We start from the raw sequence: 57427 nt of genomic DNA on the forward strand, positions 1-57427 counted from the left end.
TAGCCGAATAGGCGGTAGACCAACGCAAAGTGTCGCGGGATGGAGCAGCCCGGTAGCTCGTCAGGCTCATAACCTGAAGGTCGCAGGTTCAAATCCTGCTCCCGCAACCAATATCCAAACAGCCACGTCGAGCCACAAACAGTCAAATAGACTGTTCGCATCGAAATCAAACATCGACGCATCAGGGCTTGTCTACACGTGATCGTAAGACTCGACTCCGTAAAGGGAGAAACTTAAAAAGAACAAAAGAAGAACACGGAAGCTAACATGTTCGATGAGATGCAGCGGCGCATCATTTCATTGTGGTTTCCCCGGTTGGCGACTGACCGGGTTTTGCGTCAGTGCCCAATGGACGGACCTTTTGTTCTGACCCTCAAGCAACGGAATGCCAATCGCATTTACTGCATGAATGTCGCGGCGGCAGAGCAAGGGCTGCATAATGGTATGGCGTATGCGGATGCGCGTGCTTTTTGCCCGACCCTGCAAAGCGGTATCGCTGATCCTCAGTCAGACTTGCGCTTTCTACATATTCTGCGCCGATGGGCGATGCGATATTGCCCTTGGGTGGGGCTGGAAGGTGACGACGGGCTGGTGCTGGATATCACCGGGTCGGCGCATCTGTTTGGCGGTGAGGCAGCGATGCTGGCCGATTTACGCGGGCGGCTTGCGCGCGCAGGGCTGTCGGTGCAGATCGGGGTCGGCGATACGCGGGGTGCGGCTTGGGCGCTGGCTCATTACGGTGAGGGGCAGGCACCTATCGGTGATATGTTGGGGGCATTGGCCCCATTACCCGTGGCGGCTTTGCGTCTGAATGAAAAGACATCGGTCACTTTGCAGCGTATGGGGTTGCGTACAATCGGCGCGCTGGCCGCCGACCCGCGCGCACCATTGGCGCGTCGCTTTGGGGCCGGGGTGTTGCTTCGGCTGGATCAGGCCTTAGGAGCGCAGCCGGAAGAAATTACACCTCTGGCCGAACCGTCCCGTTATGCCGTGCGTATGACCTTGCCAGAGCCGATCGGGTTGCTGACCGATGTTATGGCCGGGACCGAACGGCTGTTGGTGCAGCTCTGCGCCAAGCTGAAGGCGCAAGAGATGGGCGCGCGCAGGCTTTGCATGACATTGCGTCGGGTAGATCAGGGGCATCAGCAGGTTGAACTGCGTCTAGCCCGGCCCTTGCGCGATCCTCATCGCATTTTGCCCCTGTTCGAACGCGGGCTAGGGGAAATAGATGCGGGGTTTGGCATCGATCAGCTGCGGCTGGAGGCTGCGGAGGTCGAAGAGCTACCCGTGCAACAGCTCAGCCATGCTGTGGGGTGGGGGCAGGGTCAGTTAGAGGACCTGATCACCCGGCTAGGCACTCGGGTTGGGCTCGAGAATATTCAGCGGGTTTTACCGGCGGATAGCCACATCCCCGAGCGTAGCTTTATCATTGCGGCAGCAGCCTATTGTGAAGCCTCAAGGGGGTGGAGCAGCCAGCACCCGCGCCCCCTTTGCCTGTTCCCACCCGAGCCGATTGCTGCAACAGGTCCACAGCCACCCAGGCGTTTCCGCTGGCGGCGCATGTCGTTGACAGCAAGCCGCGCGACTGGACCAGAGCGCATTGCCCCTGAATGGTGGTTGGCCGATGAAAGCTGGCGCTCTGGCCTGCGCGATTACTGGCGGGTGGAAACCCTGCAAGGGCGCAGGCTCTGGCTGTTTTACACGCCGCAGAATCCGGGCTGGTTTGTGCAGGGAGAGTTCGCATGATCGAAGTGAACCGCACCCACCGTCCGGTAGAGGCCTTTCGCCGTGATACGCTGGAGGCCAATGCGCAGGGCACCGGGTATGCCGAACTGTGCGTCACCACGAATTTCACTTTTCTGACTGGGGCGTCACATCCCGAAGAACTGGTACTGCGCGCGGCTGAATTGGGGTTGTCCGCGATTGCTGTAACAGATCACAATTCGCTGGCAGGTGTCGTTCGCGCGTGGTCGGCGCTGAAAGAGTTGAAGCGGCAGACGGGGCAGCCGTTACAGATTCAGTCTGAGCAATGTGTGGATTCATCGTCGCGGCAGGAGGTTGGGCACAGGCAAGCCCTTACCCGACCAGACTGCCCGGTATTGCCTAAGCTGATTGTTGGCTGTCGGCTGGTGCTACGCGACAGTTCATTGGACTGGGTGGCGCTGCCCTGTGATCTGGCAGCTTACAAGCGGCTCAGCCGATTGCTGACCCTGGGCAAGCGACGCGCGGATAAAGGGGACTGCGAGCTGTATACGCAGGATCTGCTGGCAGCGTGCAAGGGCATGATGCTGATTGCGCTGCCTCAGAGCAGCTTGCAGAAGGCCGCAGCGGATATACAGACCATGCGGCGGCATTTTCCCAATCATGTCTTTCTGGGTGCGGTGCCACGCTATGATGGCAGCGATCAGGCCTATTTGGCCGAATGCGCCCGGCTGGCGCTAAGAGCCTGCGCGCCGATGGTGGCGGTGGGGGATGTGCTGATGCATCGGGCCAGCCGCAGGCAATTGGCCGATGTGCTGACCTGTATGCGCGAACATATTACGATCGATCAGATAGGAACGCGCGCCTTGCGCAATGGGGAACGGCGGCTGAAGGCAGGCACCGATATGGCGCGTGTCTTTCGGGACCATCCTGCCGCGCTGCACCGCACATTGGAGATTGCAAGCCGCTGCAGCTTTGACCTGAGTGAACTGTCCTACGAATACCCGGATGAGATCGCAACAGACGAGCCACCTCAGGCTCGGTTGGAACGGTTAGCGCGTGAAGGGTTAAAACGCCGCTATCCTGATGGGCCGCCCGATAGGGTGGTCGAGTTGATGCACAAAGAACTGGCGGTGGTCGCCGACCTCCGGTTCCCAGCATATTTCCTGACCGTACATGACATTGTACAGTTTGCCCGCTCACAAGGTATTCTCTGCCAGGGGCGCGGGTCGGCGGCCAATTCGGTGCTGTGTTACCTCTTGGGTATTACGGATGTCCCTCCGGGTCAGATTGCCATGGTTTTTGAACGGTTTGTGTCAAAATACCGAGGCGAGCCGCCGGATATTGACGTCGATTTCGAACATGAGCGGCGCGAAGAGGTGATCCAGTGGGTCTATGAAAAATACGGCCGCCACCGTGCTGGCCTATGTGCCACTGTGATCCATTTCCGCACCCGCGCGGCGATCCGCGAGGTCGGAAAGGTGATGGGGTTATCGCAGGATGTGACCGCAGGGCTATCCGGTCAGATCTGGGGTATGACCAATGGCGGCGTTGACCTGGACCGTGTGCGAGAGTTGGGGCTAGACCCTGACGATCGTCGCCTGATGCAAACCCTCCGCCTGATAGGTGAGATCATCGGTTTTCCGCGCCATTTGTCTCAGCATGTCGGTGGTTTCGTAATCACCAAGGGGCGTCTGGATGAGCTGTGCCCGATTGAGAATGCCGCGATGGAGGATCGCACTGTCATCTGTTGGGACAAGGATGACATTGATGCGCTCAACATCCTGAAGGTCGATGTTCTGGGGCTGGGTATGCTCAGCTGTCTGCGTAAATCCTTTGATCTTTTGCAAGCGCATGAGGGTGAGAATCTGAGCATCGCCAAGGTGCCGCAGGGCGACACGGCCACATATGACATGCTCTGCCGCGCGGATGCGGTTGGCGTTTTTCAGGTCGAAAGCCGGGCGCAAATGAATTTTCTGCCCCGTATGCGACCGCGCGAGTTTTATGATCTGGTGATCGAAGTCGCCATTGTTCGCCCCGGACCCATCCAAGGGGATATGGTGCAACCCTATATCCGACGACGGAATGGGAAGGAAAAACCGGAACCCTTTGGCCCGGAACTGGAACAGGTGACAGCACGCACGTTAGGGGTGCCTCTGTTTCAGGAACAGGCGATGCAGATCGCGGTGGTTGGGGCAGGCTTTACAGCGGAAGAGGCTGACCATTTGCGCCGTTCTCTGGCGTCGTTCAGGCGGATGGGCACGATCGGCACATTCCGGGATAAATTCATCAAGGGGATGCTGAACAAAGGTTATGACATTGAGGTGGCAGAGCGCTGTTTCTCGCAGATCGAAGGCTTTGCCGATTATGGGTTTCCCGAAAGTCACGCAGCCGCTTTTGCCATGCTGGCCTATGTTTCGGCCTGGTTAAAATGTCATCACCCGGCGATCTTTGCCTGTGCACTGCTGAACTCTCAGCCCATGGGGTTTTATGCCCCTGCCCAGATCGTGCGCGACGCGCGTGAGCACGGGGTCGAGGTGCGGCCCATCTGCGTCAATCATTCGGAATGGGACAATATTCTGGAACGCCGCCCCGATGGCGCGCTGGCCTTGCGGCTGGGGTTCCGCCAGATCAAGGGGTTCAGGGAAGAAGACGCAGGCTGGATTGTGGCCGCGCGTGGCAATGGCTACCCGGACCCAGAGGCGCTTTGGCTGCGTGCAGGGCTTCGTCCAGATGTGCTGACGCGGCTGGCCGAGGCGGATGCCTTTTCGGATATGGGCCTGACCCGGCGCGATGCACTCTGGCAGGTCAAGGCGATTCAAAGCCCGAAACCTCTGCCGTTATTCAACGATCCAATTGACGGAGAAATGGTTCACGAACCGCAGGTCAATCTGCCGGTTATGCAGCTGGGTGAAGAGGTGGTCGAGGATTATGTCTCAACCCGTCTAACCCTGCGAGCGCATCCTATGGAACTGCTGCGCCCCTCATTGCCGGGATTGGTCACACATGCCTCTTTGCAACAGGTGCCGCTGGGGCGGTACAGCGTGTGTGGCCTTGTCATCACCCGCCAGCGGCCCGGCACGGCCTCGGGTGTTATTTTCCTGACCTTGGAGGATGAGACCGGGGTCAGCAATGTGGTAGTCTGGCCCAAGGTTTATGACCGCTTCCGTCGTATTGTGATGGGGGGGCGCTTGTTGCGAGTCACAGGATATCTGCAACGCGAAGGGATCGTCGTGCACTTGATTGCTCAGGACATTCAGGACTTATCGCATAAGCTGTCCGAATTGGGGCATCCACAGCCAGAGGCCCTGAGCACCGAAGCTGCCCGCACGGATGATACGCTCAAACGATCCCGCTATCCCGCGCGGGCAATGCACCCGCGGGATCAGGCAAAGCGATTGTTCCCAAGCCGGGATTTTCATTAACCGGCCATTCGTAGCGATTGCGGTATTCAGCACTCCTTTTGCACAAAGCCTGGAGGAAGGAAAAATTGTTGCGAAATTGAAAACAATTCAGGCTGTGCTTCACTTTACATGTAGAATTTTGACAGCATTGGCGATCTTAAGGCAGCTCTTAATCAAGGCAAAAAACGGTGAATTTCCCGCTACCTGAGATGCGTAAAAAACAATCACAGATTGAGCGCCCAAGTGGAATTGCGAAGTGTGTTAACACTTAATTAACTTGATCCTTGGAAAAGCGCGGCTCACTGGATAGGGTAAGACAGTAACCAGTCCAAAGAAATTGTCACCCGTGCCCAAAAATCAAAGCCTGTCGGCTCCGCTTCGCAAATCCAATATTCTTCTGACCTCATCCATGGCGCTTGCCGTCGTCGGCGCATATGGCCGCACTGCATATGGCGGCAGTTGCACGCCGTCGGGGGGCGGAACCTATTCTTGCTCGGGTCCAGCAACGGGTGGTGACGCAACCATTACGCTGAATTCAGGCGCATCCCCTCTGACAGTGACAACGCAGCCAGGGTTTGGGCATACGGTCTCAAGCGGGAATGGGCTCAATCTGCGTTCCAGTGACAGCATTTCGTTTACGGATGCCAATAACTCGGTCATAGCGGGGGCGAACTTGGGGATTTACTCGCGCAACACAGGAACGGGCGCGATGACAATCACGGTTACAGGTGTTGTGATCGGGACAAGCGGTACCGGGGTGTACGCGAACAACGCCGGAACGGCGACCGATATGACGATTTCTGCCGTTGATACAAACGGTGGAAGTTTCGGCATCACGGCGCGTAACAATGGCACCGGCGCTTTGACAATCACGTCCACAGGAACGGCTTCAGGCACCTCTTCGGATGGGATTAACGGGCGGAATGCGGGGACTAACCTAACGATTACCGCAGTCAACGCCAACGGCGGGCGCACGGGTATTTTTGCGCAGAACACGGGCTCGGGTTCGATTGCCATTACCACATCAGGCGCTGTAACTGGCGGCACAGGCGCGGGCATTGCAACTCAGGCCGGTTCTGGCACCGCAGTCAATATAACCCTGAATTCAGGCAGCACCGTTAGTGCCACATCTGGTACGGCGATCACCAACGATCAGTCTGATGCCACGGTCACCGTGAACTCCGGTGCTGCGGTCACAGGTGCTATAACCTTGGGCGATGGCAGCGATACCTTAGACTTCACCGGAGGTGATTTCAGCGGCGTTACGCTGTTTGACGGTGGCGACGATTCCTCCAGTGGGGACGGCTTTGTCGACACGCTGCGCTTTGGCAGCAGCGGTGCACTGGCTGGGGCAAACGTGACCAACTTCGAAGTGATCGAGATTACCAATAACTCGACGATCACACTGACCGACAACAGCCTGACTGCGGGTGATGGCGGTGCCGGAACCGGGCTTACAGTTCAATCAGGCAGCAGCTTGCGTCTGAACACCGGAGCGACCAGCCTGACCGGTAATATCACCAATGGTGGTATGCTCTCGGCACAGAACGGATCGGTGGGCGATGTCATCACTGTCAGTGGTGACTTTGTCGGCACCGGCGGAACTATCCTGCTGGATGTCGAACTTGGCGGTGATGGGTCGGCCACGGACATGCTTCAGATCGCAGGTGACACCTCGGGCACGACCTTTGTGTCGGTCAACAATATCGGTGGTGCCGGGGCCGAAACCATCAATGGGATTGAAATTATCCAAGTCGGTGGAGCGTCAAATGGAATCTTCACGCTGAATGGAACATCTCAGACAGCCACCGGCGAACAAATTGTGGTTGCGGGTCCGTTTGGCTATCGTCTTGTCGACACTGGCAGCGGCAGCTTTGTGCTGTCCAGCCTGGATGCGTCCGGCAATCCGATCCTTGTTGGATCTAGTATCGCCTCATTTGAGGCTTTGCCTTCAATCCTGCAATCAGTGAACCGTGTGCGCGGTTTCCAGGCGCGTACTGCCGCAAGAACCGCTGTTGCACCTTCTGGGGACGCGACCAGACAACGGGTTCGTGAATTTGGTACCGATGGTGATGTCCTGTCCTACCCGGATACCCCGGTCTGGCTGGAACTCACCGGACGGCGTAGCGAAATCGCGCCGGTTCGGTCGGACGCAGGGATCAACACGGTGCGGACGGACACCTATACGATAGCGGTTGGGGCAGATACGCTGCTGTCCGAATTCGCCAATGGGGCGCTCTACGGTGGGGTGGCGATCAGCTATGATGATGCCTCAAGTACGGTGCGGACCGATCAGGGCAACAGTGATATCGACACGACGTCGCTGGGCCTAACCCTTAGCGCCACCTGGCTGGACGCGCGTGGCTTTTATGTCGACACACAGCTTCAGTACAACGATAACTCCAGCGATACGCGCGATCCTTCCACCGGGCTAGAACAGAACGACATCGACTCCGACCAATACGCGATTTCGGTTGAGGTTGGTCGCCCTTACGAGGTGAAACCGGGCTTGGTCCTGATCCCTCAGGCGCAGCTGACCTATGCCTCGCTGGATGTAGACGACTTCACCGACAGTTCGGGCAACAATGTTGTCTTTGACGATGCCGACAGCGTACTGGCGCGGCTCGGGCTGTCCGCGAACAAATGGTTTGCCAACAGTCGCGGCACCGGCAGCTATTTTGGTGTCGTGAACCTTTATCACGAGTTTGACCCGACCACCCGGATTTCGGCCGGTGGGATGGAGTTTAACGAGGAGATCGACGATACCGGCATTGAACTGGGCCTTGGCGCGCGTATGATCCTGAACGAACGTTACGAGCTTTCTGGTTCGCTGAACTACCTTACTGGTCTTGATGATCTTGGGGATAGCTACGAACTGGAAGCCACATTGGGTTTGCAGGTTCGGTTCTGAATGATCAACATATCCAGGGTTCTGGCGTGGGGCGGCGGCGCTCTTGTCGCGGTGTCGGGCATGGGCTCGGCACAGACGACAGAAACGACATCCACGCAATATCAAAGCTGGACAGTGAACTGCACCCAAGAGGCTGATCAACGGCAATGCGCCATGAGCCAAAGCCTGAACCTGCAGAACCAGTCCGGCCTACTGCTGCGGGTTGAGCTGCAGCGAAACGCCGAAGGCGCGGCCTCGGGTATTGTGATCGTGCCATTTGGGTTGGACATCACCAAGGGTGTTTCACTGTCCATCGACGGTGGCCCCCGGTGGAATCTTCCGATGCGAACCTGCCAGAATTTCGGTTGTCTGGTACCCCTGACACTTGGGCCGGGGATTGTGGATCAGATGAAACAGAGTAACACGGTGCAAATCTCGCTCTATACGCTGGATGGTGGAAAAACGCTTGAAGTACCTGTGTCATTAGCGGGTTTCACGGCCGCCTTTGATGCGCTTTGATCCATTGTCGCTGACGCCAATCAATCAGATCAGACTGTTGGATGAATAATATGCCATCCCTGCTGCCAAATCGGGTTCTGTTGGCATCGAATATTTGTGTTGCTTGGCGTGCAAGCATGACTTTGGACGATGCAGTGGAGAGACCTGACTCAGGCTTTTGGGGTCGAAGGAGAATCCACAAAGGCGGGTACTCACTTCGCCAGCTGCAACGATATGGTGAGTAGCTCGCGGTATGAGGCAGTGTGCCTCTGAACAACAAGCGATTGAGCTGAGCTGATCACGTCCTTTGTCGTTGTAGTCACGCTGGGCACAGGTGTGATCTATACGGTTGCTACTAGATTGGCGCGAGGGGCGAAAGGCAACCCTGCGGCAGCGATGGGATGTACTTTGGGTATCGTTCCTCACTTGACGGCGGCAATCGTGAGATTGGCTGCGTTTTTGAACACAAGTGCGGTTCTCTTTCATGTATTGAAGTGGGTTGGCACACAGTACTTACAATTCCTTGCTTCGCGGATTTTGAGAGATGACGCCCTGTTCAGTTTGATAGAAAGGACGAGCGAACACGTATCGCAAAGTTGCGACAACTGGGTTTCTGATCAACATTCTGAATCCGAAACTATCAGTATTCTTCCTAGCATTTTTTTCACAATTCGTTCCTGCTGGCGTCTCGACACCTGTGCGTAATATGCTTGTCCTCAGCGTTGTGTTTATGGTCATGAACTTTGTGGTTGTCATCTGTTATGATGGGTTCGCCTCGGTGGTGCGCGCGCGTATCGAACGGACGCCTACGTCACTCATGTGGCTGAAACGTGGCTACGCTGCAACGTTCGTCGGCCTTGGAATGCGGCACGCGTTCGAGACACGTTAACCTCGGAAACAGAGGGCGGTTACGGTATCCGAAGTCAGCCAAATGAGACAAATACTATGATCACACCTGAGTTCGCAGCGACAATGTCTCGCTACAATCAATGGCAGAACCGATCACTCATCACTGCGGCGAATTCCTTAACCCATGAAGATCGCTGGAAGGATCGAGGTGCGTTCTTTAGATCTGTCGCACAGACATTGAATCACATTCTCTGGGACGATCGCATCTGGTTGGCTCGGTTTCGCCATGACAGCCGGATCGTTGCTGAGATCGCAGTGCGGCATCCGTATACAGACACTCCGGTCGATTGGTTGGACTATGTCGAACAGCGGGAAGCATTGGATGAAGAGATCGTTGGTTGGGCCGATACGCTCACATCACAGGACTTCTTGTCCATTATCACATGGAAACGGGGGCACGAACACGTTCAAACGACGCTGGGCTTCAATTTGGTGCACATGACCAATCACCAGGCACATCATCGCGGCCAGGTTCATTCGTTGTTGACACAGGCTGGTGCGACAACAGGATCTACGGACCTTCAGATGTTGGACATCGGATAACTAAAGGGGCCGACTTAATGCCAATGCCATGGACATACAGACATGCGTCTAAAGAGTGGCGGGCATTCCTTGATGACGCCAAAGAGTGCATGTCACTAGATTCGGACAATATGACCTACACTGCTGTAGACGCTGTTTTTCAAGTGTTTCGCCGACGCTTGACAGCTCAGCAAGGGATTGATTTTGCATCAGTTCTTCCAAGTGTGGCGAGGGCAGTCTTTGTCACAGGATGGAATGTCTCCGAGCCGCCGGTACCATTCAAGCTGCGCAAAGACTTACTGGCCGAGGCAAAGAACGTTCGCAAACATCACAACTTGACGCCGGATAACGCAATTGAGGCCACTGCTTGGGCAATCCGTCGTTACACAAATGCCAGCGATTTCGAGCGCGTTTTGGCGAAGCTACCAAAAGATGCTCAGGAGTTTTGGGAGGTGGACGTTGACGATCCTAAGGAGCTCAATCAGCGGGTCATTTGACTGTCGTTCATGGACCTCACACGTCATCTAGAAAACAGACCATTGTCAAATCGAACTGCGCACCAAACCACTTGTTCATAGATCAAGGAGTAGACGTCTAGCTGACTCCGATACGGCCCGATCGCAGACATTCGCCGGCTTTGTCAACACTGCGGGTTATCTTTCAAGAGCGGGGGGTTGGTCGCCGCATTGCTGGACGACCAGTCACGGATACTCTTTCTAAACAGGTGCAAGGTTCGGCATCCTTGAACGATACCCGAAAGCCCGCAGGGTAAATCAAATTCGAAAGCTAGCGATTATTGTCGAGATACTTCCGAAGTTCTGCGAGATCACCCTTGGTGCGTTGCATGATTGCCAGTTGATCAGGCCCGATAAGATGCCCGAAGACCTCGCTGACGTGAACAATGGCTTGGTTCCTGAAAATGCGGCCCGCCTCGGTTAGATAAACAAGCTTTCCGCGCCCGTCTTCGGGATCAGGGCTTAAAACCGCTTCAGTGACGTTTATTGCTCCGGAGAGTTCATCGATGGGCTGCCCGCTCTTCGGTTTTTGGCAGATACCCCGGCTGCCTTCCAAGATGTTTGCCTCATGCCCAAAGCCAGATTTTTAAGTCAAGCTGACCCAAGCCGCATTCTTTGAAGAGCTTTGCACGCACGCGGCTACAAACTTAACCCCATTGAGCCCGTCATAAACCGTTGGATAAACAACGGACGCGCCAGGTGAAATCCCGTTTCGGAAGGCTTGGATCGCCTCAGCAGCCTCTCCATAGATATTGGCGAAACCTTCAAGATATCCCTCGGGATGTCCCGGAGGGACTCTGCTTAGCCGATTGGCAGCATCAACAGCTCCAGCTCCATTTCGGGTGATCAGACGCTTGGGTTCGTTGTATGGTGTGAACCAAAGGTAATTGGGATCTTCCTGGGCCCACTCCAGACCACCTTTTTCGCCGTAGACCCGCAAACGAAGTGCGTTTTCATTTCCGGGAGCCACCTGAGAAGACCACAACATACCTCGCGCTCCGCCTTCGAAGCGAAGCAATACGTGGGCGTTGTCATCGACTTTGCGCCCCGGCACAAAGGCCTGCAAGTCCGCCGCTAGGCTTTCTGCTGTCAGCCCGGTTACAAAGCAAGCGAGATTGTAAGCATGAGTCCCGATGTCACCGGTTGATCCGCCCGCGCCCGAGCGTTCGGGATCGGTTCGCCATTCAGCCTGTTTGAAATCCTGCTGCTCGGTCAGCCAGTCCTGCGGGTACTCAACCTGAACCACCCGGATCTTGCCAATATCGCCGTTGGCAACCATTTCACGCGCCTGCCGAACCATTGGATAGCCCGTGTAATTGTGGGTCAAAATGAATAAGGCATTCGCGCTTTCCGCTGCTTTGACCAGCTTTTTTGCATCGGCAAGAGTCGAGGTGAGTGGCTTGTCACAAATGACATGAATACCGCGTTTCAGGAACTCACGCGCGGCTGCATAATGGACGTGATTTGGCGTGACGATTGAGACCGCCTCAATCCCAGATTTCAGCCGGGCTTCCCTTATCGCCATTTGTTTGAAGTCTTCATAGACCCGTTCGAGCCCCAATGCCTGACCGCTTTCAAGAGATTTCTCTGGCGTCGAAGACAAGGCACCGGCAACCAGTTCGAATTTGTCGTCCAGTCGCGCGGCTATGCGATGAACACCGCCTATAAAGGCGTCGTTTCCACCGCCAACCATGCCAAGGCGAATGCGACCCGAGGTTTCTTCACTGCGTCCTGTGACCATCACTCAATCCCCAGCATTTTACGATTGGCGGCTTCGTCAGCGCCACCGTCGGCGAAATCATCAAAGGCTTTCTCGGTCACACGGATGATGTGATCGGATACGAATTGAGCGCCTTCGCGTGCACCATCCTCGGGGTGTTTGAGGCAGCATTCCCATTCGACAACAGCCCAACCATCAAAGTCATTCGCGGCCATTTTTGAGAAGACCGCACCGAAATCCACTTGGCCATCGCCCAATGAACGGAAGCGCCCGGCCCGATCAACCCAGCTTTGATATCCGGAATAGACACCCTGCCGCCCTGTTGGGTTGAACTCGGCATCTTTGACATGGAACATCCGAATCCGATCTTTGTAGATGTCGATATTGTCCAGATAGTCGAGACATTGCAGCACGTAGTGCGACGGGTCGTATAGCATGCAGGCCCTTGGGTGATTTCCCGTCCGTTCCAGAAACATCTCGTAGGTCACACCATCGTGGAGGTCCTCTCCGGGGTGGATTTCGTAGCAGACATCGACACCACATTCATCGGCGTGATTCAGGATCGGCACCCAACGACGCGCAAGCTCATCAAACGCCGTTTCGATCAAGCCGGCAGGGCGTTGCGGCCAAGGATAGACATAGGGCCATGCCAGCGCGCCAGAGAATGTTGCATGTGCGGAAATGCCCAGGTTTTTGGATGCTGTCAGAGCCTTTTTGACCTGATCCACGGCCCATTCCTGCCGGGCTTTCGGGTTCCCTCGGACACTTTCGGCGGCAAACCCATCAAACGCACTGTCATAGGCTGGGTGAACGGCTACAAGCTGGCCCTGAAGGTGTGTTGAAAGTTCCGTGACTTCGACACCATTTTCCTTGGCCTTGCCTTTGAAGTCATCGCAATACCCAGCGCTGGATGCGGCCTGTTCGAGGTCGAACAACCGGCCATCCCAACTGGGAACCTGAACGCCTTTGTATCCACAATCAGCCGCCCACTTAGTGATCGCGTCCCACGAATTGAACGGCGCTTCGTCCCCCGCAAATTGCGCAAGAAACAAAGCTGGACCTTTGATCGTCTTCATAAAATTTCCTCCCCAAAACCTAAGCCTCTATGGCGGTAAATTTTCCTTCAGATAGATGTCGATACGGATACGTTCCTGCGCTTTGTTGAATGGAACCTTGTCCTTAGTTGCGCGCAATAGACGGACGGCAGAACGAACAATATGCCCGGTGTCTTGCGAGATTAAGGCGTCAAATGTGCCAAGCCTAAGCGCCTCACGACTGAGCGGAGTGAGCTCATGCGCTATGATCACCAGATCCTTGCTGAACCTGTTCTCTGAAAGAAATTGAATCAGGCCGGCATTGCCCGCTGCTGACGAGTATATTCCGACCAGATCCGGATAGGTTTCAAAGATCTCGGGCATCATCTTGTAAATCAGATCCGGGTCATCCCGGCCCTCAACCGACGCTACGACTTGGAGGTGCGGAAATTCCTCGGCCACAACAATATCAAAGCCTTGGCGACGCTCCAGGTGGTCACGCGCCAAACGGGATCCTGTAAGAACTAAGACCTTGCCGTCGCGATGGACAAGCCGCCCCATCAGCTGAGCGGCGGTTCGTCCTGCCGAAACGTTATCGATTCCCACGAAATGGTCTCGCTCGGAACTTGGCAAGTCAGATACCAAGGCAACCACCGGAACGCCTTTGTCCCTGAGCCTTTTTACAGCGTCGCGAACAGAAGGCGTTTCGGGCCCAAAAACGGCAACCCCATCAACATCCAAACTGTCGACAGCATCCAAAATGTTGACGATATCTTGCGGCTCGAACGGAGCAACCTTCTTTATCGCAATGCGGGTCCGCTCGATAAATTGGTCACGGGATTGCTCTGCGATCTGACTGCTGATTGCCTCCACAAACTCATTGTCTGTGTCCGGCAGAACAAAGAGGAAGTTGTAAACCCGGTTTCGCGCAAGGTTGGCCGCAGCGGTGTCGCGCACATAGCCCAGCTCATCAATTGCCTTTTGTACTTTCTGTACGGTTACGGCCCGCACGCCGGGGCGTCTGTTCAAGACCCGGTCAACAGTCGCGAGACTGACACCCGCGACGCGCGCGATGTCATTGACGGTTGGCTTTTTCACCAATTCTAGTTTTTGTTTTTGGTCTTCCACGTGTTCTTCAGCCCTCAATCTCCCGCGCTAAGCCTTCAAACAACAAAGCAACAGCCTCAGCGCCGGGATCGTTATGTCCAACTAGGTTTTCTTCGGGAACATAGGCTGCCCGGCCTGCCTTCGCACGACGAATATTTGCTGTGTTGTTCGCGCCTTCTCGGGCAGCCTCGGCCGCATGCGTCAGACCAGATGGCAGCGCGGCAAGCGCCGGTGCCAGGGCATCAATCATTGTCCGGTCACCGACCTTGGCGCCCCCAACTTGGCTGACACGGTTAAGGCCCTCGACAAGGGATTTGGGCACGGAGGCTCCGCTTGCACAGGCATCCCCGGCTGCGTTGAAAAAGATCGCAAGGATCACACCGGATGACCCACCCATGGTCTGGCTCAGTTCGTTGCCCAACGCCGGAAACAGCTGTGTCAGATCAGCCAGCGGCATGCGGTCAAGGCTGTCTTGCAATGCTCTTGCGGCAGTGGCCAGTGTGCTTCCTGTATCGCCATCCCCGGATTTTGCATCCAGTTCGTTCAGGGTTTTCTCGGCGTTGATGAGCAGCTCAGACAAACGGGTGATCGTTTCCTTTGTTGCGGGATTGTTCGAAGGAATTGGATCGATTGGGGTCAGGCCATCGGGCAATGGTGCAACTTTGATCGGGTCAATGGAATTGACCCCGGGCCATGCGGCAAGATCAACGGGAGCTTCAAGGGCTGACAAATCGTCCTGATCCACGGGCAGAATGGAAACCGAAAACCCGTGCATATCCAGCGATGTCATCATGGGTGCCGGGCCAATGATATGGTGGGCAATACCAGTTTCGGACAACGCGTGCGTGAGGACAGCCATTTCTAGCGGAGTCGTTGAACCCAGATTGTTGACCAACGCCACGCAATCCCCAGACCCAACCCTTTGCTTCAGCTTCTCCACGACCGTGGACATAGCCGAAACAGCATTTGAGAACTCGACTTGCTGTACGCCGGGCTCACCATGAATACCCAAGCCGAGCTCTGCTTTCCCTGGTGCGATTCTGTCTTCTTTCGGAGAACCCGGAACGGTACAGGTGTCCAGGCTCATACCGATGCTGACAACTTTTGCTATGGTGTTTCTTGCGGCGGTGGTGACGGTGTCCAAATCGGCACCGCGTTCGGCAAGCGCCCCGGCGATTTTGTGAACAAACAACGTACCCGCCACGCCACGTGGTTGCGGAAGGTCGGGCAGGGCGATGTCATCGTCGACGACGACCATTTCAACCCTGCGACCCAAAGCGCGGGCGCGTTCCGCCGCCAGCCCAAAGTTCAACCGATCGCCGGTGTAGTTCTTGACGATCAGCAGGCACCCGGCCTCACCCGTGACCGCAAGAATGCCGGCCAAAACTGCCTCGACCGAGGGTGAGGCGAACACTTCACCGCAAATCGCTGCCGTCAGCATACCAGCGCCAACGAAACCTGCATGGGCGGGTTCGTGACCAGATCCTCCTCCGGACACCAGGGCGACCTTCGACTTGTCCCAATCCGTCCGGTAAACAACCTTGATATGCGGATAGCCGTCCAGCCGGGTAAGCTGACCGCCAGAGGAAGCCAGAAGGCCGTCTATCGCCTCTGTCACCAGAGTTTCTTTTGTGTTGAGGAACTGGGCCATGCTTTTGCTCCTTAATTCACGCGCGCGCCGGACGCGTCAAAATACAACGGGTTGTTGGGGCGGATTTTTATAATCTTTCCAGATGGGTAGTCCTGATGGACATCAATCAGGGTCACAACCGGATGACCATTCAGGTCCAGGTGCAGCCGTGTTTGATCGCCCAGATGTTCGGCACGTATGACACGCGCTTCACTGCCTTCGCCTTCGATGATGTTTTCCGGGCGCAGGCCGATCTGCGGGCCCTTGTGATCGCCTCCGAACAACTCGGACGGCAGGATGTTGATCCGCGGCAGACCCAACCGGCTGGCTACGTAAACACTTCCTGGATTTTCATAGATATCCCGCGGTGTTCCGTATTGAACCAGCCTGCCGTTCTCCAAAACGCCAATATGCGTCGCCATTGTCATGGCTTCGACCTGATCGTGGGTCACATAGAGCAAGGTTGACCCCAGATCGGCTTGAATCCTCTTCAACTCGACCCGCAAATCCGCTCGCAGCTTGGCGTCCAAAGAGCTGAGCGGCTCGTCCATCAGGAAAATCTGTGGATCGCGCACAAGCGCCCGTCCGATTGAAACGCGCTGCATTTCACCACCGGACAGCTCAGTGGCTTTATTGTCCAGCTTGTGCGGAATTTGCAGGATTTCCGAGACTTCTTTGACCTTCCTGGCGATCTCATCCTCGGGCGTCTTCAGGATCGGCGACCGTAGCGGGAAAGACAGGTTCTCACGCACTGTCATATGCGGGTACAGCGAGTATTGCTGGAAGACCATCGCCACATCGCGCTGGGCAGGTGTATCTATTCCAACGTCACGCCCGGCAATGCGTACCGTTCCTGAATCCAGTTTCTCAAGCCCGGAAATCAATCTCAGTGTCGTTGTTTTTCCCGCACCCGTTGGACCCAACAACACCACAAAGGCCCCATTGGGGATCGTCATTGAGATATCGTCCACCGCTTTGACGTTGCCAAATGACTTCGAGATATTCTCCAACACGACTTCAGCCATTGCTTAGTACCTCGTCGTTCAGAGCGGACCTCAACGCGCGCCCGGTAGATTTTTCAAAAAGGGTTACTGCGGGGGAGCGGAACTCCAATCCCACTGTCTCGCCGGGACTAACGGTTTCGCGCGCATCAATCCGGGCTTTCAGCTCTCCGTTCGGGCTTTGAAGAGTCACGATCTGGGTGGTTCCAAGATATTCTGCGGCCAGGACCTTGGCCCTGTAGGCGCTATCGTCTGAAAGAAAAACATGCTCGGGGCGAACGCCGAAAACCAAGTCACCTTCCGCCCCTTCCATCAGTTTGGGCACGGCTTCGTCATGGCCATTCAGTCGTACCATTTCCGAGCCCGGTGCGACCTTGCCTTGAAACGGCAGGAAGTTCATTGAAGGAGACCCGATAAAGTCTGCAACGAACATCGTGGCCGGTTTGTCGTAGATTTCCTGAGGTGTGCCGAATTGCTCAATCACAGCATTATTCATCACCACGATCTTGTCGCCCATTTGCATGGCCTCCAGCTGATCATGCGTGACGTACACAGTGGTTGCGCCCATGCGATCATGAAGCGCGCGCAGTTCTTCGGCCATGTGTTCCCGAAACTCGGCATCCAAAGCGCCCAGTGGCTCGTCCATCATGAACGCCTTGGGTTCGCGAACAATCGCGCGCCCCAGCGCAACGCGCTGCCTGTCGCCGCCTGACAACCCACCTACCGGGCTATCTAGGATGTGGTTGATCCCCAGAATTCCCGCGACTTCCTCGACTTTGGCTTTGACAGCGGCACGCGGCATGCCCTGCGATATCAGGGGGTAGCTGATATTCTTGCGCACGTTCATGTGGGGGTACAGCGCGAACATCTGGAACACGAAGGCAATGTCCCGCTCCGATGGCGGCCGCTGGCTGATCTCTTCGCCGTCCAGATAAATCTCACCCGACGTTGGAAGCTCCAACCCTGCGATCATCCGCAGGGTCGTGGTTTTTCCGCAACCGGACGGGCCCAGCAACATGAAAAACTCACCATCCTCGATCGTGAACGAACTTTCGCGGACAGCCGTGAAATCGCCGAACATCTTTTTAACGTTTTTGACTACGATCTGGGCCATTTCTACTCCGGGAAATGGCTGACGATGATGAACATGACGGTTCCGATCAGCGTGACGATGAAAGAGTATGTGAAGGCCCAAAGGACAAAGGGTTGCATGAGCATAAAGACACCTAGTGCGATTAGGATGGTTGCGACCATCTCCCATGGACCGCGGCGGAGCCGTAGTAATCCGGTCAGAAACTCGCTCATTTGCGTACGGCTCCGAATGTGATCCCACGCAGCAAATGTTTGCGCATCAGGATGGTGAAAATCATGACGGGGATCAGGAAGATCGTGGCACCTGCTGCCACAGCAGGCCAGTCCAAGCCGCCAATACCGATAATGGTCGGAATGAACGGAGGTGCAGTCTGTGCATTCGCGGATGTCAGCAGCACGGCAAACGCGTATTCATTCCAGGCGAAGATCAGGCAGAAGATCGCAGTTGACGCGATGCCTGTGGCGGCTTGCGGCAGCACCACTTTGTAGAAGGCCTGAAACCTCGTGTAGCCATCTATGAGGGCGGCTTCTTCGTACTCTCTGGGGATTTCGTCGATGAACCCTTTCAGCAACCAAACCGCCAGGGAAATATTCACTCCCGTGTAGAGCAGGATCATCCCCAGATGCGTATCGCTTAAGCCGAGGTTTCTGAACATCAGGAATATCGGGATGGCGACAGCGACCGGAGGCATCATCCTTGTACTAAGAATGAAGAACAGAAGGTCATCCTTGAGCGGGACCTTGAACCTGCTGAACGCATAGGCGGCCAGCGTGCCAAGGAAGATACTCAAGAAAGTCGAGCCAAATCCGATGATAACCGAATTCATAAAGCGCTCGCCGAACTTGGACGGCCCGACAATCACCATGTCGTACTGGCGGACAATCTCATCGGTCCAATTCTGCGGTGGGTTCGCTTCCAGAAACTCCTGCGTCTGCCGTGTGCGCGTGGTGAAGAGGTTGACGTAGCCTTCAAGCGTTGGGTCAAAGACCACTTTGGGTGGATAGCTGATCGCATCGGCCGGGGATTTGAAGCCTGTCAGCAAGATCCACACCAGCGGGATCATCGTGATCAGCGCATAAGTAATGACCAGGAAGCCTGCGATCCATTTGGACCGGTTCGAAGGTTCTGTGACGGAAAAACTGCTCATCTCTGTTTCACCTTGTTCAGGGCTTTGACGTAGATCGACGCAAGGCCGAACACGGTGACGAAAAGGATGATCGCATAGGCTGACGCATAGCCTGTACGCCATTTTTCAAAGGCTTCGCGTTTCAGGTTGATCGAAGTGAGTTCCGTAACAGACCCCGGCCCACCGCCGGTCAGCTGAACCACGAGGTCGAACATCTTGAAGTTCTCGATCCCTCGAAACAGCACAGCGAGCATCAGGAACGGCAGCACCATTGGGATGGTAATCGTAAAGAACTGCCGCAGCTTGCTGGCCCTGTCGATCTCAGCCGCCTCGTAAATGTAGCCGGGAATACTACGCAACCCGGCGAGACAGATCAGCATCACGAAGGGGGTCCACATCCAGGTGTCGACAATCACGATCGCCCATGGGGCCAACGTGACGGACCCCAGCATTTCAAAGCTCGATGGGTCCTTGCCGGTAAACCACGACACGATGTAGTTAAACAGGCCGATCTGAGGTTGATACAGGAACTTCCAGAAGTTCCCGACAACCGCCGGAGACAGCATCATAGGCAGCACGATAATTGTGGTCCAAAGATCGTTGCCCTTGAATTTCTTGTTGATCAGCCACGCCAGGGTAAACCCGATCAGGACCTGGAAAAAGATCGTCCAGAACAGGAAGTGTGCCGTCGCCTGCATATTCAGCCAGGTGTCAGAATCTGTCAGGATACGCTCGTAATTCCTGAGACCGACATCTTTGACTTCACGCCCGATCCGGTTGGCCTTGTAGTTGGTAAAGCTCAGTTGGATGGTCCAAATCAACGGAAAGATGTTGATCGCCAGCAATAGAAAAATCGTTGGGGAGATGAAAATCCAGGCGATCGCGCGGTCGGATAATCCCCGGATTTTTCGCGCAACTCGCTCGGGCGTTGCCTGCGCAACGCGATCTACGGTCCTGTCAGACATCTCTTTGCCAGTTCTTGTTGGTTTAGGGCTCACGGGTGAAGGTGGAGCGGGATTGCACCCGCTCCGGCCTGTGTCCGGATTACAGCTTGCCTTCGTCTTCGAAGACTTCCGTCCAATCTTCGATCAGAAGGTCCAACGCTTCCTGAGCTGTACCTTGGTCAGCAACCACGTAGTCATGGATGCGTTTCTGCATTGCCAGCAGAAGCTCTGCGTAAGCAGGCTCTTGCCAGAAATCCTGCACACCGCCCATTGCTTCCAGGAAGTCACCGGCAAACGGTTGGCTGTCCACGAAACCGGGATCTTCCAGCACCGAGTTATGTGCGGAGTATCCGCCAAGCTCCCACCATTTGGCCTGCACTTCTGGCTGCGCGAACCACTTGATGTACTCAAGTGCGGCGTCCTGTTTGTCAGAGTAGCTGACGACAGAAATACCTTGTCCGCCCAGTGTCGAACCTGCCTGATTTTGGGGTGGGTTCACAAAGAAGTCGATCTTGTCACCGCCGGTATTGGGGTCGGCATAGAGACCTGGGAAGAACGCAAACCAGTTCATCGCCATGGCGACTTGACCGGACTTAAAGGCGTCCAAGCTCTCACCCATGTAAGAGTTGGTGTATCCCGGGGGCGTCGCTGTCTTGTAGAACTCCTTGTAGAATTCCAGAGCCTCAACCGCTTCGGGTGAGTTTACGGCGCCTTCCATGTCATAGGATCCTGGGGTGTTTTCGTATTTGAAACCCCAAGGATACAGCGCCCCAGTCACACCCATGGTGATCCCTTCCGAGCCGCGCTCGGTGAAGATTGCTGCCCCATAGACAGTCTTGCCGTCGATCTCACGACCTTGGAAGAATTGAGCGATCTGCAACAACTCTTTCTGAGACTGCGGTTCACGCAGGTCCTGACCAGTCGCCTCTTTGTATGCAGCCTGGATGTCGGGGTTTTCAAACCAGTCCTTGCGATAGAACCAGCCGTTTGCATCGCCCATCGCAGGCAGCGCATAGTAGTTTGGTGTACCCTTGGGCCAGGTCGAGTACGCGTAGACAGTGGCCGGCGCGAAGTCATCCATGCTGATGCCTTCAGCATCGAAGAACTCGTTCAGCTGGACATAATGACCATTCTCAGCGCCACCGCCGATCCATTGGCTGTCACCAATCAGCAGGTCGCAGAGCTTACCCCCAGAGTTCAGCTCGTTCAGCATCCGGTCCGCAAAATTTGGCCAGGGAACAAACTCGAAGTTCATTGTGTGGCCGGATTCTGCTTCGAATTCTTTCGATAGCTCAACAAGCGCGTTGGCCGGGTCCCATGCAGCCCAACATAGTGTCAGATCTTCAGCATTTGCCTTGGTAGAAAGAGTAGTAGCGGCAAGGACTATTGCGCTGGCCGAGGCCAGTTTTGTGTAAGTCATCCATTCCTCCCTTTTTGCGCCGTCAATCGAGGATGTGCGAATCGCGGCATACTTCCAAGGCTATTTGAGGTACGCACCTCAAGTCCAGAAATTTTTGAGGTTCGTACCTCAAGTGAACAAAGAAGGTCGTTAATTTCGCTTTGTAGCCATTGATTTTAAATGAGCTTTTTGGTTTGCGATGATGCGAATGTATTTTCAGCAGTGAGGCACTAAATGGTCAATTCGACTAAAATAAGCGCAGCTCACAATCGCGGCCAGCATGCGGCGACCGGCTTGGCGAACCCGCTAGCGATGCTCTGGCAGATTATTTGTTCGATACCTTTGAGGATTGGAGATAGCGTGCAAACTGCACGGACCACGCAGGATCGTGCATAATTCATTTGGTCAGGTGCAGTGATATGAACACGCTCTCTGTCGTAAGATTGAACCGCTACCCAATTAAAGACTTAGGTGCCGAGCATATGCAAACCGTGAAGCTGCGAGCAGGAGAGGTGATTCCGGGTGATGAACAGCCTCATCTGACTGATCCAAATTGATTGTTAGTACATCATCGACCTATGATCCATCGGGATGATGGTTTCGGGCGTTGGCGGGCGATAGCCCAGAGCACTGTGGGGGCGTTTTGTATTGTGGTGCGAACTGAAAGCAGACCTTCTCGCATTGAACAAAGTGTAAGCCAATTTCAGGACACCCTGCAGGTTGCAATGATGTCTAGGTTTTGTGGCATGATTTATCCTTAAGAACTTTCAGGAGGCCTCTTAAAGGCAGTTCAAGACCTCTATGAGTAGGCATTCGCGGCAACAGTTTGCGCTGCACAAAGTAGGGTTAGCGTCACAACCGACGGCAGTTTGAAAGGACCTCTGGTCAATCCGCCGCCGGTCAAAGGAAATGACTGGCAGCATCCTTAGGCCCCTACGTTTCCAGCGCGGCGGTGACGCGATCCGGCGTAAACGGCATATGGCGCAGGCGCTTGCCTTGCGCGGCATAGAACGCGTTTGCGATGGCCGCAGGCACCATCGGCGTGCCGACCTCGCCAACACCTACAGGCGGCGCATCAACCTCTGCGACGTAGATCTCAATTTCTGGCATCTGCGACGCGCGTGTGATCTCGTAGTCCCAGAAATTGCTCTGCACCACTTCACCGTTTTCGATGTCGATCTTTTCGGAAAGAGCCATCGAGATGCCGAACACGATACCACCTTCGATCTGATTGAGAGCGTTGTCCGGCGTGACAATCAGGCCCGCATCTATCGCGGCCCAGAAGTTGGTAATCTGGATCTCTCCACTGTCCGCGTCAACTTCAACTTCCGCCACACCTGCGGCCATGGAGGAGCTGTAGCCAGCGAAAGAAAGCCCTAGGTTTCGATCACCCCGATTTTGCCAATCCGACATCTCGGCCACCTTCTCAATCAGGTGTCGCCCACGCGGGTTTTCGGAAACAAGATCTAGCCGGAACTCCAATGGATCCCGCCCGGCTTGTTCTGCCAGTTCGTCCATAAAGCATTCTGCCGCAAAGGCCGTGTAGGACGCACCAATACCGCGATAGGGCGCAAGGCGGGCGTGTCGGTCCATGATCAGGTGATCGGCGCGGAAATCCTTGATCCCATAGAATTTGCTCTCCGCACCCCGCATCGAGATCACATCGTTGGGGTTCACCGCATCCCAACGTACGGGATTGAAAAATCCGATCACGGTTGGTGTGGCGACCTTGTGATACCACCCGTCCAGTTTTCCGTCCGCTGTCAGGCCGGCCTCAAGCTTTTGGGCTGCAATCGGGCGGAAAGTCCCCTGCTTCACGTCGTCTTCACGCGGCCAGATCACTTTGACTGGGCGTCCGATAGCTTTCGAGCACAGTACTGCATCGCGAACATAGTTCTGCATCAGGGCTGTGCGTCGACCAAAGCCTCCACCCATTGTCATCATATTCAGTCGAACGTTTTCGACGGGGATTCCCAACACCTCGGACACAGTGCGCGCAGTCCACGACTGCGTTTGTGTGCCCGCCCAAATCTCAGCACCTTGCCCGTCCGCGTCGACATCAGCGACAGCCGCCATCGGCTCAATCTGAGCATGGTAAGCATAGTCCGACAGATAGAGCTGTGAATACAGACGGTCAGCTTTGCCAATGGCGGAAGGGGCGTCGCCTTTCTCGGCCCAGGTTGCCCCCGACGCTTCGGGAGCGCTGACAGCGGCGGCGTATTCGGCCAGCGTCTCTTCGCTGTTTGAGGTCCGGAAGGGTGAGGTGGTGGACCATTCGACCTCAAGCAAACCCCGTGCGCCCAAGGCAGACCACAGGCTTTCCGCGACCACGGCAACACCGTCCGGTACCGTCACGATATCAATGACACCCAGTACTTCGCGTGCGGCGTCGTCGTTGATGGAAAGCGGTACTTCGTCCTCGACTGGTGCACGTAGAACAGCCGCATAGGCCATATTGGGCACTTCCACATCGATCGCGTATTCAGCCTGACCTGTGCTTTTGGCCGGAACATCGCGACGCGGCAGATCTTGCCCGATGATCCGAAACGCGGATGCATCTTTCAGCGGCACGGTTGCAACGTCTGGCACCGTCACATCTGTCAAACCGAGCGCCGCAAGTTCACCATAGCTGGCCTGTTGGTCATCGGGACCCAAAACAACACTTGGTTCGGTCCTAAGGCTGGCTTTGTCCACAGCCCATTCACGTGCTGCGATTTGCAGCAAAACGTCGCGCGCCTGCGCGCCCGCCTTGCGCATCGGGTCAAAATAGAACTGCGTTCCGGTGCTGCCAGCCGTATATAGAACACCGCCAAACAGCTGATTTCCAAAGCGTCGATCATCAGCGTTCAGCTGTTCGATCTCAACGTCGTCCCATGCTGCATCGAGTTCCTCAGCAAGGATTTGTGGCAGTGTGGAGTAGCTGCTTTGCCCCATTTCGGTCGAGGGGAAGACGATCCGGATGCTTCCATCGGCCTGGATCGTCAACCAATGATTGACATCCAGTGTGCCAATTGCTGCCTCAGCCCGGACGGATGAGATGCCACCCGCACCGATGAAAAATGTCAGTCCAGCAGCGCCTTTAAGAAACCCTCGGCGGTTCACGGTCATGGTCATCTCAAACCTCCTTGGCTGCGCGTTCGATGGCTTTGAAAATTCGGTTGTAGGTTCCGCATCGACAAAGATTCGAACTCATCTCATCGACGATTTCCTGTCGTGTGGGGGATGGGTTGTCCGCCAAAAGTGCTGCCGCGCGCATGATCTGCCCGGACTGGCAATAGCCGCATTGTGCGACCTGTTCTTCGATCCAGGCCTTCTGAACAGGATGCGAGCCGTCTTCGGATAATCCTTCGATCGTCGTGACTTGCGCATCCTCCACATCGCTGACCGACATCTGACACGCAAAGCTCGCCACACCATCCACATGTACCGTGCAGGCCCCACACATAGCAGCGCCGCATCCGTACTTAGTACCCTTGAGTTTGAGCGTATCTCGAAGGACCAGCAGCAACATTTCGTCAGGGGGGTTATCAACCTCTACGGGTCGGCCGTTCAATTCGAATTTGATCATTTGGAACAGTCCTTGTGATGCCTGATGTTGATGGGATCTTGTGGAGTGGATTTCGTCATGGCCTGACCATGGAGTGGTCTTGGTCGGCGTTGGTGACTGGGTGGACCATGGGCGTTACACGAACTTTCATTCCCGGTCGCAACGTTTGGTCGGGGTTTTCCAGATCTGCCCAGACACGTATCTTTCCGCTGTTTTCATCGAACCAGACCGCTGATCCAGTGAGCCGAATTGCCTCTGACAGAACCTGACCGATCTCCGTTTCAACATGGAACCAGCCAGATTTTGATAACTCCTCTGAGCGCGTGTTAGTCGTGTTCAGCCCTGAAACCCATTGGGCATAGGGAAGCTCGAACACAACGCGCAGGCGGTTGAGATTTACGAGTTGAAACAGGGGCGGGTCGCCAGAATTGAACTCAACCAGCGAACCTGGTCCAACACGCGGGTCTTCCACATGTCCTGAGATCGGCGCACGTATGAGCGTGTCCTCGTAGTTCGTTTGTGCGATCTCCAACTCGGTTTCCGCCAAGCTCCTTTCAGCCTCAGCCAAAGCCAGATTGGTTTCAGCGTCCAACAAGGCAACCTCTGTCGCCGCCCCGCGCGTCGAGAGTTGGGCTGCGCGTTCCAACCTATCCCGGGCTTGAAGCAACAGAGCATCGGCCTTGGCCAGCTCTGCACTCGCAGCATCGACCGCCAATCTTTCCAGATCGTTTCGTAGCTGCAGCAATGGCGCGCCCGCTTCGACATACTCGCCTTGCTCAACCAGCACTTCTTCGACGATGCCCTCCGCCCGGCTATAGACGTCCGACCGTTCGACTGCTTCGATACGGCCTTCAAACTCCGCACCACCCGCGGATGCCTGCTTAGGTGCATGGGCCCAGAACAGCGCCACAAGGACTGTGGTCGAAAGAAAGGGTTTTGTGATGACCAATGTCGATAGCATCTCAAATACTCTCATCATGGTGCGATCAGATGACGAACGACGGGCCCGCTTTCACGGATATCGAAGGCTGCGACAGTCTGTTGAAGGTCCCGATCCTGATGTGACACACGCTCATGCTGGGCCAGATGTTCTTCCCAAGATGAAACCATGAAGGCTTCGACCCATAGCTCAGGCTCTTCTGCACTTTGGAAAATGCGCCAGTCATAGGCTCCGTCGCGCCAACGCTCGCCTGACCACTCCTGAATCGCGGACAAGAACGCAGCTTCGTCCTCGGGTCGAATCCGATACTCAACTTCGACCATGACAGGGCCGCGGGATGCCAAGCCGTTCTCTTCAATGGCAACTTGCGGTGCGGGCCAATGTATAGAGGGCGTCAGGTCCAGATCTTCGCCCTGACCAAGCTGGAAATTGCGCGTCAGGGTCAAGCCGACGATCAAACCGCCTGCTGCCATCAGCAAGGTGACTGAAACAGATGTTGCCGTTGCCACTTGGCCCCAGAGCGCTGATCCAAACGCCATTGACCCGAAGAAGACCATTAGATTTACGGCCAACCCTCGGGCCCTGACCCAATTGGGCAGCGCGGTCTGCGCAGACACATTGAACGTGGTGAGAACGGCAATCCAGCTAAAGCCACCTAACAGGGCAGCCATATAGGCTAGTGGGGGGGTTGTCGCCGTTGCGAGAATTGCCATGGCAACGGCAGTGCCGATGGTGCCGCCTGCCGCTGTCGTGCTTGCATCAAGCCTCGCGCGGAACTGCGGGAGGGTCAAAGCGCCCACAACAGCCCCAGCACCGATCAAAGTCAGCAACAAACCATACAGCGCCGCCCCGCCGCCTTCGATCGTCCGTACGACCAGCGGCAGCAAAGCCCAATAGGCAGAGGCAAAGATGAAGAAGGCAAAGGACCGGATCAACGTTGCCTTGAGTGGGCCGTTATGTGCGACGTGCCGCATGCCAGTCATCATCGCGTTGAACACGGGCTGAGATGTCTTCGATACACCGCCGTCATGCTTCCACAACAACAGAGCGCCAATGATCACGAGATAGCTGACCGCGTTGACCGCAAAAGGCGCCGCCAAACTGACCGATGCAATCAAAACGCCCGCCAAGGCAGGGCCGATCGCGCGGCTGATATTGATGCCCATTGAATTCAACGCAATGGCTGGTTGCAACGCATCACGTGGCACCAAAGTTGGCACGATCGCTTGCCACGCCGGAGCCATGAAGGCGGTGCCCGTTCCGATGGCCAGTGTGAACAGGATCAGCAGCGTCGGTGTTACCAGTTCGAGCTGAACCAGCACGGTCAGCACCGACACCAGTATCAGAAGCACCACGTTCACCGTGATCAACAGCTTACGTTTATCCAACCGATCCGCCAGCGTACCAGCGTATAAGGCGAAGATGAACACTGGCAGGGTAGTTGCCGCCTGCACGAGTGAGACAACTGCCGGAGATGAGTTGAGCGTCGTCATCAGCCACCCAGCGCCCACATCATGCATCCACGTGCCGACGTTGGAGATCAGGGTCGCGACCCAAAGAAGCGCAAACGCCCGATGTTTGAACGGGGCCCAAGCCGAGTTTGATGCCGCAGGTGCAGGTTTTGCGATGCTACCACTGGATGACATCTGCCAACTCCTCGCGGTTTCTTTCAGCGTAGGACCGTACAAACGGGCATAGAGGCACAATGCGGAGACCCTTGTCGCGCGCGTCTGCCACAAGTTGCGCGACCAACGTCCGCGCCAAGCCGTGACCACGCAACTCTTCCGGGACAAAGGTGTGGTCCGCGATAACGAGGCTGGGCGTGACTTTTGACAGCGTCAGTTCCGCCTCGCTCACGATCCCGGACACCGAAGCGCCGTACCGTGCTTTCGTGTCGCTTTCGCTGTAGGTGATTTTTAGCTTTTGGTCGTCCAACATGGGAAATCTCCTGAGGTCTTGCCGCTATTCAGCGGCAAGGCTGCCTTGGCTTTGCGTCATAGCACCGGGTGCACCGAAAATCGGAACGGGTGACCAATCTGGAAGCTCTGGCAGCGGGGTCGGCGCATGCGCCGCAAAACGGGCCTTGGCATGTACGATCTTGCCGCCCGTAAGCGTCAGATCGGCCTCGATCTCGGTGATCTCATCCTCGGCGATCGAGAAATAATCCCGGTCGAGTACCGCGATATCCGCCCATTGCCCCGCTTTGATCTGGCCCTTCTTGCCCGCTTCCCGGCTGAACCAAGCCCCGGCGGCGGTCCAGTGACGCAGCGCGTCGTGGCGATCCAAACGGTTCGCCGCACTCCAGATGACGTCTCCGCCACGACCCTTGCCAGAAACGGCCCAATGAATAGCCAACCACGGATTGTACGACGACACCCGCGTCGCATCCGTACCAGCAGCCAGAGGCACACCCGAGGCCATCATCTTCTTGACCGGCATGACCTCGCGAAGGGCGTCTTCACCGTAACGGTCGCGATAGGCTGTGGTTTGGAAAGCGATGCGGTTTTGATAGCTGATACCGCCGCCCAGGCGAGCAACCCATTCCATGGTTGACTCCGAGATCGTCTCACCGTGATCGAAAATCCAATTCAGCTCTTCCAGCCCTTTGTCACGCCCGACCTCTTCAATAAGGCTCAGCAACCGGTGGGCGCTTTCCTCGTAAGTACAATGGAAGCGGATCGGCCAGCGGTTTTCGAACAGAAACTCGAGTACCGGCCTGAGGTCCCCTTCCATCCGCTTGGGCAGATCGGGGCGCGGGTAGCTGAAATCTTCGAAATCATAAGCCGAAGCGACCAGCATCTCGCCTGCGCCCACGCATTTCAGGTAGTCGTTGCCTTCGTCTGGCTTGACGATGTCATTCCAGCGTTTGAAGTCATCCAGTTCGAACATTGGGCGCTGCGCAAATAGTTGATAGCCGATGCGCACGGTTTGCTCGCCGCGTTTGTTCAACTCGGTGATGACGCCGTAGTCGTCGGGATAGTTCAGGAAGCCACCCGCGCAATCCAAAGCCGAGGTCAATCCAAGACCATTCAGCGCCTTGAAATAGTGCTTGGTCGAGGTGACCTGCTGTTCGAAATCCAGCTTGGGTGCCATATCCAAAAGGGCGTAAAGCGGTTGCGCATTCGGGCGCGCCATCGCGAGACCTGTCGGGTTGCCTTGGTTGTCCCGCTCGAGACGGCCCGAGACAAAGGGTTCGTAGAAATGTTTGTCGATGCCGATTGCACGCAGGGCGGCTTTGTTCAGCCACGCCCGATCATAGAGATGCAACACGTAGACAGGCACGTCCGGGGCGACGGCATTGATTTCATCAATCGTTGGCAGACGTTTTTCGGCGAATTGATCAATCGACCACCCGCCAACCACGCGGATCCACTGCCCAGCAGGAGTGCGCTCTGCCTGAGCCTTCAGCATACGCAGTCCGTCAGCAAGCGACGGAACGTGGTCCCAACGCAGCTCCATAGCGAAATTGTTTCCTTGTCGGATGATGTGCGTATGGCTGTCGATCAAACCGGGAACTACACGCTGACCGCCCAGATCAATGGTCTCGGTTTCGGGGCCCGCAAGCCCAAGCATGTCCTTGTCCGTTCCAACGGCGGTGATCTGATCCCTTGAAATCGCCACGGCCGTTGCTTCGGGCCTTTCGGGATCCATTGTCGTGATCTTGCCGTTGAAGAGTATCTTGTCTGGGGCGGCCATGGTGCAGATCCTTTGGCAAAGCGGGAGTGGTCTGCGCCCACCGGAGGGGAACAGATTGAGGGAGGTTTGAGAAATCGCCCGCTCGGAGCCACGGGGAGGGATGAGGGGGCCGAGCGGGCGTGGCGCGGCAGATTATTCTGCAGCGATACCTGCTTCCGAGGCGTGCTCACCTAAAGCCCACTTCGAGAAGCGAACCTGGATACCGTATGGCGTATGCGTTTTCAGGATATCCATTACGCCATCGTAGGTTTCGCCGCGTGCCCAGTCTTGCTGAAGCTCGAAGACGAACTGTAGCGCGTTCATCGGAACCGCCCCCGCCTGAACCAGACGATCCATTGCGCGCTCGTGGGCCTCGGGCGTGACGTCGCCGCACGCATCAGCCGGGATATAGACTTCATAGCCTTCACGCAGCAGGTCGAGCGTCGGGAACATAACACAGGCCTCAGTCCACAGACCTGCCAGCACGATCTTTTTGCGACCAGTTGCAGCAACTGCCTTGCGGAAGTTTTCATCAACCCAAGAGTTGATCGATGTCCGGTCAATCACTTCCTGATCCGGATACAGATCGGTCACTTCAGGCATGAACGGGCCCGAGAAGCTGTCTTTCGCGACGGTTGAGATCACGGTCGGCAAACCAAACAGTTTCGCGCCTTTGGCAAGAATCTGAACGTTGTGCATCACCGACAGTCGATCATGGCTTTCGACGCCCTGGAACATCGCGGGCTGAAAGTCGATCAGCACAAGGGCCGCGTTCTCAGGTGTGATCATTTCGTGTTTCGACATTTGACTTCTCCGTTGTTGAGTTTGGATGGGGTTAAAGGGTATTGGGTTTGGTTGGTTGGCTCGTCTCTTCCGCCTGCGTCACGGCGAAGGATTTCAGATGCAGGGCCTGTGACACAGCGTCGGAATGACCCCTGATCCATTGCACAGCGGCTTCTCCGGCGAGCATGCCCAAGAGGCCCAAAAGCGCGATGATTGGTGGGGCGGGACTGCGGACTGCGATCAGGCCATAGATGACCCCAATCCCGAGGCCCGCTGCGAGCGATATGAGATATGGTTGCCAAGTCACGTCGGGTCTCCTTGCAATTCTGTTTCGATTGATCGGGTTTTGAGGGTTTTGGGTTCTTTCATTGCCGAGGGGGTTGGCATTTCGAAAACCAGCGCGGCCCCGTCAGTGGCCCATTGCAGAGTGACCAGTTCGGATCGCGGAACCTGTAGACCGTCACCCGCGCTCAGACGTTCGTGCTCGGCATAGGCAAGGCCATCCAGCAGATGAACGAAGCGGTCACTTTCGCCATTTGCAGAAAGCACAAGTTCTTGTCCTTCGGTGAACCGACGAAGCGCCAGTCGCGTCCTTGATCTCAACGGGATCAAAGGGTGCAATGAGGCGGGTCCAGCGAGCAGGACATCCCCTTCGTTCGGAAGTGAGGCTTGTTTGTATGCAGGCTGACCACCCACCTGATCCGGGACCAGCCAGATTTGCAGGAATTTTGCAGGCTCCGATGTGGAGCCGTTGTATTCGGAATGACGCACGCCAGTGCCTGCAGACATTCCCTGCACTTCGCCTGCGCTAATACTGGCGACATTGCCCTGATCATCCTCGTGGCGCAGCTGCCCATCCAAAACCAGTGTAATGATATCCATATCCGCATGGTCATGCGCAGCAAAACCACCACCTGGGATCAGGCTGTCTTCGTTGATCACGCGCAGATTGGCGAACCCCATGCGCGTCGGGTCTTGGAACTGACCGAACGAAAACGTGTGATAGCTATCCAGCCATCCGGTTTGCGTGCGTCCCCGCGATGCTTTTTCGTGAATCTTGATCATTTCTCTCAGTTCCAAGTTCTGTTGTTCTTCGATGTGGGGCGTAGTTTGAACTCGACAAAGCAGAAGTTCTGCGGGTATGCATTAGTTAGGCTAAACTGTTTTTCTGAAGTGCCATGCCGCTGTCCCGATTGCCTTCCTTGCTAAGTCTGCGTGCCTTTGAGGCCGCGGCGCGGCGCGGCTCGATCAAGGAAGCGGCCTATGAGCTTTCGGTGACGCCGGGTGCGGTTAGCCAACAGATCAAGGCGCTGGAGGCCGACCTTGGGGTGGCTTTGTTTGTGCGAAAGACTCGCGCAATCCATCTGACACCCGAAGGGCAGCGCTTGCAGCCAACGATCAGCGAAGCGTTCTTGCAGATCCGTCAGGTGGTCGATGAGGTCCGACCCAAGAAGACCCCCAAGCTGCGCATCAGTTCTGGCAATGCCTTGATCAGCAAGTGGCTTTTGCCCAGGCTGCACAAGTTCACCAAGAACCACCCCGACGTTCAGGTCCACATTGAGTCCGAAAACCCTTTGGACCACAAAACCCACGCAACCGCCGATATCGAAATTCGATACACCAGCGAACCGCCTGACGACCGCTATACGGAGTTGCTTCATCGCGAGTTGATGCTTGTGGTCGCCAGCCCAGGTGTGCTGGACACGTTCGACATTAAGTCCCCCACCGACATCAAGGCAGCGCAGGTTCTGTTCGATACAACGCCGATGCTGGACGGGTCGGTTCCCAGTTGGGTACTTTGGAGCCAACACGCCGGGCTTCCGAATGCGGTCGATCCTTCGAAAGCCATGCGGTTCGAAAGACCTCCGGGTGGCCAGATTGTGGACGCGGCGATCGCAGGCGCGGGTGTCGCGCTCTGCGGGTCGCTGCTGGCGTATTCCGCACTTTCGGACGGACGGCTTGTTTGCCCGTTCGGCCCGGTGGTGGAAACCGGGTTCAGCTATTTCATATGTTGCCACCCAGGCCGGGAACGTGAAGAGCATGTTCATGAGTTCATGTCCTGGGCGCGCAAAGAAGCCGCCGTCTTGTCTACGTTGAATGCAATGCGTGAACCTTCACCCGGCGCCGACATCCCCGTTGAAGTGGGAGGCTAGCGCCGTCAGTTCAGAGTTTCGCAGCTCGTGCCCGCCTTCATGGACGTCCGAAGTGACATCGGCACCATGTTCAGAAAGCCAACTGATCAGGCGTTCCGTCATCGGCCATGGCGTGATTGGGTCGCGTCGCCCGGCGGTCACAAGAACCTTTCGTCCCATCATCTTAGGATTTGCGTTCGGTTCCCACGTGACCATCGGATGCAAAAGGCCGACCCGCTCGAACAGGTCCGGGCGTTTTAGAAAGACCGCCGCCAGGATGTTCGCCCCGTTCGAATAGCCGAAGCCATAGACCAGATGACCGGGATGCGATGCGCGATGGGCTTCGATGAACGCAATCATCTTGTCCGTCGCACGGGCAAGGTCCTCCATGTCATACACACCCTCGGCTGTGCGGCGGAAGAATCGAGCGGCCCCCATCTCAGAGACATCGCCGCGCGGTGATACGATCCCGGCGCCAGCGACAAGAGTGCTGGCCAGTTCAACAAGCTGATGCTCATCCCCTCCGGTGCCATGAAAGGCAAAAACCAGCGGACGGGCGGGTTGCGGCGCATGCACAAGCGCCTGATAGAGATCTTTGGACATTTCAACCTCTGAAATCATGATGCAAGTGGGGGCAGGAGACTTTCGATCTTGCTGCGATGTGGCTCGTATCGAGTGGGCAGCTTGAGCGCCTCACCCAGATGGGCCGTGTCTTCATCGCGGTCGAAACCGGGCTCGTTCGTCGCGATCTCAAACAGCACCCCACCCGGCGTGCGGAAATAGATCGCCCAGAAATAGTCACGGTCGATGACCGGCGTGACCTGATAGCCTGTATCCATCAAGGCCTGCCGAACTCGCAGTTGCGCGGCGCGGTCCTCGACGGCAAAAGCGATATGATGAACGGACCCAGCGCCCTGACCAGCGGTCGGGGTACTTGACGATAGCTGCTGCAGATCGATCGTGTCCGCAGCATTGCCCCCTTCGATCACATAGCGAGTGACGTCACCTTCAGTTTCAGCCTTCTGGTATCCCATGAAGGTCAGCAGTTCACCCGTCGCATCAACATCCTTCAGAGCGAACCGCGCGCCCCGGAACCCAAGAATCGCGGCCTCATCGGGAACACCGCCCTGAGTCCAGGCTGTCCGGCCTCGCGCATCAGACTCGACCAAGGCAAAGCTGTCACCATCTGGGCCGTCAAAGGACAGACGCTTTTCCCCAAAGACCGCATCTTCGGTCAGCCCAGTCACACCCTTAGATGCAAGACGTTGTTTCCAGAATTCGACACTGCCTGTGGGGATGGCAAACTCTGTCACACCTACCTCGCCGGCGCCTCTGCTTCCCTTTGGCATCTGACCAAAAGGAAAATAGGTCATGACCGAGCCCGGTGTTCCAACCTCGTCCCCGTAATAGAGGTGATACACCTCAGGCGCATCGAAATTGACCGTCTTTTTAACCCGGCGCATGCCTAAGGTGTCGGTGAAGAAAGCGTTGTTGGTGCTGGCGTCTGCAGCCATCGATGTGACGTGGTGCAGCCCTTTGATATCTTTGATCATGTTTCGCTCCTTGGCGAGTGTTCAACTTGCATCAAAGATGGCGCATAGATTATTGAAGTGAATAGACAGCTTTGTGGCTTTATTATTGTCAAAAACGGAATTATTAAGCTGAGATGATCGAGCTGAAGCCCATCCGCGTCCTGCGCGCCGTATCAGACCTGAAAAGCTTTTCCCTGGCCGCGCGCGAACTGGGCATCGCGCCAGCATCAGCAACGCGCATCATAGCGCAGCTTGAGAGAGACCTGGGCACACAGCTTTTGGTGCGCACGACACGGCAAGTTTCACTAACCAGCGCCGGAGCAACTGTGCTTGCGCAGTACAGACCGCTATTGGAGGGGTTTGAGGAGGTCACACGAAGTCTTCAACGGGCCAATCAACCTGACAAAGGCCATCTGCGACTGACCGCGCCGGTATCACTGGGCGTCACGTTGCTACCGCCAGTGATCTCCGGGTTTCGTCTCGCCTATCCGAATATTTCAGTCGAGATTAACTTTACCGATACCCTGCTTGATGTGATAGAGGAAAACTGCGACCTCGCTGTACGTGTGTCCGGGCCGCCGACAGATAAATCAACGATCTGGCGCAAACTATGCGAAGTTCCGCGGCATATGATTGCTGCGCCTTCTCTGTTTGAACGCATACCCCGGCCTGATCATCCGCGCGATCTGAACCCAGACTTTCTGATGTCTTACAGCACGCAAGGCCGCTCGGAAACTTGGGACTTCTCAAATGCAGGTAGCAACGTTTCAATTCAAGCAGGCCAAAAGATAATCTCCAACAATGGAGACTTTCTCTACGCTCTTGCGGTCGCGGGAGACGGCATTTGTGTTCTACCGGATTTCATTACTGACAAGGGATTGGCCAGCGGGCAAGTCGAGCAGGTGATGCCAAGCTGGTCTATTACGTCGTTATGGTTGACGTTGTACTACCCCCCGTACGAACAACTCCCACCGATCGTCGGAACGTTTGCCGAGTACTTTGAAGCGTTTGTGCAGAACCATCCGAATCTGGAAACAAACGTTTAAGCTATTCGGGCGGCAAATCAGCCGTGATTTTCTGGAAGTAAGTCAGATTGAACGGCACTGTTTACAGGAGCATGAAATGGGTTTGCTTACGATAGAGCGCTTAATGCGGCAGTCAGCTTTCGCGCAAATTGAAAGCTCTGCGCTTGGTTTCGTCTTCTTGTCTACCAACTTCTGCTTTCGGATGCTGCGGTGCAGCTCCGCTGACAGCGTTTAACTTCCGCTCTGGGCCGGTTTGATCTGGAAGCTTACGGTTGGGTTTCAGTGTTGAGCGGCCGAGCTTTCTGCTTCAATTGGCATTCGTGAAACCTTTTTGAAATAGCCGATCTCGGACTGAGGCGCAGAACCGAAATTGGGCCCGCGCGAATTGCGATTTTCAGGTCCAAATGCAATGGAAACTGCGAAGAGCGCTCAAATTCGTTGACAGATAAGTTTATATAGCCTCTGCTTAGGTTTCTTGAGATCTTATTTTTGTGAGCCGGCTTCTGCTTGGCGAAGAGGTTCTTGTGAATTTATTTGGACTTATAAACGACCTCATCATCCCGAAGAATTGACCAAGAACTATATTGAGGAACGCGGAAAACTGGCTCTGTCCCGTGCGCTCAGCATTGGCAGGGTGATCGGCTTTGTCGCATCGGGTGCCTCAGTGGGTTATGGCCAGCCAAGCTGGAGGGGGCTGGCTTTAAAGGCATATGACGAGGCCAAAAAGCTCAGCAAATCGGCACGCAATGTCGGGGCCAGCAAAAACCGCGATGGACCGGCTGCTCAAACTTAAGGCGACCGGCAAGCTCACTGATGACATCGTGCATGCTCTTGGTCTCGCAGAGCGGGTCGCGATCGACACTGGGAAAGAGCTAGAGTTTCGGCGTGAGATTGCGAGTTTTTTCGCCGCAAACCGCAGCTCGCAGCGCGATGTCAAGAAAGAGGAGAAGCATCGCAAGTCCGAACCGCTGCGCAGGATCATCATGGATTTGCGCATCTCGCGACTTTTGACGCTTAATTATGACAGTGAGATCGAAGATGAGACGTAGTACAGATTGTTGCAGTCTCTTGAGCGGTTCCACTTGACCTCCAAATTCACATGAAATAGGTGATGCTTTACTTGAGCGGGCGTTGTGTAGTGGTAAGACCTTAGCCTTCCAAGCTAATGACGCGGGTTCGATTCTCGCCGCCCGCTCCAAGATTTATTTTCCGACACAAGACCTGCAACAATTTGATTTGTTGAATTAAAATTGGATCGAAACGCTTGTCTTCCAAGTATGCTATGTCGGTTCGATTCCGTCTACCCGCTCCAGTTACTTCCTTTGCGAATTCTGCGTCAAATGGCCCTGAGGCACAGGCAATTTCAGCACGTGAGCTTGACCCCCGTTGCCTCTAGCGCCAAGAAACAGAAACCCAGAATTGATCAGGAAACATAGCCCGACATGGCAAGACAGACTGCGACCGGTCAGACACCATCATCACCTCCTGGGGCCAGTGAAGAGCGTGCCACCTCGAAAAAGCTAAGTGTTCTAAGGGCGCTTTGGCCCTTCATGCGCCCTTATGGCGCACTGATGTTTGGTGCAACGCTTGCTTTGTGTCTGACCGCAGGGATGACGCTGACCCTGCCATTGGCCGTGCGCCGCGTGGTTGACAATTTCCGCATCCAGGATGGGGAACTGCTGGATTGGTACTTCCTTGCGGCGCTGGGCATCGCTGGTGTTTTGGCGGTGGGCACGGGCATTCGGTATGCGCTGGTCACGCGGTTGGGCGAGCGCGTGGTGGCCGATATCCGCAAGGCCGTGTTTGACCAGGTCATTGGCATGAGCCCCGCGTTTTACGAGCGTATCATGACCGGCGAGGTGCTCAGCCGGATCACGACGGACACAACCTTGATACAATCTGTTTTGGGCTCATCCGTTTCGATCGCGCTGCGCAATATGCTGATGTTTGTGGGTGGTTTGGCGCTGATGCTGCTGACATCCGCAAAGCTGACAGCGCTTGTCCTGCTTTTGATTCCTGTGGTGATCGTGCCGATCCTGGTTCTGGGCCGTCGCTTGCGCGCCATCAGCCGAGAAAATCAGGATTGGATCGCGGCGTCCTCTGGTAATGCGGGTGAGGCGCTGGGCGCGGTTCAAACGGTTCAGGCCTTTACCCACGAACGGGCGAGCCGAGAGCAGTTTGGTGAGATGACTGAAACCTCCTATATCGTCTCGCTGCGCCGCATCCAAACCCGTGCTATCCTGACCGTGATTGTCATTTTTCTGGTGTTCTCAGGTATCGTCGGCGTGCTTTGGATGGGGGCCAATGATGTCCGCAACGGGGTGATGACAGAAGGGGTGCTGATCCAGTTCGTGATCTATTCGGTGATCATGGCAGGATCAGTCGCCGCGCTGTCCGAAATCTGGAGCGAGTTGCAACGCGCCGCCGGCGCGACCGAGCGGCTGGTTGAGTTGCTCAATGCCGAAGATACGGTCCTTGATCCTGTTCAGGCCAACGTGCTGTCACAACCGGTTCGCGGTGAAATCCGGTTTCAGGATGTCAGTTTCCGCTATCCTGCGCGGCCCGATGTGGTAGCACTGGATAGCCTGTCCCTGCAGGTGAACCCCGGCGAAACCGTTGCCTTTGTTGGCCCCTCGGGTGCTGGCAAGACGACGGTTATTCAGATGATCCAGCGGTTCTATGACCCGAACACCGGGTGTGTTCTGCTGGATGGGGAAGACCTGACCGGTTTGGATCGGACGGATTTCCGCCGCCATATTGCCCTTGTCCCGCAGGACCCGGTGATCTTTGCCGCCTCAGCGCGCGAGAACATCCGGTTTGGCCGCCTTGATGCCTCGGATGCCGAGGTCGAAGCTGCCGCGAGGGCCGCCGCTGCACATGAGTTCATTGCGGCACTGCCCGAAGGCTATGACAGTTTTGTAGGCGAGCGTGGCGTGATGCTGTCGGGGGGGCAAAAACAACGCATCGCCATAGCCCGGGCCATACTGCGGGATGCGCCGGTGTTGCTGCTGGACGAAGCGACATCGGCCCTGGATGCGGAAAGCGAGCGGGCGGTGCAGGGGGCGGTTGACCAGATGCGCGCGGGCCGGACGACCCTGATTGTGGCGCACCGTTTGGCCACTGTGAAGAAGGCGGATCGGATTGTCGTGATGGAAGCGGGGCGCATTGTTGCGCAGGGCACGCATGACGATCTGGTGGCGCAAGATGGGCTTTATGCCCGCTTGGCGCGTCTGCAATTCACCGATGGGGTGGCCGCAGAATAGGGTGACGTAGGGACAGATCAGCTTCCGCCGTAGCGTTATTCTACATTTTCAAGTTTTCCACCGCTAAGCCCTTGCTTGTGTCAGCCGGGTTGTGATCCCATCTAAATGAGGATCAAAACCGCGTGAGACACGTGGGAGAATACAAGACGGGGAGGAGCCACATGGCCTTTGTAGGGCGTGAAGACAAACTGCGTATCGAACAGGAAATGGCGTGGGAGGATCGTGATCTGCCGGTCACCTTCCATCAACTGCTGTCTCGGACAGCAGAGAAGTTTCCCAATCACAACGCGATCAGTTTCCAATTGTTTTCCGGTCCGACAGACAAGGCCGAAACGCTGACATGGTCTGATCTGCTGGGGCAGGTCAATCAGGCGGCGAACCTGTTCCGCTCGCTTGGCGTGGGCGAAAACGACGTCGTTGCCTATGTGTTGCCCAACTGTAACGAGACTTTGGTCACCATGATGGGTGGCGCGGTCGCAGGGATCGTGAATCCGATCAATCCACTGTTGGAGCCCGAACAGATCGCCGCGATCTTGCGGGAAACCGAGGCCAAGGTTGTGGTGACGCTGCGTTCCTTCCCAAAGACGGATGTGGCGCAAAAGGTGGAAGAGGCTGTGCGCCATGCACCCAAGGTGCATACGATCCTTGAGATTGACCTGAACCGCTATCTGACCCCTCCGAAATCATGGATCGTTCCGCTGCTGCGCCCCAAAATGGGCGACAAGGAAAAGCTGGCTCATGCGGATTACAAGAATTTCAATAAAGAGCTGGCGAAACAGCCCAAGACGCTGACTTTTGCAGACAGCACCGAAGATCGCGTCGCCTGCTATTTCCATACTGGTGGCACGACCGGAATGCCGAAAGTGGCGCAGCATAAATATTCGGGCCTGATCTATAACGGCTGGCTTGGGCATACGCTGCTATTTGATGAAAATGACGTCATCATGTGCCCACTGCCGATGTTCCACGTCTTCGCAGTACATGTGATCATGATGGCTGCAGTCTCATCTGGGGCGCACGTGATCTTCCCGACACCGCAAGGGTATCGCGGCGATGGTGTTTTCGACAATTTCTGGAAGCTTATCGAACGCTGGAAAGTCAGTTTCATCATCACCGTGCCCACGGCGATTTCTGCGAAAATGCAGCGCCCGGTGGATGCGGATATCTCCAGCGTGAAAACCGCCTTTTCGGGGTCGGCGCCTCTGCCCGTTGAACTGTTCCGCCGTTTCGAAGAAGCAACCGGTGTGACCATCGTCGAAGGCTATGGCCTGACCGAAGCGACATGCCTGGTCTCGTGCAACCCGGTTGATGGTGAGAAAAAGATTGGGTCTATAGGCATCCCGTTCCCCTATACGGATGTCAAAATCCTGATGGACGGGCCGGATGGTCCCAAGGAATGTGCCGCTGACGAAATCGGAGAGATCTGCATCTCGAACCCTGGTGTCTTTCCGGGTCATACCTATACCGAGGTCGACAAGAACGAAAACCTGTATCACTTCGAAAAATACCTGCGCACAGGTGATCTGGGCCGTTTTGACGAAGACGGGTATCTTTGGATCACTGGACGCGCGAAGGATTTGATCATTCGTGGCGGACACAACATTGATCCGGCTGAAATCGAAGAAGCCCTGTTGGGGCACGAGGCCGTGGCTTTTGCCGGAGCCATCGGCCAGCCCGATGCGCATTCAGGTGAATTGCCCTGTGCTTTTGTCGAACTGGTCGATGGCGCCTCGGTAACCGAAGAGGCATTGTTGGAGTTCTGTAAGGTCCACGTGCACGAACGTGCAGCGCAGCCCAAACATATGACCATCCTTCCGGAACTGCCGAAAACAGCGGTTGGCAAAGTGTTCAAGCCGGACCTGCGCAAAAACGCGATCACGCGTGTCTATAATGGTGCGTTGGAGGAGGCTGGGGTCGAAGCTCGGGTGGTTTCGGTCATTGATGACAAGAAACGCGGACTTGTTGCGCAGCTTGACGCGAACGGTTCATCCGAAGACGATGTCAGCAAGGTGCTGGGATCGTTTACCCGGCCGTGGGAGTGGGCTGCCTGACCGGGAGGTAACATGGATTATGAACGTCTGATCGATGAAGAAACATGGGCGTTCATAAGACGCACGGCAGAAAGCTATCCCGACAACGCGGTTGATCTTTCGATCGAGGAACAACGCAAGGTCTATAACGCGATGTGTCAGACCTTTCGCCAACCGCGCCCGAATGGAGTTGAAACAGAAGACCGGTCCGCCAATGGCGTGCCGGTCCGCGTTTATACAGCGGGCGATCCGACCCGCGTAGTCATCTATTTTCATGGCGGCGGCTTTGTCGTCGGCGGGCTGGACAGCCATGATGATGTCTGCGCTGAATTCTGCGCCCAAACCGGGTATCGCGTTGTTTCAGTGGACTACCGGCTATGCCCAGAACACGTGCATCCTGCGCAGTTTCAGGACAGTGTGGCAGCGGTCGACTGGGCGGTTGCCGAATACGGCGTTCCGATTGTGTTGGCGGGTGACAGTGCCGGTGGGAATCTGGCTGCGGCGGTTGCCCATCATATGAGGGGCCAACCGGGTGACGTGTTGGGGCAGGTTCTGATCTATCCGGGTCTGGGCGGAGACAGCTCTGCTGAGTCTTACTTGGAGCATGCGCAGGCGCCGCTACTGACCCGCGATGAAATATTGTTCTATGAAAAGGTTCGATGCGGCGGGGCAGCGCCCGAAAGCGATCCGACCTTTGCACCGCTTCACGACACAGATTTCTCAGGGCTGCCTCCAACTGTAGTGATCACTGCGGATTGCGATCCGTTACGAGATGATGGGGCTGTTTATTGTGAACAGATAACTCGGGCAGGCGGTCGGGCCTATTGGATCAACGAAGCGGGTCTGGTGCACGGCTATCTACGCGCCCGCAACAGCGTGAAACGCGCAGCTGATAGTTTCGAACGCATATCCGTGGCCATCGAAGCATTGGGGCAGGGCATTTGGGCCTATGGTTAGGCCCTGATCACTTCAGGAATGGTTCGCCCTTCATTGTGTCCGCAATCGGTGCGCCCATCCGGGTCAGGATTGTGGGGGCCAGTCGCAACTGGTCAATCACCGCATCGGCCTGCGGGCCGTCGGCATCGCCGAAGTAATACAGGGCCGTTTCCTGCTGCAAAGCGCCCCGCCCACCGTGGTGGCCACGCTCGTCCTGTCCGTGATCGGCGGTTACGATGACCTCATATCCCAACTGTCGCCAGCGGGGGATGAAAGGGGCCAGCATTTCATCGGCGACAAAACAGGCATGGTCCATCTCCTGGCAGTCGTGAAAAAACCGATGGCCCATACTGTCCAGGGTGCAGGCATGCAGGATGCCGTAGTCCAGACCAAAGCGCAGACACAGGTTGGTCAGAGTGGCAAACAGATCAACGTCCGAGGGCGTCATCTGGTTGTCCTTGCCATAGCCCGTCATTGTGTGGAACCGGCCGTGGTTGATGGTTTTGCTGTCCGGTTCGTCATATTCCACGTCGCGGACATAATCGAACGGGTGCCGGTTGAAGAACTGAGACCAATAGCTATGCGTGACGGCCCCGGTGACACCGCCCGCCTCGCGCACTTGGCTGAATACATCCTTGTGGCTCAGGCGGAACACATTTCCGTTGCCGGTACATCCATGTTCCTGCGGTGTGACGCCCGTATGGATTGATGCATAGCAACTGGCCGAGATTGAGGGCAGCACAGCCCGCAGCTTCCAAACGCGCGCCTCACCGCTGTCCACCCAACCTTCGAGGTTGCCGAATAGGCGGCGGAAATTGCGCCAGGGGACGCCGTCCAGGATGATCAAAAGAAGTTTGCGGTCCATCAGCTTACCTATCTGATTTGGTGTTCTACCGACCCTAGCGGAATCGCGGTTTCAGGGCAGTTCATTCGCGCCCCAAATATCAAAATCCCGACACCTGCAACGGAGCAAGGTGCCGGGATTTCGAAACTTCATGGAGCTGTTACTGTGTGTTCAGTTCCCGGCGCTCTCCATCTTGCGATGGGCGACGACCTCTTCCAGCCAACCCAGATGCATCTCGGGCACCGAGCTGAGCAGCAGGTCGGTATAGTCATCGAAGGGCGGGCTCAACACCTGGCTCTTGGGCCCGTAGCGCACAACGCGCCCCTGATACATCACTGCGATACTGTCGCTGATCGCGCGAACCGTCGCCAGATCGTGGGTGATGAACAGGTAAGCCACATCCTCGATCTTCTGCAGGTCCAGCAGCAGTTTCAGGATGCCGTCGGCCACAAGTGGGTCAAGGGCCGAGGTGACCTCATCACAGATGATCATCTTGGGCTTGGCCGCCAGCGAGCGTGCGATGCAGACACGCTGTTTCTGACCACCAGACAGTTCAGCCGGGTAGCGGTCGATGAACTTCTCGCCTAGCTCGATCTCATCCAGCAGTTCTACCACACGCTTGCGCTTTTCCGTGCCCCGCATATTGAAGTAGAACTCCAGCGGGCGACCGATAATCGTGCCAACGGTCTGGCGCGGGTTCATTGCCACGTCCGCCATCTGGTAGATCATCTGCAGCTCTCGCAGGTCCTCACGCGTGCGGCCTTTGAGGTCAGCAGACAGTTTGCGCCCGTTGAAGGTGATTTCACCATCGCGCGGCGGCAGCAAGCCGGTGATCACTCGCGCAAGCGTGGATTTACCCGAACCGGATTCACCCACAACCGCCAGTGTTTGCCCCGGATGAAGCTCGACATTGACATTGTGCAGCACGTCGAAATTCAGCCCCTTGTAGCGCGCGGTTATCCCGTCGACGCTCAGCACCGGTTCCGATGTCGGCTGTTTCTCTTCATGCTCGATGGACCGAACCGAGACCAGAGCCTTGGTATACTCCTCTTGCGGGTTGTTGATGATCTGATCGGTGTTGCCATATTCGACTGTATTGCCCATGCGCAGCACCATGATGTCGTCGCTCACCTGCGCCACGACAGCAAGGTCGTGCGTGATATAAAGCGCGGCAACACCGGTATCTGCGATGGCTTCCTTGATGGCCATCAGAACATCGATCTGAGTTGTCACGTCCAGCGCCGTGGTCGGCTCGTCAAACACCACCAGATCAGGTTCGGGGCACAACGCCAACGCGGTCATGCAGCGCTGCAGCTGACCACCCGAAACCTGGTGCGGATAGCGATCCCCGATGTTGTCCGGATCGGGCAGACCGAGCTTGGCAAACAGTTCGCGCGCACGGGCCTCGGCCTCTTTGCGGCTGAACTTCTTGTGCTCAACAGCCGCCTCTACAACCTGATCCATGATCTTCTTGGCGGGGTTAAAGGACGCGGCGGCAGACTGCGAGACATAGCTGACTTCGCCACCCCGCAGGTTGCGAATATCGCCCAGAGCGGATTTCATGATATCGCGCCCATTGACCCAGACTTCGCCGCCGGTGATCTTCACACCGCCCCGGCCATATGCCATCGAGGCCAGACCGATGGTGGATTTACCGGCCCCGGATTCACCGATCAGCCCCAGCACCTTGCCGCGTTCGAGGTCAAAGCTAACCCCGTGTACGATTTCGATGTCATGGGGCTTTTCGCCCGGCGGATAGACGGTCGCGCCGATCTTGAGGTCGCGGACCTTGAGAAGGGTATCACTCATCCCCGGCCTCCTTTCAGCGATGTGGTGCGGTTCAGGACCCAGTCAGCCACCAGGTTGACCGAGATGGCCAATGTCGCAATGGCTACCGCAGGATAAAGCGCTGCGCCGATGCCATAGACGATGCCATCCTTGTTTTCCTTCACGATGCCACCCCAGTCCGCCAGCGGCGGCTGTACGCCCAGACCCAAGAAAGACAGGGTCGAGATGAACAGAACCATGAAGATGAACCGCAGGCCGAATTCAGCCACCAAGGGCGACAGTGCGTTGGGCAGGATTTCCCGGAAGATAACCCAGCCGCGGCCTTCGCCACGCAGTTTGGCAGCCTCGACATAGTCCATCACGTTGATGTCCACGGCGACAGATCGTGACAGGCGATAGGGGCGCGTGGCGTCCAACAGACCCATCACAAGGATCAGGATCGGTACAGTCACCGGAACGATTGCCAGTATAACCAGCGCCAGGATCAGTGTCGGAATCGACATGACCAGATCAACTGCTCGGCTTAGCACCTGATCGGCCCAACCGCCGAGAACAGCCGCCAAAAGGCCCAGAGAGGTGCCGGTGACGAAGCTGAGGATAGTGGCCGCCGCCGCGATAAAGATCGTGGTGCGCCCGCCATAGATCATGCGGGTCAGCAGATCGCGCCCGATATTGTCGGTGCCCAGCAGATGCTCGGCGCTGGACGGCTCCCACACATCGCCAACCACTTCGGCCATGCCGTAGGGGGCGATCAACGGGGCTGCGAAAGCGATGAAAAAGTACAATCCTGTAAAGAACAGACCGATCATTGCCGAAATAGGAATATTCTTCATCATTTCGGATGCCTCAGTCTTGGGTTGGCCAGGATCGAGACGATGTCAGCCACCATGTTCAGCCCGATATAGACGGCGGCAAAAACCACGCCGCAAGCCAGAACAACCGGTACGTCACGCTTGGTCACCGAATCCACCAAGTATTGACCCATGCCGGGATAGACGAACACCACCTCGACCACGACGACGCCGACGACCAGATAGGCCAGGTTCAGCATCACCACGTTGACGATGGGTGAGATTGCATTCGGGAACGCATGGCGCGCGATGACCTGAAAATTCGACAGGCCCTTCAACTCGGCCGTCTCAATGTAAGCGGATTGCATGAGGTTCAAGATCGCCGCACGGGTCATGCGCATCATCTGCGCCAGCACGACCAGTGTCAGAACAAAGGCGGGCAATGCGATCGCGTTTAGCTTCTCTCCGAACGACATCGAGTCGTTGATCATGGCCAGAGACGAGAACCAACCCAGCTTCACGGAAACGAAGTAGATCACCACATAGCCGATCAGGAATTCCGGGATCGAAACCGTTGTCAGCGTAATGGCAGAGATCAGCTTGTCCGGCCAGCGGTTGCGGTAACGCACGGCCAGTAGGCCAAGAAAGATAGCAAGCGGTACGGAAACAACAGCGGCAGCACAGGCCAGAAACAGGGTGTTGCCCAACCGTTTGCCAATGCTTTCAGCAATGTCGAGCTTGTTGGTCAGGGACTGACCCAGATCGCCCTGCACAATACCACCCAACCATTCGGCATAACGGGTCAAGGCCGGGCGGTTCAGGCCCATTTCTTCGCGCAGATTCTCCAGCGCCTCGGGGGTTGCGGATTGTCCAAGGACCGCTTGTGCCGCGTCCCCAGGAAGAGCTTCGGTGAGGCCGAAAATCAGAGCCGATGCACCGAAGAGAAGCAGGAGTCCCAGCGCGAGGCGCTGGGAAACCAGTTTGATGATAGGATGCATGATCCGTGGCCCGAGTTACGCGAACCACATCTTGCGGGACATGTTGCCGTTCATCATCTCTTGGGTCGGGTCAGTTTCCCAACCGGCCAGATCATTGCTGACACCTTCAACAAAGTCGTTGAACATCGGGCAGATCAGGCCGCCTTCGTTGCGGACCATCTGGCCCATCTGGCTGTAGATGTCCTTGCGCTTGTCGTTGTCCAGCTCGGCACGTGCAGAGAACAGCAGCTCGTCGAAAGCGGGTACTTTAAAGCGCGTGTCGTTCCAGTCCGCACTCGACAGATAGGCTGTCGAATACATTTGATCCTGCACCGGACGACCACCCCAATACGAGGCGCAGAACGGCTGAACGTTCCAGACCTCGGACCAGTAGCCATCATTGGGTTCGCGCTTGATCTCCAGTGGGATGCCTGCCTGTGCGGCCGTTTGCTGGAACAGGGCTGCGGCGTCCACGGCACCCGGGAAGGCACCATCAGCAACACGCAGGATGATGGGTGATCCATCATGGCCGGATTTCTGGTAGTGCTCGGCGGCTTTTTCCAGGCTGAACTCACGCTGCGGGATCGAGCCGTCGAACAACGGATAGGCGGCGTTGATCGGCATGTCATTACCGATTGAGCCATAGCCGCGCAGCACTTTGTCAACCAGTTCCTGACGGTTGATCGCATGCTTCAGCGCCAGGCGCAGTTCGTTTTCATCGAATGGTGCAGTGTCACAATGCATGATGAACACATAGTGGCCACGGCCTGCTGTCGAATGCACGGTCAGGTTGGGTGCGCGTCCCAGCAGATCGGCCACCTTGGGCTCGACCCGGTTGATCGCGTGAACCTGGCCGGATTGCAGCGCGGCAGTCCGAGCAGTCGCGTCGTTGATGACGACGATTTCAACGCCGTCAAAATGTCCAAAATCAGAGTTCCAGTGGTTGGCGAATTTTTTGTAGGTATGACGAACGCCAGGCTCGTTGACCTCGACCTGATAAGGACCGGTGCCGATGCCAGCACCTGGATCTTCCATGCCACCATCGGGTTGGACGATCAGGTGATAGTCCGCCAACAGATAGGGCAGGTCAGCATTTGGCTCGTTCAGGGTGACCTGAAAGTTGTCGCCATCGGCCTTCATCGACTCAATGCCGCGCATGATACCCAGCGCACCGGATTGCGAATCTTCGTTCGAATGGCGTTGCATGGTCTTCAGCACGTCTTCGCTGGTCATGGTTTTGCCGTTGTGGAACTCAACGCCCTGACGCAGTTTGAAGGTCCAGACCTTCGCATCGGCGCTGCCTTCGACGCTCTCCGCCAGGCGTGGTTCGATGGTGCCATCCGTTGCAACTTCGACAAGCTGGTCACCAAACTGCTTACCGTTCTGGAACGGAACCGAGCTTGCATAGGTGGCCGGATCAAGCGAGTTGGTGGATTCGCCGCCCTGAAGGCCGAATTTCAGAACGCCACCTTTCTTCGGGCTGGCGGCACGCGCAGCATCGGCGAACATCGTGCTGGCGACAGCGGCCGACACGCCCAGAGCGGCAGCTTTGCCCATGAACTCACGGCGCGTCAGTTTCCCCGCTGTGACCTGGCCTGCCATATGGGTTAGTTGTTCTTTCATCTGTAATCTCTCCCAGTTGAGTGAATATTGCCCTTCAAGGGCTTGTTATTGACGCATGAGTCAACGTTGGCGCATTTGGGCCAGCCCGGCAAGATTTAATATCTCACTTGGACGTGTGGCGCATGGCGCTGTGTTTCTTTGATTTTGGCCATTCGAACATGTAGCTGACGGTGCCGTGGGTAGCGATCAGACAAAGATGGCGAATGAAATCTGCTTGGTAGCATGAGAAACGCCAAATCAGTCGCGGATTGCGACAATCAGGTCCATTACATTGGTTCCGGTGGGTCCAGTCACCAACAGCGCATTGGCCTGTTCCAGATAAGTGCCGCTATCTGCTGCATTCAGGGCACCTTGGGCGCTATCTGTCCAGGTCGTTCCAGTCACAACACCGCCTGCCGCTTTGGTGGGACCATCTGTGCCATCTGTTCCGCCCACAACAACGGTAAGCCCTTCCAGACCAGCGATTTCTTTGGCCAACGCCAGCGCCAACGCCTGATTTCGACCGCCCCGACCGGGGGTGGGAGGCAGAACAACAGTGGGCTCACCGCCAAACACCATCGCACCGCTTTCCATGCCGCGCAGTTTCGATCCCACATCTGCCGCAACGGCCAGATAATCATCATGCAGGGCTTCTTCATTTGCCCATACCTGCAGGCCCGCTGTCTGTGCGGCCTTTGCAGCCGCCGCCCGGGCATGGGCGTTTGAGGCGACGATGCGGGCGGTTGCGTCGAACTCATAGGTCTGGGGTAGGGCACCGATGCCTGACCCGATCACATTCAAATCGTCACCGGGCACATCAGAAATCGCCAACACCGTGGCCTTCGCGCCGTTGAAGTGAGACAGCAGCCCACCCCCTTTGACCCGCGACAACTTCCGCCGTTCAGCGTTCATCGCCACGATATCCAACCCTTCCGCCAGCAAGTGGCGGTTCAATTCGGCAAGGTCTTCAAGCGATTTCCCCGGCACAAGATCTTCGGCCAGCGAAGACGCGCCCCCCGACACCAACAGCAATAGATGAGAGCCTGGTTCCATCGCCTCAACCGCTTCACGTAGGGCGCGGCCACCGTTCAGGCTGCGTTGATCCGGCACAGGATGCGAGGCTTCTATCACCTCGACACCTACGGGCAGATCGCGCCCATGATCATCTTTGGTGACGACAAGCGTCGGTACGTCGCCAAACTGATCCAATGCCGCACGCGCCATTGCAGCGGCGGGTTTTCCAACGGCGAGGATGCGATCGGGCTGCGCGACACCGGGCAAGGCTGTCTTGGTGGCTGTGAAACCATCAACCGCCGCAACGCCTGACTTCCAAAACTCGATTGCTTGTTCAATGCGGGTCATCAGTTTTCCATCCAGATCGTAACCGGGCCGTCATTAACCAGTTCAACTGCCATATCTGCGCCGAATTGCCCGGTCTCGACGGCAATGCCGTGAGACGACAGGTATCGCGCGAAGGCCAGATACAGACGCTCACCATCCTCGGGAGAGGCAGCGTTGGCAAAGCCCGGGCGATTGCCGCGCGAAGTGTCTGCGGCCAGCGTGAACTGGCTAACCACTAACGCGGACCCACTGGTATCGAGGATCGAGCGGTTCATTTTGCCCGCCTCATCCTTGAAGATACGCAGCTTGGCAATCTTTGCAGCCAGCTTTTCCGCATGCTCTTCGGTATCGCCCTGCATGGCGCAGGCCAAAACCATCAGCCCCGGACCAGATTGTCCGACAATTGCTCCATCCACCGAAACGCGGGCCTGTGAAATGCGTTGTAGAAGCGCACGCAATAGCTCTCTCCCCAGTATTCCCGGTGGGTTTAACCGTGCCAATCGACAATGTCACCCAAGGCAGCACGATCCGTCCGAAACCTGTTGGCCGGGTGGTCCGTATCGGAATACCCGAATGAGAGTGCACATAGGATCAGGCGATCCTGGGGGATATCAAAATATCGATGCAGAAACGGCCCATAAGCGGCAACTGCCGCCTGAGGTATGCTAGCAATTCCAAGCGCTTGGGCTGCCAGTGTGAAGGCGGTGACAAAGCCGCCGCAATCCATTGCGCCATAGGGGCCGAGTTCAGCCGGGCTGGACAGGATCGCGCAATGGGGTGCCCCAAACAGCGAATAGTTTTCCATCATTTGCTTTGCGGACCCATCCCGGTCGCCACGCTCGACGCCGACCGCCTCATAAAGAGCCCAACCGCAGGCGCGGCGGCGGTCTTGATAAGGGCCGGAATAGGAGGTCGGGAAGGGCAGGTCAGCGGCGGGCTGTCCGGTTGCAACCTCGTTTCGCAAGGCTTGCCGGAAGCGGTCTGTTTCCTCACCTCGTGTGATCACCAATTGCCAGGGCTGCGCATTACACCAGCTGGGCACGCGTAAGGCGCTGGCGACGATCTGCTCTATCTGCTGCGTGGGAACCGGGTCCGGGCGAAAAGCCCGGCAGGAATGTCGCTGCTCGAGCAAATTATTCAAAGCAGACAATGTCATAAACGCGCTCTCCTTTGCAGAATTCCGGCTGAAGATGGCCGCAGCCCCGATCCTGCGCAAGGGGGGCTATTGCTGACCCGTCGCCACCAGATAGCCAACACCGGCCGCGACGATCAGGCCCAGCCCCACAGCAATCGCGATCTTGACCGTAGACCAAGGCCGTTCGCCCTGGACGCGCCCGGTGCGACCGTTGACGACAAAACGGTAGGTTTCACCCCGGTACTTATAGGCGGCCATCCAGACCGGAAGCAGGATATGCTTGAAGGTCACATCTCTGACATCGGTCTCAACCGAATGAATGCGCTGTCGGTCTCCACCAATGTCAAAGCGCACATCCCGCTCGATCACTCGGGACATATGATGGCGCGCTTCGGTATACCCATCACGCAACTCGACTGTGTAGGCCTCGGCCCGGAACCCGGCCAGGTATTCGGGCTGATACGGTTCCAGAGCGGGCAGATCCCAGGGCTCCAACGCATCTGTGTAGCTTTTGGGTAAGGAATGAGAGGCCAGCACCAGAACATCGTCAAAGAACCGCGCAACCCGACCGGATTTGGGGGTCCAGCGGACCTTGGGCACCTGTTGCTGAACCCGTTTGCCATCGCGCATCACTGTGCGGGTTTCGTAATAGACCACCCCGCGCTCGCCGCGATAGCTGGATTTGGTATCCGCATCGAAGGTCCAGTAGGGCACATAAATACCCTGCATCTTGCGCCCTTTGCGTGCGTACTCCTGCAATCCATTCGGTGCAAACCACAGCTTGCCCAGCCAATCATTCATGGCTTTCTGGGCTGTACGTTCATCCAGCGCAAAAGGCAGCACGCCCTTTGGTTTGATATGGCGGTTCACCCCGGTATCTGTCACTACGGGTGTCGCGCAGAACGGGCATTCAGCGGCGTGAGTGTTTGGGTCAAACTCGACCTGAGCGGCGCAGTTGGAACAGGTCAGAACCCGCGTTTCTTCGATCTCACTGTCGGGCAGCCGATCCGCAAGCGCGGCATCAAAATCCAGCTCGCGTAGGCTTGCACCGCCCCACGGCCCCGAGCCAATTGGCTCGGAATGACCGCAATGATCACAGGTTAGCGTGCCATCACCCGGACTGAACCGATAATCCGCGCCGCATTGGGCGCAGGGGAAACGGTGTTCTTCGGTCATCGTGCGGCTTAGGCTCCGGGCGGAGGAGGCGGCAAGATGGTAAACAACTGCGCCAGTTCCTGCACGTCGCCGGCCTTTTTCCAGCCATCCTGACCGGCTGTCCAGACATGGGTGTCGCGCGTTAACTCTCCTTCAGCGGCCATGCGGCCCATCTTGGCCTTGGAAAACGGCCCGGTTGTTTGACCGTCTACTGCGATATGCCACACATGCTCAACCGGGGGCGGGGGAGGCGGTGCCATCTGTGCAGCCGGTTGTGGGGCAGCGGGGGCGGAAGATCCCCACGGGCCGCTCGGTTGGCCCGCTGCCATGTTCGCCATTTGATTGGCCATCGCCATGCCCATTCCCATGCCAAGGCCCGCACCCATGCCGCCACCCTGACCGGGATTATTGGCCGCTGCCGTCATAGCCTCAGCTGCTGAATACTGGGTGAACTTGCCCAGATCACCCGCCAGTCCCATCGAGGTGCGCTTGTCCAAAGCGGCCTCGACGGCGGGTGGCAATGAGATGTTCTCGATGTAGAACTCGGGCATTTCCAACCCGTAGCTATCCAACACGGGCGACACCTCAGCCGCGATCAGCTTGCCCAGGTCGGCGGTATTGGCCGCCATATCCAGAACCGGGATGCCCGATCCCGCGATCACGCGGCTAAATTCCTGCACGATGATGTTGCGGATCTGAAAGCTGATCTCGTCCATGGTGAATTCACCATCGGTACCGACGATCTCGACCAGAAATTTGGCCGGGTCCTTCACCCGCACGGTATAGGTGCCATAGGCCCGGATCCGCGTCGGGCCGAACTCCGGATCGCGCAGCATGATCGGGTTCTTCGTGCCCCATTTCAGGTCGTTGAACCGGGTGGTGTTGACGAAATAGACCTCGGATTTGAATGGCGACTGAAAGCCGTGATCCCAATGCTGAAGGGTCGTCAGGATCGGCATATTGTTGGTTTCAAGCATGTAAAGACCGGGCGTGAACACATCCGCCAATTGCCCCTCGTGCACAAAAACGGCCGCCTGACCTTCGCGCACAGTCAGCTTGGCACCGTATTTAATCTCGTGCCCCTCGCGTTCGAACCGCCAGACCATGGTATCGCGGGTGTCATCCACCCAATGGATGACATCAATGAACTCTCCGGTCAAAAAATCGAAAATTCCCATTTGGGGTCTCCTGTCTTTAGGGGTCAGAGCGGCTGACCCATCAGTTCACGCGCAATGATCCGCACCACGGGGCGGGCCTGATCGACCGATACACCGGGCTTGAGGCGCGGATCGTAAAGCATTTGCAGCAGTTTCTCATCATGACTTGTCAGCAGTGCGAACTCGTCATCGTCGTTAAAGATGGACGGGCGCGCGGCGGGGCTGTCATTGGACAGGCCCAGACCTTGCGCAATCTCTTCGTGAATACAACTGAGCCGCACCAGATCTGGCAGCTCGGACCGTATCAGGGTGACCGCTCGCACATATTTGTTAGGCGATGAGGTATTCGCCGAGGCGAACACAAAACAATCGAAATTCGAACGAGGGTTGGCCACCAGGTCAAGCGAGGCTTGGCTTATGTTTGGAATCAACTGCCTGAGGCGAGACACCACATAGGCACTGTCATCCTTACCCGCGAAGAATACGTGGAAATTGGGCTTGCGAGTGACGATCGAAATCGAATGCCCGGTGAGCCGCGCCAGTCGCGCCGAATAAGATTGCACATCTGTGGCATCTTTCTGGCGTGTGGCCGGCAGTATCGATGGTCCAAACTCGGTCTGGATGCGAACGGGGCCAACCCAACGGCTGAGCTGCCCGTCAGTCTGGCGCGATCCGATTGAAATACTGTGGTTCGGGTATTCGCTATAGAATGCAATCGCCTCGAAGTTACGTTCCAGATCGCTCGCATCATACGGCGTATCCGGGCCGCCCCCGTCAGTTCGCAATAAACCGCGTGCCAACAAGTCGCGCTCGATACGTTGATAGAAACGCGCCAGATCCTGACTGGCGGCAGTCGGTGGCACATAGGCATTGGCCGCTGGCGGCGGGGGCACTGGGCGCGGTTCCGGCGCGGCAGACGGCGTCAGGACCTCTTCACAGCCGACCAGTGTCAGCAGCGCAGCGACCCCGAGGCCCAGCTTCATATGGGTCAAAGGCCGCACCCCTGCCTGCCTTATCCTGGAACGGCTGTTCCGGCGTTGTCGCCAGTTCCATCGCGTCGTGCTTTGGCAGCAGCAAGCGTGTCGCGCAGTTCGGTTTCCATCTTCTTAAGCTCTTCCTCGGCTGCCGCGCGCTTGGCTTTGCCTTCGTCGGCGATAGCTAGGCTTTCATTGATCGTTCCGATTAGATCGGCATTGGCCTGTTTGACGGCCTCGATATCAAAGACACCACGCTCCATCTCTTCGCGGATCATCTTGTTGCTTTCGCGCAGATTGGCGGCGTTTGCGGTCAGAAGTTCATTGGTTAGATCATTGGCATCCCGCACAGCAGCCGCAGCTTCGGCGCTGCGCTGAATGGTGACGGCCTGTGCCAGCTGGGTTTCCCACAGGGGCACGGTGTTCACCAGGGTTGAGTTGATCTTGGTGACCAGCGATTTGTCGTTCTCCTGAACCAAGCGGATTGATGGCAGCGACTGCATTGTCACCTGACGGGTCAGTTTCAGGTCATGTACCCGGCGTTCAAGATCGTCCCGCGCGGCGCGCAGATCACGAAGTTCCTGCGCCTTCATCACCTGTTCTTCCTCAGGCGCGGCCTGAACCTCGGCTTCCTTTTCAGGAATGTCATGACTGTCGAGCTCGGTCAGCTTCTCTTCGCCCGCTGCAATATATAGCGCCAATTCGTCATAGAAACTCAGCGTCTTTTCATACAGCAGGTCCAGTGATTTGATGTCTTTGAGCAGTGTATGTTCGTGGCTCAGCAGATTGTCCGTTATGCGGTCGATCTGGCTTTGAACCTCTTCGTATTGCGCGGTGAACTTGGCAAAAGGCGCGGCCTTGCCCAGCAGTTTTTCCCACCAACTGCGTTCGCGTCGAACATCCAGTTCGCTGACTGAGAACCCACGGATCGTGGTCACGATATTGCGCAGGCTATCCCCGGCGGGGCCCACATCCTTGTTGCGCACATCGGCCAGCATGGCCTGGCTGATTTCCTGCAACTCGGCCTGAGCAGAAGATCCGAAAGACACGATCGAGTTGGTGTCATCCATGTCGATTTCGCCCATGCGTTTGCGAATCTCAGCCCCGACTGGTTCGTCGGCTTCTTCCAGCGAGACAAGCTCGGTCGTTGGTTCGGGCAGGGCGACGGCAGTGACTTCCTGCACCAGGGTTTCGGCTTCGACCGCCTTGTTCTTGATCTCATCGGACATGGGGATGTTCCTCGCTTACTGTGTGGCCGGTCAGTCCAACCGGACGCCTTCGCGCTGCAGCCTGTCGCGCAACACGTCAATTTCGACCGTCAGATCACTGCGGTCATCCAATAGCATTTTGCGCGTACGCGCGGCGAAATTCTGTTCCAGATCATCCAGCAGAGCCGAATAGTCAGCCAGGGCCTGACCGTCTCGGGTGCGGGCATAAACATCGGCGAACTTGACGGTCGCATCGCGTGCACCTTGCAAATAGACGGTCAGGTATTTTCGCGCTCCAGCCAGATCGCGCGGGTCTTCTTCGACCGTGCGAAACAGATCGCGGGCTGTGTCCTGAAACCGTTCAACCCGCGCTTCGATCCGGCGATCACCGGCGCGTTTGATCGCATCGGTCATCTGGGTCAGATGCTTTTCGGCATCATCAACCACGCGGGCCACGCGATCTTGCTGAAATGTGTCGATGCCTTCCATGCCTTTGTGCTTCAGCGGATCAAAGCCAAAGGAGACCGAATGCAATACAGTGGCCGCTGTGCCGAACAACACTGGCGCCAACAGGCTGGCATGGCCAACGGCCTCGGCATTCAGATACTCGCTTCGATAAGCGGCCAGCGCGGTGCCGAGACCGGTCAGTATGCTGGCAAAGATCTTGCGCGGAAAGGCCGGGCGGCGGGCGGTTTTGCGTGCGTTGTAGGCAGCTTCAGCCCGCAGTCCCTCACGTAGCAAGAACGCCGCAGCGGTCAGCAAGCCAGCGGCCACAAGGCCCATGGTCATGCCAATTGCGCCATCATTCAACGACAAAAAGACCAACGGGATCGCTGGAATGAACAGGACGTTGGCCCGTGCACCAGCAGGCTCAACCCGCGCCCCATCAAACTGGCCGCGCGGCGGTGGTCCATCTGGTTCAGACCCTCCCTGCGGGCTGTATTTGCCACCAAACCGTTTGGCCATGGCTACAGCCCCCCCAGCAGCCCGGTGCAGACGCCGAACAACAGCACCAGCAGGGCCGCATAGGCCAGTTTTTGCACTCCGCTCCCGGACATTCAGCCCCCCAAATCGCAGCGTTCCCAGAAAATCTAGGGGATACGCAGGCTTGGCGCTAGGGGGAAGGTTGCTAAACCCGCATCACTTGCGGGGTTTCTTGCCGATCGCCGGCCGTTTTCGCTTCAGGCGCGTGGTTCGTTTGGCGGTGCCCTCGGGTTTGGCATCCCCATCCAGCCCCAATTGATCGCGCATGACACGGCGGCGGACCTCTTCAACCTGACCGGGTTTCAGATCCCCCAACTGAAAGGGGCCATACGAGACGCGGAGCAGACGGTTTACGGTGAAACCGATATCCTCGATTGCGCGGCGAATCTCTCGGTTCTTGCCTTCGCGCAGACCGATTGTCAGCCAGGCATTCGCACCTTGCTGGCGATCCAGTGACACGGTCATAGGCTGGAACCGCTCTCCGTCGATCACAAGCCCTTTGCGTAAGGGGGCAAAATCCTCTTCCTTGGGGCGCCCGTTGACCCGCACGCGGTATTTGCGCAGCCAACCGGTTGAGGGCAGTTCCAGTTTACGCTTGATGCCGCCGTCATTGGTCAGCAGCAACAGGCCTTCCGAGTTCAGGTCCAGTCGCCCAACGGACATGACACGCGGCATATCCTCGGGCAATTCGTCGAAAATCGTCGCGCGACCTTTTTCGTCCTTGGTCGTTGTAACCAGACCGGTCGGCTTGTGATAAAGCCACAGGCGCGAGGGTTCGGGTTCAGAAACTGGTTTGCCGTCGACGACAATCTTGTCTTTGCCGGTCACGTTCAGGGCGGGGCTGTCGATCACCTTGCCGTTGACCGCGACGCGACCTGCTTCGATCATGCGTTCAGCCTCGCGTCGCGAGGCGATGCCTGCGCGGGCCAACACTTTGGCGATCCGGTCGCCGGGAGGAGGGGTATTGCTCATGACCCGGCCATACCTCATCGCGTCCGCTTGCGAAAGGCAGGTTTCTGAGGCAGTCAGGGGCATGGTGTTCAGATCACATATGGACAAGGCACTGGTCGAGGCACGCGCAGCCGCTGAGCGGGGTGAAGTTCCCGTTGGTGCCGTTATCGTCACTCCCGATGGTCGCGTCGCGGCGTCCGCAGGGAACCGGACGCGCGAATTGAACGACCCGACGGCCCATGCCGAAATACTGGCCTTGCGCGCCGCCTGCGCCGAAGCTGGCTCAGAAAGGCTGCCTGGGCATGACCTTTATGTCACGCTGGAACCTTGCGCGATGTGCGCTGCAGCGATGGCCGCGGCCCGTATCCGGCGCATTTACTATGGCGCGTCCGATCCGAAATCGGGTGGTGTTGCCCATGGTGCGCGGGTGTTTTCGCACCCGCAGGCGCATCATCAGCCCGAAATCTATGACGGTATCGCCGCAGAGGAATCCGCCGAATTGCTGAGAAGTTTTTTCGCGGCGCAACGCGCTTAAGGCTTCACCACAATCTCGCGTGGGATATCGGCCAGTGGTTGCCCGCCATTGGGGGTCACGACAAAGCTTTCGGTAATCGCCAAACCCCAATCCGGTGTCCACAGACCTGGCATCAAATGAAACGTCATGTTTTCCTGCAGTTCCGTTGTGTCACCGGGCCGTAGACTCATGGTGCGCTCGCCCCAGTCGGGCGGATAGCTGAGCCCAATCGGATATCCAGTGCGGTTGCGCTTCTCATATCCGGCACGGGCAAAGCTGTCATAAACGCAGGCGGCGATTTCCTCGCATGTGGTGCCGGGGCGGGCGGCTGCCAAAGTTGCCTCAATCGCGGCCAGAACTGCTGCTTCAGCCCGGCGGATATCGTCTGGTGGGTTACCCAGGAACAGACTGCGGCTGACTGGACAGTGATAGCGGCGATAGCAGCCCGAGATTTCGAAATAGGTTGCCTCGCCACGTGCCAAAGGCCTGTCGTTCCAAGTGATATGCGAGGCCGAGGCTTCGCGGCCCGACGGCGCAATTGGCACAATCGCAGGGTAGTCCCCAGCCAAGCCGGGAAGTCCGGCAATGCCTGCCGCTTGCACTTCGGCAACCAGTTGGTTTTTGGGAAGACCTTCACGAAATGTCGCACG

General features: G+C 56.7%; 52 protein-coding genes, 2 tRNA genes and 1 pseudogene (1 of these 55 cut by a window edge). 18 read left to right on the plus strand and 37 right to left on the minus strand.

From position 1 onward, the window contains the following. Positions 1-33: 33 nt before the first annotated feature. The 9 genes and pseudogenes from ACR0JX_RS00005 to ACR0JX_RS00045 all read left to right on the plus strand — a co-directional run bounded on the left by ACR0JX_RS00005 (position 34) and on the right by ACR0JX_RS00045 (position 10421). Positions 34-110, plus strand: a tRNA-Met gene (locus ACR0JX_RS00005). Between the two features lie 157 nt (positions 111-267). Continuing rightward, positions 268-1746: a Y-family DNA polymerase gene (locus ACR0JX_RS00010; RefSeq protein ID WP_480540302.1), complete on the plus strand. Its 1479-nt coding sequence runs from the start codon at positions 268-270 to the stop codon at positions 1744-1746. Next, complete coding sequence (locus ACR0JX_RS00015) at positions 1743-5126, plus strand: error-prone DNA polymerase (RefSeq protein WP_480540304.1); 3384 nt, start codon at positions 1743-1745, stop codon at positions 5124-5126. The genes ACR0JX_RS00010 and ACR0JX_RS00015 overlap by 4 nt, the downstream gene beginning before the upstream one ends. Positions 5127-5451: 325 nt before the next feature. After that, positions 5452-8016, plus strand: coding sequence for an autotransporter family protein (locus tag ACR0JX_RS00020; RefSeq protein WP_480540306.1), 2565 nt, complete (start codon positions 5452-5454; stop codon positions 8014-8016). Beyond that, positions 8017-8514 carry an invasion associated locus B family protein gene (locus ACR0JX_RS00025; RefSeq protein WP_480540307.1) on the plus strand — a complete coding sequence of 166 codons (498 nt, stop codon included), beginning with the start codon at positions 8017-8019 and terminating at the stop codon, positions 8512-8514. It abuts the gene before it with no gap. Between the two features lie 276 nt (positions 8515-8790). After that, positions 8791-9198 carry a LysE family translocator gene (locus tag ACR0JX_RS00030; protein WP_480541724.1) on the plus strand — a complete coding sequence of 136 codons (408 nt, stop codon included), beginning with the start codon at positions 8791-8793 and terminating at the stop codon, positions 9196-9198. Further along, positions 9086-9382, plus strand: a pseudogene (locus tag ACR0JX_RS00035) (LysE family translocator); the annotation flags it as partial. The gene ACR0JX_RS00030 and the pseudogene ACR0JX_RS00035, both read left to right, overlap by 113 nt. A gap of 56 nt (positions 9383-9438) precedes the next feature. Beyond that, positions 9439-9945, plus strand: coding sequence for a DinB family protein (locus ACR0JX_RS00040; RefSeq protein ID WP_480540309.1), 507 nt, complete (start codon positions 9439-9441; stop codon positions 9943-9945). 23 nt (positions 9946-9968) lie between these two features. Continuing rightward, the gene (locus ACR0JX_RS00045; protein ID WP_480541726.1) at positions 9969-10421 is read left to right on the plus strand and encodes a DUF2267 domain-containing protein; all 453 of its coding nucleotides are present in this window, start codon (positions 9969-9971) and stop codon (positions 10419-10421) included. Positions 10422-10710: 289 nt separating this feature from the next. Here the strand turns inward: ACR0JX_RS00045 and ACR0JX_RS00050 are convergent, their stop codons facing one another. The 20 genes from ACR0JX_RS00050 to ACR0JX_RS00145 all read right to left on the minus strand — a co-directional run bounded on the left by ACR0JX_RS00050 (position 10711) and on the right by ACR0JX_RS00145 (position 31503). Beyond that, on the minus strand, positions 10711-10995 hold the full coding sequence (locus ACR0JX_RS00050; protein ID WP_480540310.1) for a hypothetical protein: 285 nt from the start codon (positions 10993-10995) through the stop codon (positions 10711-10713). A gap of 30 nt (positions 10996-11025) precedes the next feature. Further along, on the minus strand, positions 11026-12180 hold the full coding sequence (locus ACR0JX_RS00055) for a Gfo/Idh/MocA family protein (RefSeq protein ID WP_480540312.1): 1155 nt from the start codon (positions 12178-12180) through the stop codon (positions 11026-11028). Beyond that, positions 12180-13235, minus strand: coding sequence for a sugar phosphate isomerase/epimerase family protein (locus ACR0JX_RS00060; RefSeq protein WP_480540314.1), 1056 nt, complete (start codon positions 13233-13235; stop codon positions 12180-12182). Before ACR0JX_RS00060 ends, ACR0JX_RS00055 begins: the two co-directional genes overlap by 1 nt. 27 nt (positions 13236-13262) lie before the next feature. Next, positions 13263-14321, minus strand: a complete 1059-nt coding sequence (locus ACR0JX_RS00065; RefSeq protein ID WP_480540316.1) for a LacI family DNA-binding transcriptional regulator — start codon at positions 14319-14321, stop codon at positions 13263-13265. 7 nt (positions 14322-14328) lie between these two features. Next, positions 14329-15951: a dihydroxyacetone kinase subunit DhaK gene (locus tag ACR0JX_RS00070; protein WP_480540318.1), complete on the minus strand. Its 1623-nt coding sequence runs from the start codon at positions 15949-15951 to the stop codon at positions 14329-14331. Positions 15952-15962: 11 nt separating this feature from the next. Beyond that, positions 15963-16955, minus strand: a complete 993-nt coding sequence (locus ACR0JX_RS00075; RefSeq protein ID WP_480540320.1) for an ABC transporter ATP-binding protein — start codon at positions 16953-16955, stop codon at positions 15963-15965. Continuing rightward, positions 16948-18045, minus strand: a complete 1098-nt coding sequence (locus ACR0JX_RS00080; RefSeq protein WP_480540322.1) for an ABC transporter ATP-binding protein — start codon at positions 18043-18045, stop codon at positions 16948-16950. The genes ACR0JX_RS00075 and ACR0JX_RS00080 overlap by 8 nt, the downstream gene beginning before the upstream one ends. 2 nt (positions 18046-18047) lie before the next feature. Further along, a complete protein-coding gene (locus ACR0JX_RS00085; RefSeq protein ID WP_155150119.1) occupies positions 18048-18236 on the minus strand; it encodes a hypothetical protein in 189 nt (62 codons plus the stop codon). Further along, positions 18233-19171 carry a carbohydrate ABC transporter permease gene (locus ACR0JX_RS00090; protein WP_480540324.1) on the minus strand — a complete coding sequence of 313 codons (939 nt, stop codon included), beginning with the start codon at positions 19169-19171 and terminating at the stop codon, positions 18233-18235. Before ACR0JX_RS00090 ends, ACR0JX_RS00085 begins: the two co-directional genes overlap by 4 nt. After that, positions 19168-20115, minus strand: a complete 948-nt coding sequence (locus tag ACR0JX_RS00095) for a carbohydrate ABC transporter permease (RefSeq protein ID WP_480540326.1) — start codon at positions 20113-20115, stop codon at positions 19168-19170. The genes ACR0JX_RS00090 and ACR0JX_RS00095 overlap by 4 nt, the downstream gene beginning before the upstream one ends. A 79-nt stretch (positions 20116-20194) precedes the next feature. Next, positions 20195-21514: an ABC transporter substrate-binding protein gene (locus tag ACR0JX_RS00100; protein WP_480540328.1), complete on the minus strand. Its 1320-nt coding sequence runs from the start codon at positions 21512-21514 to the stop codon at positions 20195-20197. A 912-nt stretch (positions 21515-22426) separates the two neighbouring features. Then, entirely contained in the window at positions 22427-24607 is a 2181-nt protein-coding gene (locus ACR0JX_RS00105; protein WP_480540330.1) for a xanthine dehydrogenase family protein molybdopterin-binding subunit, read from the minus strand. A 1-nt stretch (position 24608) separates the two neighbouring features. Next, positions 24609-25061: a (2Fe-2S)-binding protein gene (locus ACR0JX_RS00110; RefSeq protein WP_480540332.1), complete on the minus strand. Its 453-nt coding sequence runs from the start codon at positions 25059-25061 to the stop codon at positions 24609-24611. 55 nt (positions 25062-25116) lie between these two features. Next, positions 25117-26019, minus strand: coding sequence for an efflux RND transporter periplasmic adaptor subunit (locus ACR0JX_RS00115; protein ID WP_480540334.1), 903 nt, complete (start codon positions 26017-26019; stop codon positions 25117-25119). Then, positions 26016-27626 carry an MFS transporter gene (locus tag ACR0JX_RS00120; protein WP_480540336.1) on the minus strand — a complete coding sequence of 537 codons (1611 nt, stop codon included), beginning with the start codon at positions 27624-27626 and terminating at the stop codon, positions 26016-26018. Before ACR0JX_RS00120 ends, ACR0JX_RS00115 begins: the two co-directional genes overlap by 4 nt. Then, positions 27610-27918, minus strand: a complete 309-nt coding sequence (locus ACR0JX_RS00125) for a GNAT family N-acetyltransferase (RefSeq protein ID WP_480540338.1) — start codon at positions 27916-27918, stop codon at positions 27610-27612. The genes ACR0JX_RS00120 and ACR0JX_RS00125 overlap by 17 nt, the downstream gene beginning before the upstream one ends. A gap of 24 nt (positions 27919-27942) precedes the next feature. Continuing rightward, entirely contained in the window at positions 27943-29676 is a 1734-nt protein-coding gene (locus ACR0JX_RS00130) for an amidohydrolase (RefSeq protein WP_480540340.1), read from the minus strand. A 132-nt stretch (positions 29677-29808) separates the two neighbouring features. After that, positions 29809-30459: a hydrolase gene (locus tag ACR0JX_RS00135; RefSeq protein WP_475220598.1), complete on the minus strand. Its 651-nt coding sequence runs from the start codon at positions 30457-30459 to the stop codon at positions 29809-29811. Positions 30460-30490: 31 nt separating this feature from the next. Next, entirely contained in the window at positions 30491-30745 is a 255-nt protein-coding gene (locus tag ACR0JX_RS00140; RefSeq protein ID WP_480540342.1) for a DUF1427 family protein, read from the minus strand. Next, positions 30742-31503 (minus strand): pirin family protein, encoded by a 762-nt coding sequence (locus tag ACR0JX_RS00145; RefSeq protein WP_480540344.1) that lies wholly within the window; start codon positions 31501-31503, stop codon positions 30742-30744. The genes ACR0JX_RS00140 and ACR0JX_RS00145 overlap by 4 nt, the downstream gene beginning before the upstream one ends. Positions 31504-31616: 113 nt before the next feature. On the opposite strand from ACR0JX_RS00145, the gene ACR0JX_RS00150 reads away from it, so the two are divergent. Beyond that, on the plus strand, positions 31617-32591 hold the full coding sequence (locus tag ACR0JX_RS00150; RefSeq protein WP_480540346.1) for a LysR family transcriptional regulator: 975 nt from the start codon (positions 31617-31619) through the stop codon (positions 32589-32591). Here ACR0JX_RS00150 and ACR0JX_RS00155 read toward each other — a convergent pair. After that, on the minus strand, positions 32553-33173 hold the full coding sequence (locus ACR0JX_RS00155) for an alpha/beta hydrolase (protein ID WP_480540348.1): 621 nt from the start codon (positions 33171-33173) through the stop codon (positions 32553-32555). The two genes, ACR0JX_RS00150 and ACR0JX_RS00155, sit on opposite strands and share 39 nt — an antisense overlap. A gap of 14 nt (positions 33174-33187) precedes the next feature. Next, positions 33188-34123: a VOC family protein gene (locus ACR0JX_RS00160; protein WP_480540350.1), complete on the minus strand. Its 936-nt coding sequence runs from the start codon at positions 34121-34123 to the stop codon at positions 33188-33190. Positions 34124-34236: 113 nt separating this feature from the next. Between ACR0JX_RS00160 and ACR0JX_RS00165 the strand changes: the two genes are divergently transcribed. The 7 genes from ACR0JX_RS00165 (at position 34237) to ACR0JX_RS00195 (ending at position 41377) form a co-directional block, all read left to right on the plus strand. Beyond that, positions 34237-35148, plus strand: coding sequence for a LysR family transcriptional regulator (locus tag ACR0JX_RS00165; RefSeq protein WP_480540352.1), 912 nt, complete (start codon positions 34237-34239; stop codon positions 35146-35148). Positions 35149-35695: 547 nt separating this feature from the next. After that, positions 35696-35920, plus strand: a complete 225-nt coding sequence (locus ACR0JX_RS00170) for a hypothetical protein (protein ID WP_480540354.1) — start codon at positions 35696-35698, stop codon at positions 35918-35920. Beyond that, positions 35898-36176, plus strand: coding sequence for a hypothetical protein (locus tag ACR0JX_RS00175; RefSeq protein ID WP_480540356.1), 279 nt, complete (start codon positions 35898-35900; stop codon positions 36174-36176). The genes ACR0JX_RS00170 and ACR0JX_RS00175 overlap by 23 nt, the downstream gene beginning before the upstream one ends. Before the next feature lie 75 nt (positions 36177-36251). Next, positions 36252-36325, plus strand: a tRNA-Gly gene (locus ACR0JX_RS00180). Positions 36326-36569: 244 nt separating this feature from the next. Continuing rightward, the gene (locus ACR0JX_RS00185) at positions 36570-38390 is read left to right on the plus strand and encodes an ABC transporter transmembrane domain-containing protein (RefSeq protein ID WP_480540358.1); all 1821 of its coding nucleotides are present in this window, start codon (positions 36570-36572) and stop codon (positions 38388-38390) included. Between the two features lie 161 nt (positions 38391-38551). Next, positions 38552-40441 (plus strand): acyl-CoA synthetase, encoded by a 1890-nt coding sequence (locus tag ACR0JX_RS00190; protein WP_480540360.1) that lies wholly within the window; start codon positions 38552-38554, stop codon positions 40439-40441. 12 nt (positions 40442-40453) lie between these two features. Further along, positions 40454-41377 (plus strand): alpha/beta hydrolase, encoded by a 924-nt coding sequence (locus tag ACR0JX_RS00195; protein ID WP_480540362.1) that lies wholly within the window; start codon positions 40454-40456, stop codon positions 41375-41377. 7 nt (positions 41378-41384) lie between these two features. Here the strand turns inward: ACR0JX_RS00195 and ACR0JX_RS00200 are convergent, their stop codons facing one another. The 14 genes from ACR0JX_RS00200 to ACR0JX_RS00265 form a co-directional block, all read right to left on the minus strand. Further along, positions 41385-42221 carry an alkaline phosphatase family protein gene (locus tag ACR0JX_RS00200; RefSeq protein ID WP_480540364.1) on the minus strand — a complete coding sequence of 279 codons (837 nt, stop codon included), beginning with the start codon at positions 42219-42221 and terminating at the stop codon, positions 41385-41387. Positions 42222-42371: 150 nt separating this feature from the next. Then, positions 42372-44009 (minus strand): ABC transporter ATP-binding protein, encoded by a 1638-nt coding sequence (locus tag ACR0JX_RS00205; protein ID WP_480540366.1) that lies wholly within the window; start codon positions 44007-44009, stop codon positions 42372-42374. Continuing rightward, on the minus strand, positions 44006-44821 hold the full coding sequence (locus tag ACR0JX_RS00210; RefSeq protein WP_170533053.1) for an ABC transporter permease: 816 nt from the start codon (positions 44819-44821) through the stop codon (positions 44006-44008). The genes ACR0JX_RS00205 and ACR0JX_RS00210 overlap by 4 nt, the downstream gene beginning before the upstream one ends. Continuing rightward, on the minus strand, positions 44821-45777 hold the full coding sequence (locus ACR0JX_RS00215; protein ID WP_170531799.1) for an ABC transporter permease: 957 nt from the start codon (positions 45775-45777) through the stop codon (positions 44821-44823). Before ACR0JX_RS00215 ends, ACR0JX_RS00210 begins: the two co-directional genes overlap by 1 nt. A 15-nt stretch (positions 45778-45792) precedes the next feature. Next, the gene (locus ACR0JX_RS00220) at positions 45793-47379 is read right to left on the minus strand and encodes an ABC transporter substrate-binding protein (RefSeq protein WP_170531801.1); all 1587 of its coding nucleotides are present in this window, start codon (positions 47377-47379) and stop codon (positions 45793-45795) included. 237 nt (positions 47380-47616) lie between these two features. Further along, complete coding sequence (locus ACR0JX_RS00225) at positions 47617-48720, minus strand: DUF4147 domain-containing protein (protein ID WP_480540369.1); 1104 nt, start codon at positions 48718-48720, stop codon at positions 47617-47619. Further along, positions 48720-49157, minus strand: a complete 438-nt coding sequence (gene dtd, locus ACR0JX_RS00230) for a D-aminoacyl-tRNA deacylase (RefSeq protein WP_480540371.1) — start codon at positions 49155-49157, stop codon at positions 48720-48722. Before dtd ends, ACR0JX_RS00225 begins: the two co-directional genes overlap by 1 nt. Before the next feature lie 29 nt (positions 49158-49186). Beyond that, on the minus strand, positions 49187-49855 hold the full coding sequence (locus ACR0JX_RS00235; protein WP_480540373.1) for a nitroreductase: 669 nt from the start codon (positions 49853-49855) through the stop codon (positions 49187-49189). Positions 49856-49921: 66 nt separating this feature from the next. Next, positions 49922-51010 (minus strand): TFIIB-type zinc finger domain-containing protein, encoded by a 1089-nt coding sequence (locus ACR0JX_RS00240; protein WP_480540375.1) that lies wholly within the window; start codon positions 51008-51010, stop codon positions 49922-49924. 8 nt (positions 51011-51018) lie between these two features. Then, on the minus strand, positions 51019-52167 hold the full coding sequence (locus ACR0JX_RS00245) for an SPFH domain-containing protein (protein WP_480540377.1): 1149 nt from the start codon (positions 52165-52167) through the stop codon (positions 51019-51021). A 23-nt stretch (positions 52168-52190) separates the two neighbouring features. After that, positions 52191-53129, minus strand: a complete 939-nt coding sequence (locus ACR0JX_RS00250) for a DUF2927 domain-containing protein (RefSeq protein ID WP_480541728.1) — start codon at positions 53127-53129, stop codon at positions 52191-52193. 29 nt (positions 53130-53158) lie between these two features. Beyond that, a complete protein-coding gene (locus ACR0JX_RS00255; RefSeq protein WP_480540378.1) occupies positions 53159-54349 on the minus strand; it encodes a toxic anion resistance protein in 1191 nt (396 codons plus the stop codon). Positions 54350-54379: 30 nt separating this feature from the next. Further along, positions 54380-55294 (minus strand): 5-bromo-4-chloroindolyl phosphate hydrolysis family protein, encoded by a 915-nt coding sequence (locus ACR0JX_RS00260; protein WP_480540380.1) that lies wholly within the window; start codon positions 55292-55294, stop codon positions 54380-54382. 174 nt (positions 55295-55468) lie between these two features. After that, on the minus strand, positions 55469-56347 hold the full coding sequence (locus ACR0JX_RS00265) for a pseudouridine synthase (protein ID WP_480540382.1): 879 nt from the start codon (positions 56345-56347) through the stop codon (positions 55469-55471). Between ACR0JX_RS00265 and ACR0JX_RS00270 the strand changes: the two genes are divergently transcribed. Next, positions 56346-56798 (plus strand): nucleoside deaminase, encoded by a 453-nt coding sequence (locus tag ACR0JX_RS00270; RefSeq protein WP_480540384.1) that lies wholly within the window; start codon positions 56346-56348, stop codon positions 56796-56798. The genes ACR0JX_RS00265 and ACR0JX_RS00270 overlap by 2 nt on opposite strands. Here ACR0JX_RS00270 and ACR0JX_RS00275 read toward each other — a convergent pair. Further along, positions 56795-57427: the 3' portion of a M24 family metallopeptidase gene (locus ACR0JX_RS00275; RefSeq protein WP_480540386.1), read on the minus strand. Its footprint extends 534 nt past the window's final position; 633 of the gene's 1167 nt are visible here — the last part of the coding sequence; the start codon falls outside the window, past its right edge; its stop codon occupies positions 56795-56797. The genes ACR0JX_RS00270 and ACR0JX_RS00275 overlap by 4 nt on opposite strands.

This window comes from Ruegeria sp. AH7, assembly GCF_056541325.1.

What these genes read in the sequence shown, in the direction of transcription:
- ACR0JX_RS00010 (WP_480540302.1), top strand. Translation starts at nt 268, where the DNA reads ATGTTCGATGAGATGCAGCGGCGCATCATTTCATTGTGGTTTCCCCGG.
- ACR0JX_RS00015 (WP_480540304.1), top strand. Translation starts at nt 1,743, where the DNA reads ATGATCGAAGTGAACCGCACCCACCGTCCGGTAGAGGCCTTTCGCCGT.
- ACR0JX_RS00025 (WP_480540307.1), top strand. Translation starts at nt 8,017, where the DNA reads ATGATCAACATATCCAGGGTTCTGGCGTGGGGCGGCGGCGCTCTTGTC.
- ACR0JX_RS00040 (WP_480540309.1), top strand. Translation starts at nt 9,439, where the DNA reads ATGATCACACCTGAGTTCGCAGCGACAATGTCTCGCTACAATCAATGG.
- ACR0JX_RS00045 (WP_480541726.1), top strand. Translation starts at nt 9,969, where the DNA reads ATGCCATGGACATACAGACATGCGTCTAAAGAGTGGCGGGCATTCCTT.
- ACR0JX_RS00055 (WP_480540312.1), bottom strand. Translation starts at nt 12,180, where the DNA reads ATGGTCACAGGACGCAGTGAAGAAACCTCGGGTCGCATTCGCCTTGGC.
- ACR0JX_RS00060 (WP_480540314.1), bottom strand. Translation starts at nt 13,235, where the DNA reads ATGAAGACGATCAAAGGTCCAGCTTTGTTTCTTGCGCAATTTGCGGGG.
- ACR0JX_RS00070 (WP_480540318.1), bottom strand. Translation starts at nt 15,951, where the DNA reads ATGGCCCAGTTCCTCAACACAAAAGAAACTCTGGTGACAGAGGCGATA.
- ACR0JX_RS00075 (WP_480540320.1), bottom strand. Translation starts at nt 16,955, where the DNA reads ATGGCTGAAGTCGTGTTGGAGAATATCTCGAAGTCATTTGGCAACGTC.
- ACR0JX_RS00080 (WP_480540322.1), bottom strand. Translation starts at nt 18,045, where the DNA reads ATGGCCCAGATCGTAGTCAAAAACGTTAAAAAGATGTTCGGCGATTTC.
- ACR0JX_RS00085 (WP_155150119.1), bottom strand. Translation starts at nt 18,236, where the DNA reads ATGAGCGAGTTTCTGACCGGATTACTACGGCTCCGCCGCGGTCCATGG.
- ACR0JX_RS00090 (WP_480540324.1), bottom strand. Translation starts at nt 19,171, where the DNA reads ATGAGCAGTTTTTCCGTCACAGAACCTTCGAACCGGTCCAAATGGATC.
- ACR0JX_RS00095 (WP_480540326.1), bottom strand. Translation starts at nt 20,115, where the DNA reads ATGTCTGACAGGACCGTAGATCGCGTTGCGCAGGCAACGCCCGAGCGA.
- ACR0JX_RS00100 (WP_480540328.1), bottom strand. Translation starts at nt 21,514, where the DNA reads ATGACTTACACAAAACTGGCCTCGGCCAGCGCAATAGTCCTTGCCGCT.
- ACR0JX_RS00105 (WP_480540330.1), bottom strand. Translation starts at nt 24,607, where the DNA reads ATGACCATGACCGTGAACCGCCGAGGGTTTCTTAAAGGCGCTGCTGGA.
- ACR0JX_RS00110 (WP_480540332.1), bottom strand. Translation starts at nt 25,061, where the DNA reads ATGATCAAATTCGAATTGAACGGCCGACCCGTAGAGGTTGATAACCCC.
- ACR0JX_RS00115 (WP_480540334.1), bottom strand. Translation starts at nt 26,019, where the DNA reads ATGATGAGAGTATTTGAGATGCTATCGACATTGGTCATCACAAAACCC.
- ACR0JX_RS00120 (WP_480540336.1), bottom strand. Translation starts at nt 27,626, where the DNA reads ATGTCATCCAGTGGTAGCATCGCAAAACCTGCACCTGCGGCATCAAAC.
- ACR0JX_RS00125 (WP_480540338.1), bottom strand. Translation starts at nt 27,918, where the DNA reads ATGTTGGACGACCAAAAGCTAAAAATCACCTACAGCGAAAGCGACACG.
- ACR0JX_RS00130 (WP_480540340.1), bottom strand. Translation starts at nt 29,676, where the DNA reads ATGGCCGCCCCAGACAAGATACTCTTCAACGGCAAGATCACGACAATG.
- ACR0JX_RS00135 (WP_475220598.1), bottom strand. Translation starts at nt 30,459, where the DNA reads ATGTCGAAACACGAAATGATCACACCTGAGAACGCGGCCCTTGTGCTG.
- ACR0JX_RS00145 (WP_480540344.1), bottom strand. Translation starts at nt 31,503, where the DNA reads ATGATCAAGATTCACGAAAAAGCATCGCGGGGACGCACGCAAACCGGA.
- ACR0JX_RS00150 (WP_480540346.1), top strand. Translation starts at nt 31,617, where the DNA reads ATGCCGCTGTCCCGATTGCCTTCCTTGCTAAGTCTGCGTGCCTTTGAG.
- ACR0JX_RS00155 (WP_480540348.1), bottom strand. Translation starts at nt 33,173, where the DNA reads ATGTCCAAAGATCTCTATCAGGCGCTTGTGCATGCGCCGCAACCCGCC.
- ACR0JX_RS00160 (WP_480540350.1), bottom strand. Translation starts at nt 34,123, where the DNA reads ATGATCAAAGATATCAAAGGGCTGCACCACGTCACATCGATGGCTGCA.
- ACR0JX_RS00165 (WP_480540352.1), top strand. Translation starts at nt 34,237, where the DNA reads ATGATCGAGCTGAAGCCCATCCGCGTCCTGCGCGCCGTATCAGACCTG.
- ACR0JX_RS00175 (WP_480540356.1), top strand. Translation starts at nt 35,898, where the DNA reads ATGGACCGGCTGCTCAAACTTAAGGCGACCGGCAAGCTCACTGATGAC.
- ACR0JX_RS00185 (WP_480540358.1), top strand. Translation starts at nt 36,570, where the DNA reads ATGGCAAGACAGACTGCGACCGGTCAGACACCATCATCACCTCCTGGG.
- ACR0JX_RS00190 (WP_480540360.1), top strand. Translation starts at nt 38,552, where the DNA reads ATGGCCTTTGTAGGGCGTGAAGACAAACTGCGTATCGAACAGGAAATG.
- ACR0JX_RS00195 (WP_480540362.1), top strand. Translation starts at nt 40,454, where the DNA reads ATGGATTATGAACGTCTGATCGATGAAGAAACATGGGCGTTCATAAGA.
- ACR0JX_RS00200 (WP_480540364.1), bottom strand. Translation starts at nt 42,221, where the DNA reads ATGGACCGCAAACTTCTTTTGATCATCCTGGACGGCGTCCCCTGGCGC.
- ACR0JX_RS00205 (WP_480540366.1), bottom strand. Translation starts at nt 44,009, where the DNA reads ATGAGTGATACCCTTCTCAAGGTCCGCGACCTCAAGATCGGCGCGACC.
- ACR0JX_RS00210 (WP_170533053.1), bottom strand. Translation starts at nt 44,821, where the DNA reads ATGAAGAATATTCCTATTTCGGCAATGATCGGTCTGTTCTTTACAGGA.
- ACR0JX_RS00215 (WP_170531799.1), bottom strand. Translation starts at nt 45,777, where the DNA reads ATGCATCCTATCATCAAACTGGTTTCCCAGCGCCTCGCGCTGGGACTC.
- ACR0JX_RS00220 (WP_170531801.1), bottom strand. Translation starts at nt 47,379, where the DNA reads ATGAAAGAACAACTAACCCATATGGCAGGCCAGGTCACAGCGGGGAAA.
- ACR0JX_RS00225 (WP_480540369.1), bottom strand. Translation starts at nt 48,720, where the DNA reads ATGACCCGCATTGAACAAGCAATCGAGTTTTGGAAGTCAGGCGTTGCG.
- ACR0JX_RS00235 (WP_480540373.1), bottom strand. Translation starts at nt 49,855, where the DNA reads ATGACATTGTCTGCTTTGAATAATTTGCTCGAGCAGCGACATTCCTGC.
- ACR0JX_RS00240 (WP_480540375.1), bottom strand. Translation starts at nt 51,010, where the DNA reads ATGACCGAAGAACACCGTTTCCCCTGCGCCCAATGCGGCGCGGATTAT.
- ACR0JX_RS00245 (WP_480540377.1), bottom strand. Translation starts at nt 52,167, where the DNA reads ATGGGAATTTTCGATTTTTTGACCGGAGAGTTCATTGATGTCATCCAT.
- ACR0JX_RS00250 (WP_480541728.1), bottom strand. Translation starts at nt 53,129, where the DNA reads ATGAAGCTGGGCCTCGGGGTCGCTGCGCTGCTGACACTGGTCGGCTGT.
- ACR0JX_RS00255 (WP_480540378.1), bottom strand. Translation starts at nt 54,349, where the DNA reads ATGTCCGATGAGATCAAGAACAAGGCGGTCGAAGCCGAAACCCTGGTG.
- ACR0JX_RS00260 (WP_480540380.1), bottom strand. Translation starts at nt 55,294, where the DNA reads ATGGCCAAACGGTTTGGTGGCAAATACAGCCCGCAGGGAGGGTCTGAA.
- ACR0JX_RS00270 (WP_480540384.1), top strand. Translation starts at nt 56,346, where the DNA reads ATGGTGTTCAGATCACATATGGACAAGGCACTGGTCGAGGCACGCGCA.
- ACR0JX_RS00265 (WP_480540382.1), bottom strand. Translation starts at nt 56,347, where the DNA reads ATGCCCCTGACTGCCTCAGAAACCTGCCTTTCGCAAGCGGACGCGATG.